The following is a 57,671-nucleotide window of genomic DNA, read 5'->3' on the forward strand; positions in this document are numbered from 1 at the left end:
ATGCACCCCGAGGAGCCGCCGGTCCCCGAGGGTCCCGGCGGCTTCGCGGTGCAGCTGGAGGACTTCGCGGGGCCCTTCGAGGTGCTGCTCTCCCTGATCGCCAAGCACGAGCTGGACATCACCCGGATCGCGCTGGCCACCGTCACGGACGAGTTCCTCCAGTACGTGCGCGCCCTGCACGAGATCGGCTCGACCCGCGCCCTCGACGAGGCCAGCGAGTTCCTCGTGGTCGCCGCGACGCTCCTGGACCTCAAGGCCGCCCGGCTGCTGCCGCGCGGGGAGGTCGAGGACGAGGAGGACGTGGCCCTGCTGGAGGCACGGGACCTGCTCTTCGCCCGGCTGCTGCAGTACAAGGCGTTCAAGGAGGTGGCCGTGCTGCTCGACGAGCGGATGCGGGCCGAGTCCACCCGCCTGCCCCGGTCGGTGCCGCTGGACCCGGACGTGGCGGCCGTGCTGCCCGAGCTCGACTGGCGGACCACGCCGGAGCAGTTCGCCGCGATCGCCCGCTCCGTCTTCGTGCCCCGCCCCGGGGCGCCCGCGGAGGTCGGGGTGGACCACCTGCACGGGGCCGCCGTGACGGTCCGGGACGAGGCGGAGATCCTCGCCGGGCTGCTCGAGGACGGAGCCCCGCGCTCCTTCCGGGTGCTCGTCGCGGACGCCGGGTCCACCCTCGCGGTGGTCGTGCGGTTCCTGGCGCTGCTCGAGATGTACCGGGACGCGGTGCTCGAGCTCGCCCAGGAGCAGCCGCTGGGGGAGCTGACGGTCCGCTGGACCGGGGCGGGCACCGGGTGGACCGCCGACCGGCTGTCCGAGGACGCCGCGGGCCCGGCGGCCGTCGTCGCGGCCCCGGACGGGGTCCCGGCCGCCTCGGGGGCCCCGGCGTGAGCCCCGCGGCCGAGGGCGGGCCGGACCTCGAGGCGCTGCCCGGCGGCGTGCGGGCCGCCGTCGAAGCGATCCTGATGGTGGCCGACGAGCCCGTCAGCGAGTACGAGATCGCCGCCGCCCTCGTGGTCCCGGTCGCCTCCGTGCAGCGGGTCCTCGACCGGCTCCGCGCGGAGTACGACGGCGTCGCCGCCGATCCGGGGTATGATGGGACGTTGGCGCCGCGCGGGTTCGAGCTGCGCAGCACCGGTGCCGGCTGGCGGATCCACTCGCGCAGCGAGTTCGCCCCCGTCGTCTCCGCGTTCGTCGCGGAGGGACAGACCGCCCGGTTGTCGCAGGCGGCCCTGGAGACCCTGGCCGTCGTGGCCTACCGCCAGCCCGTGAGCCGGGGACGCATCTCCGCGATCCGCGGGGTCAACGTCGACGGCGTCGTCCGCACGCTCGTGCAGCGAGGCCTGATCCGCGAGCTCGAGCGGGACGGCGAGTCCGGCGCCGTGCTCTACGGCACCACCACGTTCTTCCTGGAGAAGATGGGCATCGGCTCGCTCGACGAGCTCCCCGACATCGCCCCTCATCTGCCGGGCATCGACCAGATCGACCACTACGAGGACTGAGACACCACCATGGCCACTTCACGTTCATCATCCGGCCGCCCCGGGCCCGGCGGCCGTCGCGCCCCCGGCTCCCAGGGCGGCCAGAAGCCCCGCACCGGCCAGGGCGGCACGTCGTTCCAGGGCGGGAAGGGCGCTCCTGGCCGCGGCCCCGCCAAGGGTGGCGCAGCCAAGAGTGGCGCAGCCAAGGGGGGCGCCGGCAAGGGTGGCGCAGCCAGGGGCGGGTCCTCGACGGGCACCGGTCAGGACCGCGGGCCCCGCCCGTTCGCGTCCTCCGAGAAGAGCTCCCGGCGGATGCCCGCCACCCCGTACCGCCCGCCGCACCGGAAGCGCCGCCCCAAGAACCCGCCCGTGGACCGGCTCGACCAGCACGACCCGGACGGGGTGCGCCTGCAGAAGCTCATGGCCCAGGCCGGCGTGGCCTCGCGGCGCGTGTGCGAGGAGATGATCGAGGCTGGCCGCGTGCAGGTCAACGGGGAGACCATCACCGAGCTCGGCATCCGCGTGGACCCGGACACCGTCGAGATCCACGTCGACGGCGTCCGCGTGCAGCTCGACGAGAACCTCGTCTACTACGCCTTCAACAAGCCCGAGGGGGTGCTCTCCACCATGGAGGACCCCGAGGGCCGGCCGTGCGTGGCCGACTACCTGAACCAGCAGAAGAACGAGCGCGTCTTCCACGTGGGCCGCCTCGACGTCGAGACCGAGGGCCTCCTGCTGCTGACCAACGACGGCGAGCTGACCAACCGGCTCACCCACCCCTCCTACGAGGTCCCCAAGACCTACCTCGTGCAGGTCCGCGGGCCCATGGAGAAGGGCGTCGGCGCGGCCATGAAGGCCGGCATCGAGCTCGAGGACGGCATCGCCTCCGTCGACTCCTTCCGGCTCGTGGACTCCACCCCCGGCCACCTGCTCGTCGAGGTCGTCCTGCACTCCGGGCGCAACCGCATCGTGCGCCGGCTCTTCGACGCCGTGGGCCACCCCGTCGAGAAGCTCGTGCGCACCGAGGTCGGCCCCATCCGGATCGGGGACCAGCGCCAGGGCACCATCCGCCGCCTGTCGAAGACCGAGGTCGGGCACCTCCTCGCCTCGGTGGGCATGTAGGGAGCGCCCGTGACGCAGACCCCCACCGCACCGCCGACCCCCGCGGCGACCGCCGGGCCCGTGCTCGTGGTCGGCGCCGGCCTGCTCGGCGCCAGCATCGGCCTGGGCCTGCGCCACCTCGGCGTGGACGTCTGGCTGCAGGACTCCTCGCCCACCGCCGAGGCCGTGGCCCAGGACATCGGCGCCGGACGCTCCTGCCGTGCGGCGGGGCAGGACCGGGTGCCGGAGCCGGCCCTCGTCGTCGTCGCCACCCCGCCCGACGTCACCGCCGAGACCGTGGTCGAGGCGCTGGGACGCCACCCGGAGGCGGTCGTCCTCGACATCGCCTCCGTGAAGGAGTCCGTGCTGGAGGACGTGCGCGCCCGGGGCGGGGACCTCACCCGCTACGTGGGCACCCACCCCATGGCCGGGCGGGAGAAGTCCGGCCCCGTGGCCGCCCGCGGCGAGCTGTTCACGTCCATGCCCTGGGTCGTGTGCGACTCCGGCCGCTCCGCGCCCGCGGCGCTCGCCGCGGCGAAGAACCTGGCCGTGGACCTCGGGGCGACGGTCACGTTCATGGACGCCCGCGAGCACGACGCGACCGTGGCGCTGATCTCCCACCTGCCGCAGGTGATGTCCTCCCTGCTGGCCTCCCGGCTGCAGGACACCCCGCTGCACCACCTGTCCCTCGCGGGTCAGGGGCTGCGGGACACCACCCGCATCGCCGCCTCCGACCCGGGCCTGTGGGTGCAGATCCTCTCCGCGAACGCCGCTCCCGTGGTGGCGTCCCTGCACGGGGTGCGCGAGGACCTCGACCGGCTCATCGCCACGCTCGAGGCCCCGCGCGCCCCGGGCGCCCGGCTGGACATCGCCCAGCTGATGTCGGAGGGCAACGCCGGCCGGGCCCGGATCCCGGGCAAGCACGGCGGCGCGCCCCGCGCGTTCGCGACCCTCACCGTGCTCGTCGGGGACGTCCCCGGGCAGATCGCCCGGCTGCTCACCGAGATCGGGGAGATCGGCGTCAACCTCGAGGACCTGCGCCTCGAGCACTCCCCGGGCCAGCCCGTGGGCCTCGTGGAGGTCTCCGTGCTGCCCAACCGCCGCAAGGAACTCGTCGAGGCGCTCCAGGAGCGCGGATGGAAGGTCGTGCAGTGAACACCGGAACGAACACCGCCCGCAGCGCAGCACCCGGCACCGGGACGCCGGCCGCCGCCGGCCGGCAGCTGGTCGTCGCCATCGACGGGCCCTCCGGCTCCGGCAAGTCCAGCGTGTCCAAGGAGGTCGCCCGCCGCTTCGGCCTCGCCTACCTGGACACGGGCGCGATGTACCGCGCGCTGACGTGGTGGTGCCTCGACCGCGGGGTGGACCTCTACGACGGCGGCGCCGTGGTCGAGGCCGCCCGCTCCTTCCCGCTCGCCCAGGGCACCGACCCCGACCGGGAGCTGGTGTTCGTGGGCGGGACCGACGTGGGCGTCGAGATCCGCGGCGCCCGGGTGACCGAGGCGGTCAGCGCCGTGGCCACCAACCAGGCCGCGCGGGCGGTGCTGGTGGCCCGCCAGCAGGAGCTCATCGCGGACAGCGGCCGGCGGATCGTGGCCGAGGGCCGGGACACCACCACCGTGGTGGCCCCCGACGCCGACGCCCGGATCCTGCTCACCGCCGACGAACGGGCCCGGATGGCCCGGCGCGGCCTGCAGAACGGCGGCGTCGAGGACGCCGAGCAGCTGCGGGCCCGGGTCGTGGGCCGGGACGCCAAGGACGCGACGGTCGTGAACTTCACCGAGGCCGCCGACGGCGTCGTGACGATCGACTCCTCCGAGCTCACCGTGGAGCAGACCGTCCAGGCCGTCATCGACGTGGTCGTCCGCGCCGCGGGCCGCTCCGCCTGAACCGATCCGCCCCGCACCCCCCGACATTTTTCCGCACCCCGACCGGCCGCACCCGGCCCAGCGAAGGACAGCCATGACCGGCAACCCCGAGAACTCCGCGCACGACACCGCCCACGACCCCTACGAGGCCGAGATCCTCGGCGGCACCACGGACGACGTCGCCCAGCGGCTCGCGGCCATCGACGACGACGAGGCCGAGCAGCGCGCGCAGGCGCTGCGGGCCGGGCTCGAGGACTACGAGCTCGACGAGGAGGACGCCGCGCTGCTCGCCGAGTGGGCGGAGGACGGGGACCAGGCCCCCGTGCGCCGGCCCGCCCCGGTGCTCGCCATCGTGGGCCGCCCCAACGTCGGCAAGTCGACCCTCGTCAACCGCATCCTCGGCCGGCGCGAGGCCGTCGTGGAGGACACCCCGGGCGTGACCCGGGACCGCGTCTCCTACCGGGCCACCTGGAACGGGCGCAACTTCACCCTCGTGGACACCGGCGGGTGGGAGTACGACGCCAAGGGCATCAACGCCCGCGTCGCCGAGCAGGCCGAGATGGCCGTGGAGTTCGCCGACGCCGTGCTGCTCGTGCTCGACGCCACCGTGGGCGTCACCGCCGCGGACGAGGCCATCGTGAAGATGCTGCGCAAGGTCCGGAAGCCGGTGATCCTGGTCGCCAACAAGGTGGACTCCCCGCAGCTCGAGGTCGAGGCCACCTATCTGTGGTCCCTCGGCATGGGGGAGCCGCACCCGGTGTCCGCCCTGCACGGGCGCGGCGCCGCCGACGTCCTCGACGCGGTCACGGACCTGCTGCCGGAGTTCTCCGCCGTGGCCGAGACCGAGCTGACCGGCGGGCCCCGCCGCGTGGCGCTCATCGGGCGCCCGAACGTGGGCAAGTCCTCGCTGCTCAACAAGCTGGCCGGCTCCGAGCGCGTCGTCGTGGACCCCCTGGCCGGGACCACCCGCGACCCCGTGGACGAGCTCATCGAGCTGGGCGGCAAGCCCTGGCGCTTCATCGACACCGCGGGCATCCGCCGCCGCGTGCACATGGCCCAGGGCGCGGACTTCTACGCGTCCCTGCGCACCCAGGCCGCCCTCGAGCGCGCCGAGGTGGCCGTGGTGCTGCTGGCCGCGGACGAGGTGCTCTCCGAGCAGGACGTCCGCATCCTGCAGCTGGCCGTGGACTCCGGGCGCGCCCTCGTGCTCGCCTTCAACAAGTGGGACCTCATGGACGAGGACCGCCGCTACTACCTGGAGCGGGAGATCGACCGCGACCTCGCGCACGTGGCCTGGGCGCCGCGGGTGAACGTCTCGGCGAAGACCGGCTGGCACAAGGACCGGCTGGTCCCCGCCCTGGAGACCGCCCTGGCCTCGTGGGACACCCGCGTCCCCACCGGGCGGCTCAACGCGTTCCTCGGCGAGATCGTGGCCGCCCACCCGCACCCCGTGCGCGGCGGCAAGCAGCCGCGCATCCTCTTCGGCACCCAGGCCTCCTCCCGGCCGCCGCGCTTCGTGCTGTTCACCACCGGTTTCCTCGACCCCGGGTACCGGCGGTTCATCACCCGCCGCCTCCGCGAGACCTTCGGTTTCGAGGGCACCCCCATCGAGGTGTCCATGCGCGTGCGGGAGAAGCGGAACCGGAAGCGCTGAGGCGCCCGCCGAGATGAATTCCGCCGGAGCTTGCTGTAATGTGATGCGAGTGCTCGGGGCGGGAACGTACTGAGCACTTCGGGCTGTGGCGCAGCTTGGTAGCGCACTTGACTGGGGGTCAAGGGGTCGCAGGTTCAAATCCTGTCAGCCCGACGATGTGATGTCTCAGGACATCGGCAAGGCCCGAACCCACGGATGTGGGTTCGGGCCTTTTGTCATGCCTGGGGCTGGTAGTCGCGGGTGGGGTCGATGGTGAGTTCGCGCAGTAGCTCGCCGGTGGTGGCGTTGACCACACGTACCTGAAGGGCCTGGATGAGCAGAATGACGTGGGTTCCGGCGTGTGTTCGGCCGATGCCGATGTGGCGCAGGGCTCCGGCCACGCGCAGGGTGACGGTGCCGCTGCTGCCCACCCGGTCGTGGCGGACACGGTCGTGGGTGTCGGGATCGCGGCTGGGCCCGGGCAGGGCTTTGGGCATCGCGTGGTAGAGCGTGGCCGGGGTCGCCCGGTGGGGCAGGGAGCGGTGCGGCCGGTGCTGGTTGTACTCGGTGCGGAACCGGTTCAGGAGGCCCTGCAAGTCGAGCAGGGTCTCGGGCTGGTCGGGTTGGCCGCGCAGCCAGTTCTTGAGGGTCTGTTGGAAGCGTTCGACCTTCCCGCAGGTGGTGGGATGGCCGGGTCGGGAGTTTTTCTGCTCCACATGCCAGTCGCGCAGCTGCTGCTCGAAGCCGTTGCGCCCGCCCCGGCGGCCGAGGCCTGCGTGGCGGACGGTGTAGACCATGCCGTTGTCGGTCAGGGTCGAGGCGGGGATGCCGTAGCGGCTGGTGGTGGCGCGGAAGGTGGTGACCACGATCGGGGTGGTGATCGCCCGGTGAGCGGAAAGGTGCAGGGCGTAGCGGGTGCAGTCGTCGAGCCAGGTGATGATCTCCACCTCCTGGCCGCCGGCCAGCCGGTAGTGGGTGAAGTCCGACTGCCAGGTCTCGTTGGGCATCGCGGCCTGGAAGCGGTGCAGCGAGGTCTTGGGTCGCTTCTTCGGTTCCGGGGTGATCAGCCCGGTCCGGGTGAGATAGCGGCTGATCGTGGCGCGGGAGACCTGGTGGCCGTGGTGGTGGTGCAGGTGCCAGGCAATGGTGTCCGGGCCGGCGTCGTGGCCGGCGGCGGCCAGTCGGGTGCGCAGTTCGACGATGAGCTCCACCACGGCGGGGTCCACGGCATTGGGGTGAGTGTGCGGTCTTCGCGAGCGAGGCTGGAACGCGTCGGTGCCCTCGGCGCGGTAGCGGGCCATGAGGCGGCTGACCCAGGCCTCGGACAGACCGTAGCGGCGGGCGGCCTCGGCCTGGGAGAGGCCTTCGGTGGTGATGGCGGTGATGACCAGTTCTGCTCTCGACACGGGTAAGCATCCACCCCGGATGCACCCTGCCGCGGATGTGCGACCTCATGTTGCCGATGTCCCGAGAGATGCCTTGCCTATGTCCTGAACCAGCACACTGTCAGCCCGACGATTCGAGGCCGGTGGACCGCGGGAACGCGGACCACCGGCCTTCTCTCGTTCCCGGGGACGGCGCCTCCGGCACCCGTGCTGCCTACCGGCGGGCCCGGGAGGCCGACTCCCGCAGCCGGTCCAGGTCGAGGTCCGGCCGGCCGCCGGCGCTGCCGACCACCTCGGCCGCCGCCGCCGCGGCCCACCAGGCGGCGGACTCGGGGCTCTCCCCGCGCAGCAGCGCGACGGTGAGCGCGGCCACGAACGAGTCGCCCGCCCCGGTGGGGTCCACGGGATCCTCGCCCAGGTGGGGCAGGAGCACGTGCCCGCCCGGCCAGGCGACCACGTCGCCCTCGCCGGTGGCCAGGGCGACGACGCGCGGGCCCTCCGCGGGCAGCGACTCCGCGGCCCGCACCGTCCCCGGCACGTCCTGCGGCGCCCAGCCCACCAGTGCCTCCGTCTCGGCGGTGTCCGCGCGCACCACGTCCGCGGTGCCCAGCACCCGCCGGCGCACCGCCCCGTCCGCCGGGGCGCCGTCGGCCACCACGATCGCGCCCCCCGCCGCGGCCGCCTCGAGGGCCTCCGTCACGGCCGCCCCCGGCTGCTGCAGCTGCACCAGCACGGCGTCCGCCGAGCGCAGCAGGTCCCGGCTCGCGCGCACGTCCCCGGCGTCCAGCAGCATCCCGGCGTCCACGTCCTCCAGCAGGCGGCGGACCCCGCGCGGCCCCACGAGGTCGACGAGCAGCGCGGTCGGGGCGCCGGCGCGGCGCACCACGGCGCCGACGTCGATCCCGTCGGCCGCGGCCTGGGCGAGCACCTCCGTGCCGGCGGAGTCGGTGCCCACGACCCCCACCAGGGCGACCTCGGCGCCGAGCTGGCGGCACGCCACGGCCTGGTTCGCGCCCTTGCCGCCGAGCAGCTCCTGCCGCTCGAGCACGTCGGCGGAACCGCCCTCCGCCGGCAGCTCCGCCACGGTCAGCACGAGATCCCGTCCCACCTGTCCGACCACCACGACACCGGACATCCGGCACTCCTTCCTCCGAGCGGCTCCGCTCGCGAGCCTAGAGCACTCCGGCCGCGGAGCCGACGGCGGTCGGGCGGTGCGGGGCGACCCGGCAGCGGGGGCGGAGCCCCGCCGCCGACCGCGGCGCATACACTGCACGGGACGTCGAGTGCTCCGGTCCCCGGGGCCGACCGCGAAGGAGCGCCGGAGTTGAACGACCTGCACACCCTGCCCAAGGCGGAGCTGCACCTGCACATCGAGGGCACCCTCGAGCCCGAGCTCGCGTTCGCGCTCGCCGCCAAGAACGGGGTGGAGATGCCCTACGGCTCCGTCGAGGAGCTGCGGCGGCAGTACGACTTCGAGGACCTGTCCTCGTTCCTCGCGCTCTACTACGCCACGATGGCGGTGCTGCGCGACGCCTCCGACTTCGAGGCGCTGACCCGGGCCTACCTCGAGCGCGCGGCGGCGCAGGGCCTGCGGCACGTCGACGTCTTCTTCGACCCGCAGGCGCACACCGCCCGGGGCGTGCCGCTCGGGACGGTGGTCGACGGCATCCGCGCCGCCCTCGACGCCGCCCGGGCCGAGCACGGCCTGACCAGCACGCTGCTGCTGTGCTTCCTGCGGGACCGGCCCGCCGCGGAGGCCGTCGAGCTCTTCGACTCCCTCGGGGACCAGCTGCCGCGCATCGACGGGATCGGCCTCGACTCGGCCGAGGTCGGCCATCCCCCGGCGCTCTTCGAGGAGGTCTACGCGCGGGCGCGGGCGGCCGGACTGCACGTCGTCGCCCACGCGGGGGAGGAGGCGGGTCCCGAGTACGTCCGGGAGGCCCTCGACGTGCTGCGCGTGGAGCGGGTGGACCACGGCATCCAGTGCCTGAGCGACCCGGAGCTCGTGGACCGCCTCGTCGCGGAGCGGGTCCCGCTCACCGTGTGCCCGCTGTCCAACGTGCGGCTGCGCGTGGTCGACACGCTCGCCGACCACCCGGTCCTGGACATGCTCGAGCGCGGGCTGCTGGTCACGGTCAACTCCGACGACCCGGCCTACTTCGGCGGCTACGTGGGAGACGTCTTCCAGGACCTGCGCGACGCGCTGGGACTGACCGACGAGCAGGCCGTCGCACTGGCCCGCAACTCGGTGGACGCGTCCTTCGCGGGGACGGAGCGCAAGTGGGCGATCCACGCCGAGATCACCGCGTGGGAGGGCCGCTGAGCGGCCGACACCCGCGAGGTCCCGCGCCCTCGGGCCACGGGGACGTCTGTGCCATAATCGAGCCGACCGCACCCGCCGGACCAGGAGCCACCCCATGAGCAACATCCCCGCCGACCTGTCCTACACGGCCGAGCACGAGTGGATCGCGGGCCCCGACGCCGACGGCGCGGTGCGCATCGGGATCACCGACCACGCGCAGGGCGAGCTGGGCGACGTCGTGTTCGTCCAGCTGCCCGAGGTGGGGGAGAGCGTCGAGGCGGGCGCCGCCGTGGGCGAGATCGAGTCCACCAAGTCCGTGAGCGACATCTTCGCCCCCGTCTCCGGCGAGGTCACCGCGGTCAACGAGGCGCTCGAGGCCGAGCCCGGGACCGTGAACTCCGCCCCCTACGCGGAGGGCTGGCTGTTCGCGGTCCGCCCCTCCGGCGAGGACTACCGCTCCGGGCTGCTCGACGCCGAGGGGTACGCCGCCCAGCTCGACTGACCCGCGCAGGACCCGACCACGCGCGAGCCGGGACGTGTCCCGGCCGCCCCTCCGTGTCTCCACCACCCGGTACACTGACAAGCAACCGGGTGGCTCCGGCCGGTCGCCCGGGGACCGCCGGGACAGGAGGTCGCGGGGCAGGGGTCCCACAGGACCCGTCCACCAACACGTCACCAGTCGAGGGAAGAGATGTCCAGAACCCAGAACGGCTCGAACGCACCCCAGGGGGAGCCGGAGACCACGTCGATCCAGATCGTGGCCGAGGTCCTCTCGCACGCGGCTTCGCACAAGCTCTCCCCCGAGGAGAGCTCGGCGGTCTCCGCGCTCCCGCCGCGCAGCGCCCTGCTCGTGGCCCACGACAGCGGCGGCTCCGGGTCACGCTTCCTGCTGGACCGGGACGAGGTCCCCGCTGGCCGCCACCCGTCCTCCGAGATCTTCCTGGACGACGTCACCGTCTCGCGCCGGCACGCGCGGTTCGTCCGGCGCGGCGACTCCTTCGAGATCATCGACTCCGGATCCCTGAACGGCACCTACGTCAACGGCGACCGCGTGGACAGCGCGCAGCTGGACAACGGCGACGAGGTCCAGATCGGGAAGTTCCGGTTCACGTTCTACCGTTCGCTGCGCTCGCAGTCGGACCAGTAGAAGGGAGCCATGACCGACCCCGCGGAGACCGATCCCCACCGGGACGACGTCCAGCACGAGGCCCGGGTGGGCATCAGCGCCGTGCTCAAGGAGCTCGGCGAGGACCACCCCGGCATCACCGCCTCGAAGCTGCGCTTCCTGGAGGACAAGGGCCTGGTCCACCCGGCGCGCACCGCGTCCGGCTACCGCAAGTTCTCGCGCGCGGACGTGGACCGGCTGCGCCGGATCCTGGAGCTCCAGCGCGACCGCTACCTCCCGCTGAAGGTGATCCGGGAGCGGCTGGACGCCGACGAGGACGCCCGCGCCGACGACGCCCGGCGCACCGCGGAGCCCGCCGATCCGGTCACCGCCCCCCTGCCGGTCGTCAGCGCGCCGCGCACCTACAACCTGCGGGAGCTCGCCGCCCGCACGGGCGCCGGCATCCCGCTCGTCCGGGAGCTCGTGAGCTACGGGCTGATCCGGGAGCAGAACGGGGCCTTCGACGACCACGCCCTCGCCATCACCCGGGCGGCCCTCGCGCTGACGGCCCACGGTCTGGAACCGCGCCACCTGCGCCCCTTCAAGGCCGCCGCGGACCGGGAACTGGGCCTCGTGGAGCGCGCCGTCGCGCCCCTCACCTCCCGCCGGGACGCCGCCTCGAGGGCACGCGCGGTCGAGCGCGCCCAGGAGATCTCGGGCCTGTGCCTCACCATCCACACCTCGCTCGTGCGCTCGGAGATCGCCGCGCTCCAGGAGCGCGCCGCGGTGGAGGGCTGACGTGGCCGTGCACCAGGTCCTGATGGAGATCGCGGGCGTCCGCATGGACGTGCCGTCGGCGCAGCCCGTCGTCGTCCTCCGCGAGGTCGAGGGCGGACGGCACCTGCCGATCTGGATCGGCACGAACGAGGCGACGTCCATCGTCTTCGCCGTGCAGGGGATCGAGCCGCCCCGGCCCCTGACGCACGACCTCGTGCTGTCGGTGGCCACCGCGTTCGGGCGCACGCTCACCCGGGTGCGGATCCACACGGTGGAGGAGGGGGTCTTCCACGCCGCGCTCGAGTTCTCGGACGGCACGGTCGTCGACTCCCGCGCCTCGGACGCGATCGCCCTGGCCGCCCGCACCGACTGCCCCATCCTGTGCACCGAGACCGTCCTCGACGAAGCCGGTCTCGTGATGAGCGGGGACGGGGAGCTGCGGGAGCCGTCCCCCCGCGCGGGGGAGGGAGAGCCGCAGCTGCCCCCGGAGACGCAGGTCGAGCAGTTCCGCGACTTCCTCGACAACGTCGACCCCGAGGACTTCTGAGCCGTCCCCGTCCGCCCGACACGGGGTCCGGGCCCCTGATGTCTTTGACCCCGTCCCCGGGGAGGTCTACCGTCATAAGGTGTACTCGAGGTGTTCCCGGGGGGATCCGGACGTCTCTGTGAGACCATCCACTCCCGGCGCCGCGAGCACCGGGTCCACGAGCGAGGAGGCGGCGTGAGCGAACGCGAGCAGCCCGGCGGCCCTCCGGCGCACGGCACCCAGGGCGTCCTCTTCGACGACTCCGTGATCCGGGACGAGTCCGTCGGCTACCGCGGCCCCACCGCCTGCAAGGCCGCGGGCATCACCTACCGGCAGCTCGACTACTGGGCGCGGACCGGTCTCGTGGAGCCCACCGTGCGCGGCGCCTCCGGGTCCGGCACGCAGCGGCTCTACAGCTTCCGCGACATCCTCGTCCTGAAGATCGTCAAGCGGCTCCTGGACACCGGCGTCTCCCTGCAGCAGATCCGCACCGCCGTGGGGGCGCTGCGCGCCCAGGGCGTGGAGGACCTGGCCCGGCTCACCATGATGAGCGACGGCGCCAGCGTCTACGCGTGCACGTCCCCCCACGAGGTCATCGACCTGGTGCAGGGCGGACAGGGCGTCTTCGGGATCGCCGTGGGCCGGGTGTGGCGCGAGGTCGAGGGGACCCTCGCGGCGCTCCCCGGGGAGCACACCGGAGCGGACCGCGCCCCCGCCCAGGAGCCGCTGCCCGGGGACGAGCTCTCCGAGCGCCGGGCCCGCCGGCAGAGCGCGGGCTGAGCCGGGCGGCTCAGGACGAGCCGTCGATCAGGCCCTGCAGGATCGCCGTGTACCGCCCGGAGATGTCCTGGGCCTCCGCTCCCGGCCAGCGGTGGATCGGCCAGGCCGCGCCCTGCGCCTGCTGCCAGACGGGCAGGTCCGGGATCACCGGGCTGACCAGCAGGGGGCCGAACAGCTCCTGCAGCTCGTCCAGGCGGTGCCGGTGCTCCACCGACGAGTGCTGGACCTTGTTGACCACCACCCCGGCAGCCGGCACGGCCCACGTGCGGCTCTGCTCGAACTGGGCGATCGCCGTCATCGTGCGCTTGGTGCCCGCCACCGAGAACAGCGAGGGCTCCGCCACCGAGAGCACCTTGTCGCTGGCGGCCCACGCCGTGCGGGTCAGCGCGCTCAGGGTGGGCGGGCAGTCGACCAGCACCAGGTCGTACCCCTGGGCGCCGGAGAGCGCGCGCTCCAGCCGGCCGAGGTCCTTCTCCCGGTACTCGGAGCGATCGAGGTGGGACGAGCGGGCCGAGCCCGGGGCGACGTCGAGGGCCCTGCTGTCCAGGCCGGCCCGCACCGCCCAGGCCGAGGCCACGACCACGCGCTCGAGCGCTCCCCGGCGCGGCCTGCGCAGCACCTCCCCGATGTCGTGACCGCGCTCCGGGTGCACGCCCAGCCCGGTCGTGGCGTCGGCGTGCGGGTCGAGGTCCACCACCAGCGTGGGCACTCCCGCCTGCAGGGCCGCCGAGGCGATCCCCAGGGTCACGGAGGACTTGCCGACACCGCCCTTGAGGCTGCTGACGCTGACGATCTGCACGGAGGGGACACCCTTCGCTCGCGGGGAAACGGGAGGAGCGGCTCCTCGGGTCCGGGATCGGGGGCCGCGGCGAGGAGACGGCTGCGCCCATCGTAGCCGGGCGGGCGCGCTCCGCCCCGCTCCGGCGCGGAGCCGCCCGCGGCCGCCCCGCCCCCGCGCCGCCGCCGTGTACGCTGACCACGACGTCGCTCTGTGACATCAGTCACAGTGTGCCCCGGGGTGGCGTGGTTCACTGGTCAGGACCGCCCGCGGACGGCCATGCTGACCGTGTGCGCGACGTTGTCCGACCTTCGACGAATCAGTGCCCGGGTGTCCGCCGAACGGCCCCGGGTGCGGAACGGGTGTTGATGTTCTCCAAGATCCTGGTGGCCAATCGCGGCGAGATCGCGATCCGTGCTTTCCGTGCCGCCTACGAGCTGGGCGCCAAGACGGTGGCGGTGTTCCCGTACGAGGACCGCAACTCGATCCACCGGCAGAAGGCCGACGAGGCGTACCGGATCGGGGAGGAGGGCCACCCCGTGCGGGCCTATCTCGACGTCGAGGAGATCGTCCGGGTGGCCAAGGAGTCCGGGGCGGACGCGATCTACCCCGGCTACGGGTTCCTCTCGGAGAACCCGGACCTGGCCCGTGCCGCCGCGCGCGAGGGCATCACCTTCGTCGGCCCGCGGGCCGAGATCCTGGAGCTGGCCGGCAACAAGGTCGCGGCGCTGAAGGCGGCGAAGCGGGCGGGGATCCCGACCCTGGCCTCCACGGAGCCCTCGGCGGACCCCGAGGAGCTGCTGGCGCAGGCGGAGGGCATCGGGTTCCCCATCTTCGTGAAGGCCGTGGCCGGTGGCGGGGGCCGCGGCATGCGCCGGGTGGAGACCCCCGAGGCGCTGCCCGAGGCGCTGGCCGCCGCGATGCGCGAGGCCGACACCGCCTTCGGCGACCCCACCGTGTTCCTGGAGCAGGCCGTGCTCCGGCCCCGCCACATCGAGGTGCAGATCCTCGCCGACAACGAGGGCGGGATGGTGCACCTGTTCGAGCGCGACTGCTCCCTGCAGCGCCGGCACCAGAAGGTCGTGGAGATCGCCCCGGCGCCGAACCTCGACGAGGGGATCCGCCAGGCCCTGCACCGGGACGCGGTGAAGTTCGCGAAGGAGCTCGGCTACGTCAACGCCGGCACCGTGGAGTTCCTGGTGGACACGGCCGGGGAGCGGGCGGGTCAGCACGTGTTCATCGAGATGAACCCGCGCATCCAGGTGGAGCACACGGTGACCGAGGAGATCACCGACGTCGACCTCGTCCAGTCGCAGCTGCGCATCGCCTCCGGGGAGACCCTGGCGGACCTGGGCATCGCCCAGGACGAGCTGGCCGTGCGCGGGGCCGCTCTGCAGTGCCGGATCACCACCGAGGACCCGGCCAACGGGTTCCGCCCCGACGTCGGGAAGATCTCCGCCTACCGCTCCGCCGGCGGCGCGGGGGTGCGCCTGGACGGCGGCACGGTCTACGCCGGGGCGGAGATCTCCCCGCACTTCGACTCGATGCTGGTGAAGCTCACCTGCCGGGGCCGGGACTACGCCACCGCCGTGCACCGGTCCCAGCGTGCCCTGGCCGAGTTCCGGATCCGCGGGGTGTCCACCAACATCCAGTTCCTGCAGGCCGTGCTGGCCGACCCGGAGTTCCTCGCCGGCAACGTGGCCACCGACTTCATCGAGCGCCGCCCCGAGCTGCTCGAGGCCCGCACCTCCGGGGACCGGGCCACCAAGGCGCTGACCTGGCTGGCCGAGGTCACGGTGAACCAGCCCAACGGGGAGCGGGTGGAGGGCATCGACCCGCGCACCAAGCTGCCCCGCTACCCGGGCGACAAGCAGGACGAGCCGTTCCGCTCGCCCTTCGACGGACCCTCCGAGCACACCCCGCCGCCGGGGTGGCGGCAGCGGCTCGTCGAGCTCGGCCCCGAGGGGTTCGCCCGGGCCCTGCGGGAGCAGCAGGCGGTGGCGGTGACCTCGACGACGTTCCGGGACGCCCACCAGTCGCTGCTGGCCACCCGGGTGCGCACCCGGGACCTGCTGGCCGCGGCCCCGGCCTACGCCCACACGCTGCCGCAGCTGCTGTCCGTGGAGGCCTGGGGCGGGGCGACCTACGACGTCGCGCTGCGCTTCCTCGGCGAGGACCCGTGGGAGCGGCTGCGGTTGCTGCGGGAGGCGATGCCGAACATCCCGATCCAGATGCTGCTGCGCGGGCGCAACACCGTGGGCTACACCCCGTACCCGACCGAGGTGACGGACGCGTTCGTGGCCGAGGCCGCGGCCACCGGGGTGGACATCTTCCGGATCTTCGACGCCCTCAACGACGTGGAGCAGATGGCCCCGGCCATCGAGGCCGTGCGCAGGACGGGCACTGCGGTCGCCGAGGTCGCCCTGTGCTACACCGGGGACCTGCTGGACCCGGCCGAGGACCTCTACACCCTGGACTACTACCTGGAGCTCGCCCAGCAGTGCGTCGACGCCGGGGCCCACGTGCTGGCGATCAAGGACATGGCCGGGCTCCTGCGCCCCGCGGCGGCGGCGAAGCTGGTGACCGCCCTGCGGGAGCGCTTCGACCTGCCCGTGCACCTGCACACCCACGACACCGCCGGCGGGCAGCTCGCCACGCTGATGGCCGCGATCGACGCGGGCGTGGACGCGGTGGACGTGGCCGAGGCCTCGATGGCCGGCACGACCTCCCAGGTGCCCGCCTCGGCGCTGATCGCCGCCCTGGCCCACACGGACCGGGACACCGGCATCCCCCTGGAGGCCGCGACCGCCCTGGAGCCCTACTGGGAGGTCATCCGCCGGATGTACGCCCCGTTCGAGTCCGGGCTCACCGCCCCGACCGGGCGCGTGTACCGGCACGAGATCCCCGGCGGGCAGCTGTCGAATCTGCGCCAGCAGGCCATCGCGCTGGGACTGGGGGAGCGGTTCGAGGCGATCGAGGACATGTACACCGCCGCCAACGCCATGCTCGGCAGACTGGTCAAGGTCACTCCCTCGTCCAAGGTCGTGGGCGACCTCGCCCTGCAGCTGGTGGGCATGGGCGTGGACCCGGCCGAGTTCGAGGCGAACCCGCAGAAGTTCGACATCCCCGACTCGGTGATCAGCTTCCTCGCCGGGGAGCTCGGCACGCCTCCCGGCGGGTGGCCCGAACCGTTCCGCTCCAAGGCCCTGGAGGGCCGCAACGTGCGTGTCGGGATCACGGAGCTGGCCCCGGAGGACTCCCAGGCCCTGGCCGGGGACTCGGCCACCCGCCGTGCCACGCTGAACCGGCTGCTGTTCGCCGGCCCGACGCGGGACTACGAGGCCAGCCGGGCGAAGTACGGCGAGCTGGCGCTGCTGCACACCCGGGACTTCCTCTACGGGCTGACCTCCGACCGGGAGCACGTGATCTCCCTGGGCAAGGGGGTGCGGCTGCTGGTGACCCTGCAGGCCATCTCGGAGCCGGACGACAAGGGCATGCGCACCGTGATGCTCACCCTCAACGGCCAGCCCCGGATGATCGAGGTCCGCGACACCTCGATCACCTCCTCGGTGCCCGAGACCGAGAAGGCCGACCCCACGGACCGCGGCCACGTGGCCGCCCCGTTCGCCGGGGCGGTGACCGTGACGGTGGCCGAGGGCGACACCGTGGAGGCGGGCGGCCAGGTGGCCACCATCGAGGCCATGAAGATGGAGGCCTCCATCACCGCCCCCACGGGCGGCACGGTCGCCCGGGTGGCCCTCAAGGGCGTCACCCAGGTCTCCGGCGGCGACCTCCTGCTGGCGCTCGACACCGCCGGCTGACCCGGCACGCCCGCGCCGGCACCGCGGCCCCCGGGGGCCGCGGTGCCGGCGGGGGCCGCCCGGCGGGCGCGCATAGGATGGGTCGCATGCGGAAATTCGACCTCATCATCATCGGCTCCGGCTCGGGCAACTCGATCCTCACCGAGGACTACGAGGGCCTGGACGTCGCCATCATCGACGGCGGGACCTTCGGTGGCACCTGCCTCAACGTCGGCTGCATCCCGACGAAGATGTACGCGTATCCGGCGAGCGTGGCCCGCCGCGCCCAGGAGGCGGACCGGCTCGGCCTCCACGTCTCGGTGGAGGACGTGCGCTGGCGGGAGATGCGGGACCGGATCTTCGGGCGGATCGACGCGATCTCGCACGGCGGGCTCGAGTACCGCCGGACGCTGCCGCACGTGACGGTCTACGAGGAGCACGTGCGCTTCACCGCCCCGCGGACCCTGCGCACCGCCTCGGGGGAGGACCTCACGGCCGACCAGATCGTGGTGGCCTCCGGCTCGCGCCCGGTGCGGCCGGAGATCCCCGGGATCGACCTGCCCCAGGTGCACACCTCGGACACGGTGATGCGCATCGAGGAGATGCCCCGCCGCGTGGTGGTGGTCGGCGGCGGCTACATCGGCGCCGAGTTCGCCCACGTCTTCTCCAGCCTCGGCGCGCGGGTCACCCAGGTCAACCGCTCGCACCGGATCCTGCGCTACCACGACCCGGAGATCGCCGAGCGGTTCGCCCGCGAGGCCTCCCGGCAGTGGAAGCTGGAGACGGGCTGGTCGCTGAGCGAGGTCGAGGAGTGGGACGGCGACGAGTGCGCCGTGATGGTCACCTTCCGCGACCCGCAGGACCCGGAGCTCGTCATGCGCCTGCCCGCGGACGTGGTGCTGGTGGCCACGGGCCGGCAGCCGAACACCGACGTGCTCGACGCCCGGGCGGGCGGGCTGGACGTGCGGCCGGACGGGCTGCTGGCCGTCGACGAGCACCAGCGCGCCCTCTCCGGGGGCCGCCCCGTCGAGGGCGTGTGGGCGCTGGGCGACATCAGCTCGCCCTACCAGCTCAAGCACGTGGCCAACGCCGAGGCCCGCACGGTGCAGCACAACCTCCTGCACCCCGGCGACCTCCGGGCCACCGACCACCGGTTCGTGCCCTCCGCCGTGTTCACCAGCCCGCAGATCGCCTCCGTCGGCATGACGCAGCAGGAGGCCGAGCAGTGGGCGGTCGAGCAGGGCAGCGAGATCACCGTCAAGGTGCAGGACTACGGGGCCACGGCCTACGGGTGGGCCATGGAGGATCGCACGGGGCTGTGCAAGCTGATCGCGGAGAAGGGCACCGGTCGCCTCCTGGGCGCGCACCTGATCGGGGAGGAGGCCTCCCTGCTCATCCAGCCGCTGGTGCAGGCCATGTCCTTCGGCCTCGACGCGCACACGATGGCGCGCGGCCAGTACTGGATCCACCCCGCCCTGAGCGAGGTCGTCGAGAACGCCCTGCTGGGCCTCGACGTTCCCGAGCACTCACCGCTGTCCCCGGGGGCCCTCGTCGGCGGCCGGTGATCCCACCGGCCGCCGGCCGGCCCGGGGTCAGCCGCGGCCCGGCAGGTGCGCGTGGGAGAGCTTCTCCTTGATCCGCTCCGCCGGGGTGGCGGGGGCCGCGGCCGGTTCGGGGGCGGGGCGCGAGTAGATCTCCTCGATCCGGTCCGCGAAGTCCTGGGCGATCCTGGCCCGCTTGATCTTCATGGATGGGGTCAGGTGCCCGGAGGCCTCCGTCCAGTCGACGTCGAGGATCTCGAAGGCCCGGATGCTCTCCGCGCGGGAGACCGCCTGGTTCGCCCGGGTGACGATGTCCTGGACGTGCTCGACGACCTTCGGGTGGCGGGCGGCCTCCGCCACCGGCATCGCGGGGTCCAGGCCCATCAGCTCTAGGCGGGCGGGGAGCACGTCCTGGTCGAGGGTCACGAGGGCGGCCACGAACGGCCGGTCGTCCCCGACCACCATGACCTGGGAGACCAGGGCCGAGGCGCGGATGGGGTCCTCCAGCACGTTGGGGACCACGTTCTTGCCACCGGCGGTGACGATGATCTCCTTCTTCCGGCCGGTGAGGGTGAGGGCGCCGTCCTCGTCGAGCGAGCCGAGGTCGCCGGTGCGGAACCACCCCTCCTCGAAGGCCTCGGCGGTGAGGTCCTCCCGCCCGTGGTAGCCGCGCATGACGTGGGTGCCCCGGACCAGGACCTCCCCGTCCTCGCCGATCCGCACCTCGTTGCCCGGCAGCGGCAGGCCCACGGTGCCGATCTTGCCGATCTCCGGGGTGTTGACGGCGATCGGGGCCGTGGTCTCCGTGAGCCCGTAGCCCTCCACGACGTACACGCCGATCCCGTTGAAGAAGTGGCCCAGCCGGGTGCCGAGGGCGGCGCCGCCCGAGACGGCGTGCGTGACCTCCCCGCCCATCGCGTCCCGCAGCTTCGAGTACACGAGCCGGTCGTAGAGGGCGTGGCGCGCGCGCAGCAGCGGCGGGACCCGCCCGTCCTGACCGGCCTTCGAGTACGCGACGGCCGTGGTCACCGCGCGCTCGAAGATCAGGGACTTCGCCCCGCCGGCCTTCTCGGCCTTGAGGCGGGCGCTCTGGTAGATCTTCTCGAACACGCGCGGGACGGCCAGGATGAACGTGGGCCGGAAGGCCCCGAGGTCCGCCATCAGGTTCTTCACGTCCGGGGTGTGGGCCAGGACGGTCCCGGAGTAGAGGGCGATCACCTCCACGAAGCGGGCGAAGACGTGGGCCAGCGGCAGGAACAGGAGCGTCCGGGCGCCCGGGTGGATGATGTCCTCGACGACCAGGGTCGTGTTCTCGCACAGCCGCACGAAGTTCCCGTGCGTCAGCTCGCACCCCTTGGGCGGTCCGGTGGTCCCCGAGGTGTAGATGATCGTGGCGACGTCCTCGAGCCCGCGCGACGTGCGGCGGGCCTCGAGCTCCTCGTCCGGCACGTCCGCGCCGGCGCGCGCGAGCTCGTCGAGGCCCGTGCCGGTGCCGTCCAGGCGCCAGACGTTCTCCGCGGCGCGGAACGGCGTCTCCCGCGAGGCGGCGAGCACGGAGTCCTCGAGGGCCTGCGTCTCGACGAACACGGCCTTGGCGTCGGAGTCGCCCATGATCCAGGCGATCTGCTGCGCCGAGGACGAGTCGTAGACGGGGACGGGCACGGCGCCGGCGTACCAGATCGCGAGGTCTGCGAGGGTCCACTCGTAGCGCGTCCGGCTGAGGATGCCCACCCGGTCCCCGGGCTCGATCCCCGCGGCCACGAGACCCTTGGCCACACCCTGCACGGCGGCGAGGAACTCCCGGGCGCGCACCTCGCGGGCGGCCCCCTCCGGCCCCAGGACGGTGTACAGGTGCGGATCCTCGTCCTGGCCCGCCTGCATGAGCAGGAAGTCGGTGATGCGGCTGTGGGCCGGTGGGTCCACGAGGGCGTCGGTCGCGACGTGGCGCATGGGGTTCTCCTCGGATCGGGGTCGGTGGGCCGTCCGCTCCAGTCTAGTGAATTGGCTCACGCAAACCCCGTCAGACGCGGGCGCCGTCGTCCAGCTCGTCGCGGTCGTCGGGCAGGGACCGCAGCAGGTGGCCGATGGCCCCGACCACGGCGACCAGGCCGCCCACGATGGCCCACCACGGCAGGGAGCCGGGCAGGAGGGAGAGCACCACCAGCAGCACGGGCACCCCGACCAGCACGGTCCAGGACAGCAGTGCCCCGCCGCTGAGTCCCTGCGTGACCGGCCCGGGGTCGGGGGAGTAGGGCGCGTCGTCGTCCCCCGCGTCCTCCGGCTCCCCGGCGCCCTCTGCCCCGGCAGCCTCTGCTCCGGCGTCCTCGGGGGACCAGTCCCGGGGCCCGGCGAGGTGCCGGTCCCCGGCCCGGCGCACGTCCTCGAGGTCCGACACGATCCGGCTCCACTCGTCCTCGGGGCCGTGCCCGGCGCCGCCCGGCGTCCCCGGGCCCGCACTCATCGCCGGTCCCCCCGGGAGGCGGGGCGCAACGGTCTCGCGGTGACCGGGCTGCGGCCCGCCAGCAGGTCCTCCAGGAAGCGCACGGACCGCGCCGCGACCACGTCCGCCTCCCGGTCCAGGGTGGCCACGTGGAAGCTCTCCGCCAGCCGCACCAGCTCCACGTCCCCGCCGGCCCGGCGCAGCACCTGCAGGTGCGAGGCGTCCGACACCACGTGGTCGTGCTGCGAGCGCAGCACCAGGACCGGGGCGGTGACCGCGGGCAGCATCCTCCGGGTCCGGGTCATGAACCGGCCCAGCTCGGCGACGCCCGCCACGGGCGTGCGCGGGTAGGCGTGCTCGGTGACGCCCGGGAGGCTGATGTCGTCCCCCACGCCCGGCACGGACGGCACCGCGCGGTGCAGGGCCGGGGCGAGCCGGGCCGTGCGGCTGACGAGGGACAGCGCCGGGTTCAGGGCCACGACCCCGTCGACGGGCAGGGTCGCGGCGAGGTGCAGGGCGAGCGCCCCGCCCATGGACAGCCCGCACACCACCACCACGTCGTGCCGGGCCCGCAGCCGCTGCACGTGCTCGGCCGCGTGGTCGCGCCACTGCTCCCAGCGGACGCCGGCGAGGTCCTCCCAGCGGGTGCCGTGGCCGGGCAGCACGGGCCCGACGACGTCGGCGCCCGCCGCGTGCAGCGCCCGGCCCCAGGGGCGGACGCTGAACGGGACGCCGGTGAAGCCGTGCAGCACGAGCGCGCCCGCGGGCCCGTCGGCCGGATGGTGGAAGGGCGCGCCGGGATCGTCCGCGGCGGCGGGCCCGACGGTCGCGGAGGGGGCGGGCAGGTGCTGGTCCTCGACGGGTGGCGTCATGCGTCCATGATGTCAGGGCGGGCGCCGTCGGCGGGCGGACCGGCGCGGGTGCCCGTGCGGACGTGAGAGAATACCGGAGGCCGGACCCGGTCCGAGCGGCACGGACCCTCGCGACATCCCGATCAGCACGAAGGAGTCCCCTCCCACATGGTCTACATGTTTCTGAAGCGCTACGTCGTCGGCCCCCTGATCAACGTCGCCTTCCGTCCCGAGGTGCGCGGCCTGGAGCACGTGCCCGAGGAGGGCCCGGCCATCCTCGCGAGCAACCACCTCTCCGTCTCCGACTCGGTGTTCATGCCCGTGGCCGTGCCCCGGCAGGTGTACTTCCTGGCGAAGTCCGACTACTTCAACAGCCCCGGCGTCAAGGGCAGGGTGATGGCCGCGTTCTTCCGCGCCATCAACCAGATCCCCATGGACCGCTCCGGGGGCCGGGCCAGCGCGAAGTCCCTGAGCAACGGCGGCCGCAAGCTGCTGGAGGGCGAGCTGCTCGGGATCTATCCGGAGGGCACCCGCTCCCCGGACGGCCGCATGTACAAGGGCAAGATCGGGGTGGCCCGGCTCGCGCTCGAGACGGGGGCCCCGGTCGTCCCGATCGCCATGGTCGGCACCGACAAGGTCCAGCCGATCGGGACCAGGCTCCCGCTGCCCCGCCGCAGCGCCCGGGTCACCACGATCTTCGGCGAGCCCCTCGACTTCTCCCGCTACCGGGGCCGGCAGGGTGAGCACGCCCTGCTCCGCGAGGTCACCGACGAGATCATGCACGCGATCCAGGCCCTCTCCGGCCAGGTCTACGTGGACGTCTACGCCTCGGAGCACAAGAAGCGGCTCGCCGAGCAGAAGCGCCAGGAGACCAAGCAGGCCGCGGCGGAGCTCGTGGGCAACGCCAAGGACAAGGCGCGCAGCGCCGCCCACACCGCCCGCCGGACCGCGGACTCCATCGCCCACCGCGACCGTCCCGGCGCCGCTGACGACGACACCCCGCGGCCCACCGCACCCTGATCCCGCGCCCGGCCCCGCCCCGGACGAGACATAGGAAGACATGATGCTCGACTTCACCGTTCCCGACAGCCTCCGCAACCTCGCCTCCCCGGTGCCCTCTGCGGCCGACTACCCGGGGCTGGACGACTGGCGCGAGCTGGCCGCCGACCAGCAGCCGACCTGGCGCGACCACCCCGACTTCGCCGCCTCGATCGCCGAGCTCAACGCGGTCCCGCCCCTCGTCTTCGCGGGGGAGGTGGACAAGCTGCGCGACCGTCTGGCCGAGGTCGCCAACGGCCGGGCGTTCTTCCTGCAGGGCGGGGACTGCGCCGAGACCTTCGAGGGCGCCACCGCCGACCGGATCAGCGCCCGGGTCAAGACGCTGCTGCAGATGGCCGTGGTGCTCACCTACGGCGCGTCCATGCCCGTGGTGAAGATGGGCCGGATGGCCGGGCAGTTCTCGAAGCCCCGCTCGTCCAACGACGAGACCCGCGACGGCACGACGCTGCCGACGTTCCGCGGCGAGATGGTCAACGGCTTCGACTTCACCGAGGAGTCCCGGGTCCACGACCCGCGGCGGATGGTGCGCGGCTACCACACCTCGGCCTCGACCCTGAACCTCATCCGGGCCTTCACCACGGGCGGGTTCGCGGACCTGCGCCTCGTGCACGCCTGGAACATGGGTTTCACCACGAACCCGGCCCACGCCCGGTACGAGTCGCTCGCCCGCGAGATCGACCGGGCCGTGAAGTTCATGGACGCGTGCGGCGCGGACTTCGACGCCCTGCGCACCACGGAGTTCTACGCCGGCCACGAGGCCCTGCTGCTGGACTACGAGCGCGCGCTGAGCCGCATCGACTCCCGCACCCACCTCCCGTACGGCACGTCCGGGCACTTCCTGTGGATCGGCGAGCGCACCCGGGAGCTCGACGGCGCCCACGTGGACCTGCTCTCCCGGCTGCGCAACCCGATCGGCGTGAAGCTCGGCCCCAAGACCACCGGGGACGACGCGCTGGCGCTCATCGACAAGCTCGACCCGGAGCGCGAGCCCGGACGGCTCACCTTCATCACCCGCATGGGCGCGAAGAACATCCGGGAGAAGCTGCCCCCGCTCGTCGAGGCCGTGGAGCGCTCCGGCGCCAAGGTCGTGTGGGTCACCGACCCCATGCACGGCAACACCGTGTCCCTGCCGTCCGGGTACAAGACCCGAAACTTCGACGACGTCGTGGACGAGGTCCGCGGCTTCTTCGAGGTGCACGAGGCGATCGGCTCCTTCCCCGGCGGCATCCACGTGGAGATGACGGGCGACGACGTCGCGGAGTGCCTCGGCGGCGCCGACCCCGTCGACGAGTCCTCCTTCCAGGACCGCTACGAGTCGCTGTGCGACCCGCGCCTGAACCACATGCAGTCCCTGGAGATCGCGTTCCTCGTGGCGGGCTACCTCTCCCGCCGCTGAGCGCGGGACCGGCCGACGGGGCCGGGGCCGTTCCTGCCGTCCGCTCAGACGACGGTGAGGACGACCTCGGCCCCGTCCGTCGTCTGGGCCACCACGTAGCCGAAGGGGGCGCCGAGGCTCTCCTCGACCCGCGCCGCGAACCCCGCCTCCGCGAGGAGCCGGACCGCCTCGTCCACGGGCCTGCCCAGCACCCCGGGCGCGGAGTCGGCGCGGGCCCCGAGGGAGACGGCGAGGTCCACGGCCGACCCCTCGGCCACCGCCTCGCCCGCCTCCGGGTGCTGGCCCACGACCGTCCCGGCGGCGGCGTCGTCGGCGACCGGGCTCCGGGTGCCGGCCGCCAGCCCGGCGTCCTCGAGGCGCGCCCGGGCGTCCTCCTCCGACATCCCGGTGACGTCGGGCGCGGTGGTCCGCACGGGACCGGTCGAGACCAGCAGGACGACCTGCTCCGCGGAGCGCACCGTGGCCCCGGCCTCCGGGTCGGTGCCGAGCACGGTGCCGGCGGGGGCCACCGGGTCCGCGGTCTCGTGCACGGCGACGTTGCCCAGACCGGCCCCGGCCAGGTACTGCTCGGCGAGCTCCGGACCCGCTCCCCGCACGTCCGGCACGCTCACGGTCCCGCCCGGACCGGAGCCCAGGAGCCAGCCCAGGAATGCCGCCCCGGCCACCGCGAGCGCGACCAGGGCCAGCGTCCCCGCCGCGTGCAGGGGCCGGGTGGGCCGCAGCTCGACCTCGGGCCGCCAGGGGTCGGAGGAGCCGCTCGAGGTCCGCGCCGGCAGCGGCCGGCCGGAGACCGCCGGGGCCCCGGCCCCAGCCGCTCCCAGGGTCGCGGCGTGCGGACCCGGCACCCCGGTCCGGCCGGCCGCCGGGCCGAACGCCTCCGTGGGAGCGTCCCGGCCGAGGGTCTCGGTGGGGGCGTCCCGGCCGATGGTCTCCGTGGTGCCGCTCGAACCGAGGGCCTCCGTGGGAGCGGTTCGGCCGAGGGCTTCCGTGGGAGCGGTTCGGCCGAGGGCTTCCGTGGGGGCGCCCGCCCCGAGGGCCGCGGTGGGTCCGACCGCGGGGTCCAGGGCCGCCGTGGCCGCGGCGTCCGGAGCCGGCACGGCCGGGGTGCCGCGGGCGGCGCCGGGTCCCGGGGGGCGGTCGAGCTCCGCGGGCCGCAGACCCGCCCGGACCGACCGGAGCTCGTCGAGGAAGCTGCCGGCGTCGGGCGGACGCCGCTCCGGCTCCCGTGCCGTGGCCCGGGCGACCAGCCGCGCCACACCGGCCGGGAGACCGGGATCGAGGGTGCGCAGGTCCGGGACGGCGCCGTCCGCGTGGGCGCGGGCCACGGCCAGCGGACCGCCCTCGAAGGGACGGCGGCCGGCCAGGAGCTCGAAGAGCAGGATCCCGGCCGAGTACACGTCCGCGCGGGTGTCGACCCGCTGCCCCGTGACGAGCTCCGGCGAGGCGTAGCCGACCGTGCCCAGCACCGTTCCGGTCGCCGTGTGCTGGTCGACGGCGCGGGTGAGACCGAAGTCCGCGACGGTCACCCGGCCGGCGGCGGAGATCAGCACGTTCTCCGGCTTCACGTCGCGGTGCACCAGGCCCTCGCGGTGGGCCGCCGCCAGCCCGTCGAGGACCGGTTCCAGCAGCCCGAGGGCCTCGCCCGGGGGCAGGGCGCCGCGCCGGCGCAGGAGGTCCCGCAGCGTCGAGCCCGACACGTGCTCCATGACCAGGTACGGCACCCCGTCCGGGGCGTGGCCCTGGTCGAGCACGGAGACCACGTGGGGATGGGACAGCCGCGCCGCCGACCGGGCCTCCCGCACGAACCGGTCCGCCGCGGCCGGGTCCTCGGCCAGGTGGGCGTGCATGAGCTTGACCGCCACGACGCGCTCCAGGCGGGTGTCCACCGCCCGGTACACGGTGGCGGTGCCACCGCGGGCGATCCGCGGACCCAGCTCGTAGCGGCCCTCGAGGACGGTCCCGGTCAGGTGGTCGGGGAGCGCGTGCTGCACGGGATCAGACTAGGGCGGGGCGCTGTGCGCAGGCTGGGTCGCAGGTCACGGTCCGAACCGCTTGCGGTGGGTCTTGACGCTCTTGACGTACTGCTTGGTGTCGTCGTACATCCCGTACTTCTTCACCCCGTGCAGGCCCTGGTAGTACGCGGCGATGGCCACGTCGGTGCTGGGCGCGGCGCGGCCCAGCTGCCGGATGATGGCCACGCCGGCAGTGACGTTGTCCTGCGGGTCGAGCAGGTCGAGCTCCCGGCCCACGAGTCCCGAGGCCCAGTCCCCGGCGTCCGGGATGACCTGCATGGTGCCCACGGCGTCCGCGGGGGACACGGCCCGGTGGTCGAAGCCCGACTCCTGGTGGGCGTGCGCCAGGGCGAGCGCCGGGTCCACGCCCATCCGCACGGCGGTGTCGTGGACGAGCCGGCGCATCTCCTCGCGCGAGGGCGCGGGGCGGGCGGCGAGCTGCTCGTGGTGGCGGTTGGCGGAGTCCACCACCCCGTCCTCGTACGTGCGGCCCAGGAAGGTGTCGCCGATGGCGCGCTCGGGCGCCGGCCGGGGCTGCTCGGCCCGCTCGGGGGCGGGGGCCTGGGCGGTCCGCACGGTGTCGGGGGCCGGCTCCGTGACCGACAGCCGCTGGCCCGGGCGCAGCAGCGAGTTCACCGTGAGGTCGTTGCCGTCGAGGAGCGACTGGACCGACACCCCGCGCGCCTGCGAGATGCTCCACAGCGAGTCGCCCGAGCGCACCACGTGCTCCGTCCGGGGCGGCTCCGCCGCGGGCGGGGCCGGCTTCTTCGAAGGCTCGGCCGCCGGGGCCGCGCCGCCGGAGAGGCGCAGCTCCTGCCCGGGCAGCAGCAGCGCCGCGCCGGAGAGGTCGTTCCACCGCATGAGCTCGTCCACGGCCACGCCGTGGCGCTGGGCGACCGCCCACAGGGAGTCCCCGGGGGACACGGTGTGCACGGGGGTCTTCGTCGTCTTCTGGGCGGCGAGCAGGGGCGCCGAGGCCACCTGGGCCGTCTGGGCGGGGGCGGCGTGGGCCACGGTGCCCCCGCCCAGGGCGGCGAGGGCGGCGACGGCGGTGACCGCCGACCCCGTCCGGGCGCGGCGCGCCCAGCCGGGGGAGCGGTCGTCCTGCTGCCCGGAGGCCTCGGCAGTGGTCTCGGCAGTGGTCTCGGCGGTGGTGGAGCGCGGTGCGTCGTTCGGGTCGGTCGTGTCGCTGTCGGGGGGATACGGCATGAAGTAACTCTCTGACGCTGATCGGGGAAGGTGCGGAGGTCTCAGCCGGCTCCGCGGGTCGAGCATACCGTGGCGGGCCCGCGTGGCACGGGCACCGGCGGACGTGGCACTCTGGGGGCGTGAAGAACACATCCGGAATCAGCACCGAGGAGTTCGACCGCCTGGACGGTCTCGTCCAGGAGTGGTTGCCCCTGCCCGACGTCGCCGAGCAGCTCGGCCTCGTGGTCACCCGCGTCCACGGCCTCGTCGACGACGGGACGCTCCTCGCCGTCCGCAACCCGCACGACAGCATCCGCCGGGTGCCGGCCGCCTTCCTGCTGGACGGCGCCGTGGTCGACTCGCTGAAGGGCACGGTGGCGGTCCTGCGGGACTCCGGCTTCACCGACGTCGAGGCGATCACGTGGCTGTTCACCGAGGACGAGTCCCTGCCGGGCCGTCCCGTCGACGCGCTGCGGGACGGGCGCAAGACGGAGATCCGCCGCCGGGCGCAGGCCCTGGCCTGGTGACCCGCTCCTGACCGGCGCGCCGGACTCAGGACGAGCGGCGGACCGCAGCCGTCGCGAGGCCGCGCAGCGCGGCCATCGGCACGGCGTCGGCCCCGAGCCGGTCCAGCGCGGTGAACGCCTCCCCGCTGAGCCGTTCGATGAGCTCCTCCGTGGAGCCCAGGGCGCCGCACGCCGTGATGAGCGAGCGGAGCTCCTCGACGTCCTCCTCCGTCAGCTCCGGCCGGCCCAGGGCGTCCTCGAGCCGCGCGATCTGCGCCTCGCTGCCGAGCGTGCGGACGTAGCCGACGAGCACCGTCCGCTTGCCCTCGCGCAGGTCGTCGCCGGCGGGCTTGCCCGTGGCCGCGGGATCGCCGAACACGCCCAGGACGTCGTCGCGCAGCTGGAACGCCTCGCCCAGGGGCAGCGCGAACGCGGAGCAGCGCTCCAGGACCGGCTCCGGCGCCCCGGCCAGGGCGGCGCCGAGCACCACGGGGTGCTCCACCGAGTACTTCGCCGACTTGTACCGGATGACGTCCAGGGCCCGCTGCACCGCGCCGTCGCGGTCCTGGCCCCCGCCGGCGACCTCGCCCTGCACGTCGAGGTACTGCCCGGCCATCACCTCGGAGCGCATGAGGTCGAAGACCGCCCGTGCGCGGTGGCCGCCGGGCGCCGTGGTGGTGGCCGCGGCGAACGACTGCTCGCTCCAGGACAGGCACAGGTCGCCCGAGAGGATCGCGGCGGCCACGCCGAAGGCCGGACCGTCCAGGGCCCAGCCCCGGTCCGCGTGCACGGACTCGAAGCGGCGGTGCACGCTGGGGGCGCCGCGGCGGGTGTCGGAGCGGTCGATGACGTCGTCGTGGATGAGCGCGGCGGACTGGAAGAGCTCGAGCGCCGCCCCGGCCCGGACCACGGCCGGGTCCTCCGGGTCGCCGCCCGCCGCCCGCCAGCCCCAGTAGCACAGCCGCGCCCGCAGCCGCTTGCCGCCGGCGGAGAGCGCGACGACGGCGTCCAGCAGCGGGAGGGCGTCCGCCGAGATGCCGCCCAGGACCGCTCGCTGCCGGCCGAAGAACTCCTCCAGCTCCGCGTGCAGCCGCGCCACGAACCGCTCGTCCTCGGCGCGGAAGGCGTCCTCGGGCCGGGCCTGCGGCGCGGTGCCGGCGGGGGCGTCGGGGTGGTGCGGGAGGGGCGGGCACGTCATGGGCGGATCGACCTCGGACTCGGGGCGGCGGCGGACGCCCTCTGCCGGTCGTCCGCGATGTCCGCCCCAGCCTATCGAAGGCCCGGTGAGCGGACCGGGGCGCTCCGCCCGGGCCGGGGCCCGCACCGCGGCCGGGATGTCCGCGCCGAGGGCTAAGCTGTGCCGGACCCGGGAGGAGGACGCGGTGACCGAGACGCCGAGGGACCGGCTGGAGCGCTGGCGGCAGTGCGCCGTGCTGCACGTCGACATGGACATGTTCTACGTCGGCGTGGAGCTGCTCGCGGCCCCTGGGCTGCGCGGCAGGCCCGTCATCGTGGCCGGGTCGGGCGGACGCTCCGTCGTCCTCTCCGCGTCCTACGAGGCCCGGGCGTTCGGCGTCCGCTCCGGCATGCCCCTGGCAAGGGCCCGGGCGATGTGCCCCCGGGCCGTCCTGCTCGAGCCCCACCGGGACGCCTACGACGCCTACTCCCGCCGGGTCATGGCCATGTTCTGGGACATCACCGACCGTGTCGAGCAGATCAGCGTGGACGAGGCCTTCCTCGACGTCGCCGGAGCGGTCCGGCGGCTCGGCCCGCCCGTGGGCATCGCCCGCGGCCTGCGGGCCCGTGTGCGGGACGAGCTGGGACTGACCGCCTCCGTGGGGATCGGCGCCAACAAGACCGTCGCGAAGATCGCCTCCACCCGCTCCAAGCCGGACGGCCTGCTGCTCGTCCAGCCCGAGGACACCGTCGCGTTCCTGGCGGAGCTGCCGGTCTCGGCGCTGTGGGGCGTCGGCGGGCGCACGGCCGAGACGCTCACCGGCGCGGGGCTCAGGAGCGTGGGGGACCTCGCGGCCGCCCCCGTGCCGATGCTGACCCGCCTGGTCGGACGGGCGGCCGGCCACCACTTGCACGAGCTCGCCAACGGACGGGACCCCCGCCCCGTCGAACCGGTCCGCGAGGAGAAGAGCGTGGGCGCGGAGGAGACCTTCCCCCGGGACGTCGCGGACGACCGCGTGCTGCACGAGACCCTCCTGCGGCTCAGCCACCGGACCGCCTCGCGGCTGCGCCGGCAGGGTCTGCGCGCCCGCCGGGTGGGGCTCAAGGTGCGCTGGGCGGACTTCACGACCATCACCCGGTCGCGGACCCTGCAGCATCCCTTCACGTCCGCCCACGACCTCCTCGAGCACGGCGTGGGCCTGCTCGAGGAGCTCGGGGACCGGCCCCAGCCGGTCCGGCTCATCGGCATCCGCGCCGAGCGGCTGGAGCCCGCCACGGACGCCCTGCAGCTGAGCCTGGACGGCCGCGAGGAGGAGTGGGGGGCCGCCGAGCAGGCCATGGACCGGGTGCACGCCCGCTTCGGCGCCGAGCGCCTCGGCCCCGCCCGTCTCCTGCCTCCCGCACCCCGGAGTCCGGAGGGCAACTCGGAGGCTGTTGACAGCCGTGTGCGCGGTGCCAAATCAGCACCCGACGGTCTATCCTGGTAGCAGGCGGCGCCGGAACAGCCGGGGAATCCGCACCCGAAGGATGAGGAGGCATACCGTGCCACTGTCCGAGCACGAGCAACAGCTCCTGGCGCAGCTCGAGAAGCAGCTCCACGCGGACGACCCGAGGTTCGTGACGAACATGGGGTCCCGCGCCGTCAGGGGTGCTTCCACCCGCAACATCGTCCTCGGGATCGTGATCGCCGTCGTCGGCCTGCTCGTCCTCCTGGGCGGGGTCGTCATCGACTCCATCCTGGTCGGGGTCCTGGGCTTCGTCGTGATGGGCGCGGGTGTCTACGTCGCCACGCTGCGCTCCGGCAAGCCGCGCCCCGGCGGGGAGCCCGGCAAGGGCGGCCCGCCCCGCCGCTCGTCGCCCTTCCTGCAGAACCTCGAGGAGCGCTGGGACCAGCGCAACTCCGGGGGCCCGTCCACCTGACCGGCCCCGCCCGGACCCGGAGCCGACCGCAGGGCGCCGCCCGCTCGAACCGACCCGCCCGGCCCCTCCACCTCCCCCCACCCTGCTGCCGCACGGCGGTCTGCAGGGTCCGATCAGCTCCCCGGTGCACCGCCGGGGAGCTTTTTCATGCCCTGGAGGTGCCGCGGCCGCACCCCGGCCGCACCCCGGGAGCGTCCGGGGAGCGTTCCTCCACCGTCCTCCCCGCGGCCCGCACCGCGGCGTCCTCCACTCTCCTCCCCGCACCCCTCCGCCGGCGCCCGGTGCCGCGGGCCGCGGCGTCCTCCACCGCGCTCCCCGACGCCCGGTGCCGGCGCCCCGCACCGCGGGCCCGGGGTGTCCTCCACGCTCCTCCCCGCCGCCCTCCGCCGCGGCGCCGCCGTGCCCACCTGGGGCGACGCCCGTCGCGGCGCCCGGGCGCCGCGCCACGCCGCGGCGCCCGGCCCCTGCGTTCGTTGACCGGGGAGTGAAGTGGAGTAAAGTGGGGCGAAGAGATGGATCTGGGAGAACTCTCGGGCTGGAGAGGCGGTGAGCATGTTTCTCGGAACGTACTCACCCCGTCTCGACGAGAAGGGCCGCCTGATCCTGCCGGCGAAGTACCGGGAGGAACTGGCGGAGGGACTCGTGCTGACCCGCGGTCAGGAACGGTGCCTCTACGTGTTCAGCGTCCGCGAGTTCGAGCGGGTCCACGAGCAGCTGAGGGCGGCACCGCTGTCCTCGAAGCAGGCCAGGGACTACATCCGGGTCTTTCTCTCGGGCGCCTCGGACGAGGTCCCGGACAAGCAGGGCCGAGTCACCATACCGCCGCCGTTGCGGGACTACGCCGGGCTGGGCCGGGAGCTCGCCGTCATCGGCGCGGGCACCCGGGCGGAGATCTGGGACGCCCAGGCGTGGAACGACTACCTGAACGAGAAGGAGGCCGTCTTCTCCGAGACCGAGGAGGAAGTGGTGCCCGGGCTCTTCTGAGCGCAGGGCCGCCGAGACCACCTCGGAGCACGCGGAGCCGCTTCCCGGATGAGATCTCCAGCCGCACAGCCGTCACCGTCCTGACTCACCTTCCCCTGAGCCAGGCCGGATTCGAGGGACGGCCAGCGGATGGGGTTCTGATCCTGGAAGGCCCGCCGCCGCACCACGGCGTCGACCCGGCGCCGGCCACCGAAGACCGATCCACCGTCGACCGCCGAAGAGAGGGCCCATGGCGCAACGCCCAGCCGAGCAGCTCCACGTTCCCGTGCTGCTCGAACGGTGCCTGGACCTGATGGCTCCCGCGCTCGGCGAGGACGGCGCCGTGGCGGTGGACGCGACGATGGGCATGGGCGGTCACTCCGAGGCGCTGCTGCGGCGCTTCCCCGGCCTGCAGCTGGTGGCGATCGACCGGGACCCGCAGGCCCACGCACTGGCCGGCGCGCGGCTCGCCCCGTTCGGGGACCGGTTCCACCCCGTGCACACGACCTACGACCGGATCCCGGAGGCCCTCGGCCGGCACGGGTTCGACCACGCGGATGCGGTGCTCTTCGACCTCGGGGTCTCCTCGCTGCAGCTCGACGAGCGCGAGCGCGGCTTCGCCTACTCCTACGACGCGCCCCTGGACATGCGCATGGACTCCACCGCGCCCGTCACCGCCCAGGACGTGGTCAACGACTACAGCGAGGAGGACCTGCGCCGGATCCTGCGGGACTGGGGCGAGGAGCGCTTCGCCGGTCGGATCGCCCGCGCGATCGTGGCGCAGCGGGACAGGACCCCGCTGCGGACCACGGGCGAGCTCGTCGAGGTCGTCCGCGGGGCCGTGCCGCAGGGCGCCCAGCACCGCAAGGGGCACCCCGCGAAGCAGACCTTCCAGGCGCTGCGGATCGAGGTCAACGAGGAGCTCGACGTGCTGCGCCGGGCGATCCCCGCCGCACTGGACGCAGTGCCCGTGGGCGGGCGCGTGGTGGCCATGAGCTACCACTCCCTCGAGGACCGGATCGTCAAGCAGGCCTTCGCCCGCGGAGCCGCCTCGACGGCGCCGAAGGGCTTCCCCGTGGAGCTCGACCAGCACAAGCCCACCCTGCGGGTCCTGACCCGCGGGACGGAGACCCCCACCCCCCGGGAGATCGACGAGAACCCCCGTGCCGCCTCCGCGCGCCTGCGCGCGGTGGAGCGCATCCGAGAGCACGTCCCCCCCACAGCACAGAACGCGCAGAGGTACACGGCATGAGCGGAACCGGACTCCAGCGACGCCCCGTCCGCCCGACCTCCCAGCGCACGGGCATCGGCGCCTGGGCCGGGCGGCGCGGGCAGCGTCCGCCGGTGGAGGGCACCTCCGCCCGCCAGCTGAGCGACCCGGCGCCGCCCGCCGAGGAGCGGGCCGGGTCGACCCGGGCCCCGCTGTCCGTGGTCCCGGGCCGGGCACGCCGGCAGCGGTTCTCCACCGTGGTGCTCAGCCTGGTGGCGCTCGTGGTGGCGCTGGCCTCGATCCTGGTGCTGAACATCCAGATCTCCGAGGGCCAGTACCGGCTCGTGGAGCTGCGCGCCCAGGAGCAGGCCCTCAGCCAGCAGAACGAGGCGCTCACCCAGGACCTCGAGTTCTACAACGCCCCGCAGAACCTTGCGGTGATGGCGACGGACCTCGGCATGGTCCCCGCGCAGGACTCGGGCACGGTCGACGTCACGAACGGGACCGTCGAGGGCGACCCCATGCCCGCGCAGCCCCAGGAGAACCACGAGATCCTGGTCGACCACGCCCACCAGACCGGCTCCGAGGCCGCGGACCGTGCCGCCCAGCGCGCCGAGGACCGCGAGCGGGAGAAGGCGGCGCAGGAGCGGGAGGACGCCGAGCGCAGCGCCCGCGAGGACGCCGCGCCGGCCGGCGCCGCGGACGCGGAGGGCGGCTCCCTCGCGGCCCCGCCGCAGCGCACGCCCGGGGAGTGACCGGGCCACCGGCCCCCGCCCCCGCCGGCAGCAGCCCCCCGGACATCTCCCAGTCGCAACCAGGAACGAGGCAGACACGTGGCACGCGCACGCTCGACGTCCGACGCCCCCCGCGCCCGCGGCATCGGACGCAGCCACATCGGAGTGGTCCTCGTGCTCGGCCTGCTCGTGGTCCTCGGGATCCGGCTCGTGTGGGTGCAGGGCTTCGACGTCGCCGGCCGGGCCGAGGCCGCCGCCGGCGAGCGGTCCCGAACGGAGGTGGTGCCCGCGCTGCGCGGTGAGATCCGCGACACCCACGGCAACGTCCTGGCCCGCACGCTCCAGCGCTACGACGTCACGGTCGACCAGTCCCTGGTGCGCGAGTTCGAGCGTCCCCTGGCCGACGGCACCACCGAGACCGTGACCCCCACGCAGGCGGTGTACCAGCTCGCCGACGCCCTCGAGCTCGAGGACACCGAGGTCAAGGACGCCCTCGACGGCGACAAGCAGTTCGAGTACGTGGCCCGCGGGGTCACGCCCGAGCAGTGGAACACCGTGCGCGAGCTCGGCCTGCCCTACGTGTACGGGCAGCCGTCCTCCGACCGCATCTACCCCAACGGCCCGGTGGGCGGCAGCGTGGTCGGCTTCATGGGCGGGGACGACGAGGCGCTCGGCGGGATCGAGCAGACCCAGGACGAGCTGCTGCGCGGCACCGACGGGAGCCGGACCTTCGAGATCAGCGCCGACGGCGTGCGGATCCCGGTGGCGCCCCAGGAGGAGAGCCCGGTGGAGGACGGCTCCTCGGTGCAGCTGTCGATCGACAGCGACGTCCAGTTCTTCGCCCAGCAGGCCGTCACCGAGCGCGCCGAGGAGCTGGACGCCGAGTGGGGCACGGCCGTGGTCATGCGGATCGAGGACGGTGCGGTGCTCGCGCTGGCCGACTCCTCGACCGTGGACCCCAACGACATCGGCTCCGCCGAGGCGGAGGACCTGGGGGCGCGGGCCGTCACCCAGGCCGTGGAACCCGGCTCCACCCAGAAGATCCTCACCGCGGCGGCCGCCGTGGAGGAGGGCGTGGCCACGCCCCGCACGGAGATCACTGTGCCCCCGTTCCTGGAGATCGACGGGCAGAAGATCACCGACGCCTTCGACCACGGCGAGCAGCGGCGCACGTTCACCGGGATCATCGCCGACTCGATGAACACCGGCACCGTCCTGGTCGGCGGCAAGCTCGCCCCGGAGCAGCGCCACGAGTGGATGCAGCGCTTCGGCGTCGGCGAGACCACGGGCATCGAGCTGCCCGGTGAGTCGCCCGGCATCCTCACGAGCGCGGACCAGTGGGACGTGCGCCAGCAGTACACCGTGCTCTTCGGCCAGGGCGTCGCCCAGACCCCGCTGCGCACGGCGACGATCTTCCAGGCCATCGGCAACGGCGGGGTCCAGGTGGAGCCCCGGGTCGTCGAGTCCGTCGTCGCCCCCGACGGCACCAGCACCCCGGTCGAGCGGCCCGAGGGCGAGCGGGTCGTCTCCGAGGAGACGGCCGAGCAGGTGCTCGACATGATGGAGGTCACCGTCACCCAGGGCGGCGCCAAGGAGGCCGCCGTGGAGGGCTACCGGGTGGGCGGCAAGACCGGCACCGCCGAGGCCCCCAGCCCGGAGGGCGGCTACGACGGGTACACCACCTCCTTCGTGGGCGTCGCCCCCGTCGAGGACCCCCAGTACCTCGTGGCGGTCACGCTCCAGCGCCCCCAGGGTGACGTCCGCGCGATCGGCACCACCCCCACCTTCAGCAAGATCATGGGCCAGGTGCTGCGCCACTACGACGTCCCGCCCTCCACCACCGAGCCCGTGCGGATCCCGCTGCGCACGGACGATCCGGAGGAGGACGAGAGCGAGCAGACGGCGCCGGTGGACACCCCGCCGGGCGTCGAGGCACCCGAGGACGGCAGCACCGGGGCGGACGCCCCGGCCGACGCCGAGGAGGGGCCCGCCGCCGGCACCGAGGCCGGTTCAGGGGCCGACGCCGCGGCCGGGACCGGGGCCGCCGGGACCGGCGGGACCGCCCCGGAGGCGTCCCGGCGGGCCGACGAGGGCGACTAGACTTCCATATCGCCGTGCCCGGCCACCCCCCGGGCCCGCCCCCCGCTCCCGGCGGACCACCCACCCGCCGCCCAGACCACGAAGGACGTTGATGGACGCGACAGCCCAGCAGGGACACGACGCGCAGACGATGCGCCCCGCCCGCCCCCGGCCGCTGAGCCTCGCGGAGACCGCCCGGCTCGCGGGCGGGACGGCGCCGTCCCGCGCGGTGGAGGTCACCGGCATCGCCCTGGACTCCCGGGAGCTGCGCCCCGGGGACCTCTATGCGGCGCTGCCCGGCGCCCGCACCCACGGCGCCCGCTTCGGCGCGGCCGCCCAGCGCTCCGGCGCCGCCGCGGTGCTCACCGACGCCGAGGGCGCCGCGATCCTCCGGGACGCCGGCATCGGGCTGCCCGTGGTCGAGGCCCCGGACCCCCGCCGGTCCGTGGGGGCGATCGCCGCACGCGTCTACGGCTCCCGGCCGGAGGACGGGACCGCCCCGGCCCTGTTCGCGGTGACCGGCACGAACGGCAAGACGACCACGACCTACTTCACCAACTCGGTGCTCCGCGCCCTGGGCCGGCGCACGGGCCTGATCGGGACCATCGAGATCCTCGCCGGCGACGAGTCGATCCCCTCCCGGCTCACCACCCCGGAGGCCCCGCACGTGCACGCGCTGCTGGCGCTCATGCGCGAGCGCGGCATCACGGCGGCGTCCATGGAGGTCTCCTCCCACGCCCTGCAGTTCCACCGGGTGGACGGCGTCCGCTTCGACGTCGCCGGGTTCACCAACCTGACCCAGGACCACCTCGACCTGCACGGGTCGATGGACGAGTACTTCGCGGTCAAGGCCCAGCTGCTCACCCCGGAGCGGACCCGCCGGGCCGTCGTCGTGGTCCAGGACGAGGACGACGTCTGGGGCCTGAAGATGGCCGAGCACGCGCGGGAGCGGCTCGGCCCGGACCTCGTCGACACGATCGCCCTGCGCGGCGGCGTGCCGGGGGACCGGGACGCCGGACCGGGCCGGCACGGCGCGGACTGGACGCTGACCAGCCTGACCCGCCGCGGGATCGGGCACTCCTTCGCGCTGCGGCACCGGGACGGCCGCACGCTGCGCGTGTCCACGGGCCTGCCGGGCGACTTCAACGTGGCCAACGCCGCGCTCGCCGTGGTCATGGTCGTGGCCTCCGGGGTCGACGTCGCCGACGTGCAGCGCGTCCTCGACGAGGCGGACCCCCTCACCACGGATGTGCCCGGGCGGATGCAGCTCATCGGCACGCAGCCCACCGCCGTCGTCGATTTCGCGCACAACCCGGACGCCCTGCGCCGCGCGCTCGCCGCCGTCGAACCGCCGGACGAGGAGGGCCGCGTGATCGTGGTCTTCGGCGCCACGGGGGAGCGGGACCGCTCCAAGCGCCCGGTCATGGGGGAGATCGCCGCCCGCCACGCGGACGTGGTGATCATCACGGACGACGACCCGCACGACGAGGACGCCGGCGCGATCCGCGCCGAGGTCGCGGCCGGGGCGTTCGCGGCCCGCGACGCCGGCGCCCGGGCCCAGGAGGTGCTCGTGCTCGAGCCCCGCACCGTGGCCATCCGCGCCGCGGTGGCCATGGCGGGGCGCACCGACTCCGTGCTCGTGGCCGGCCGCGGGCACGAGACGGTCCAGGAGATCCGGGGCGTGGACCACCCGCTGGACGACAGGGAAGAGCTGCGGGCCGCGCTGGCCGACGGGCAGCAGGACCGTTGGGAGAACCGATGATCGACCTCACCGCCGCACAGCTCGCGCAGATCACCGGCGGGCGCGCCGTCGGCGCCGCCGCCGCGGCGCCCGTCGTCCGCCACGTCGCGACCGACTCCCGCGAGGCGCGTCCCGGCACGCTGTTCGTCGCCAAACCGGGGGAGGTCACCGACGGCCACGAGTACGTGGGCGCGGCCTTCGCCGCCGGCGCCGTCCTCGCCCTCGTCGAGCACGAGGTCTCCGACGCCGCGGGGGTCACCTACCCGGGCGTGCTGGTCCCCGACGTGGTGGAGGCGATGGGCCGGCTGGCCGCCTGGGTCGTGGCCCAGCTGCGCGCCGACCACGAGGTGAAGGTCATCGCCGTCACCGGATCCGTCGGCAAGACGACCACCAAGGACCTCCTGCGGGGCATCTTCGCCGCGGAGGGTCCCACGGTCGCGCCCCGCGGTTCGTACAACGGGGAGGTCGGCGTGCCGCTGACCGTCTTCGAGGCCGAGCCGGACACCCGGTTCCTCATCATCGAGATGGGCGCCACCCGGATCGGCAACATCGACTACCTGTGCCGGATGGTCCGCCCCGACATCGGGGTGGTGCTGTGCGTGGGCTCCGCCCACGCCGGCGAGTTCGGCGGGGTCGCCAACATCGCCCGCGCCAAGGGCGAGCTCGTCGAGTCCCTGCGGGCCGACGGCGTGGCGGTCCTCAACGACGACGACCCCCTGGTCCGCCAGATGCACCGTCGCACCGCCGCGCCCGTGCTGTTCTTCGGGGAGTCCCCGGCGAACGCGCTGCCCGACGTCCCGGCCGCCCGGGTGCACGCCTCCGAGATCCGCCTCGGGCCCGGCGGCAGCCCGGAGTTCCTCCTGCACCTCCCGGACGGCTCCGCGCACCGGATCGTCTCCCGGCTCATCGGGGAGCACCACGTCTCCAACCTGCTCGCGGCCGCCTCCGCGGCCTTCGTGGCCGGGGTCGCCCCGGAGCGGATCGCGGCCTCGCTCAACGCCCAGGGCGCCGCGAGCCGGTGGCGGATGGAGCGCACCGAGCGGGCCGACGGCGTCACGGTGGTCAACGACGCCTACAACGCCAACCCGCAGTCGATGCGCGCCGCGCTGCAGACCCTGGCCCAGCTGGGCCGCGGCTCCGCCGGGTCCGCGCCCCGCCGCACCTGGGCGGTGCTCGGGGGCATGCTCGAGCTCGGCGACAGCACGATCGAGGAGCACGACGCCCTGGGCCGCATGGTGGTCCGGCTCAACATCTCCAAGCTGATCGCCGTGGGCGACCTCGCCCGCCCGGTCTACGACGCCGCCCAGCTCGAGGGCTCGTGGGGCAACGAGGCCACCTGGGCGGCGACCGCGGAGGACGCCGAGGAGATCCTGCGCCAGGAGCTCGCTCCCGGTGACATCGTGCTCTTCAAGTCCTCCAACGCCGCCGGTCTCCGGGTGCTGGGGGACCGGGTCGCGGCCGACGCCGGGGACGGCGCCGGCGGGCCCGCCCCGGGCAACGACGCCCCGGCGCGCGGCGACCACTGGCGCTCGGCCGGTCCCTTCGTCAACGCCTCCCTCGACCCGAGCGGGAGGCCCACCACCCCGGGCCCCTCCGCGGACGGGAACGAGCCGGCATGATCCAGATCCTCATGGCGGCCTGCTTCGCCCTGGTCCTGTCCCTCTTCGGCACCCCGGCCTTCATCAAGTTCCTCGCCCGGCGCGGCTACGGCCAGTTCATCCGGGACGACGGGCCCACCAGCCACCACACGAAGCGCGGGACGCCCACCATGGGCGGCGTGGCGATCCTCGGCTCCGTGGTGGTCGCCTACGCGCTCACGCACCTGATCTCCGGGGTGCTGTGGCCCTCCTACGGGGGCGTCACCCTCTCCGGGCTCTCCGCGCTGCTGCTGATGCTCGGCATGGGCTTCGTCGGGTTCATCGACGACTACAAGAAGATCGCCAAGAAGCAGAACCTCGGGCTCAGCCCCGTGGGCAAGATCGTCCTGCAGGGCCTCATCGGCACCGCCTTCGCCCTGCTCGTGCTGCTCGTGCCCGGTCCGCAGGGCACGACCCCCGCGTCCTCGGCGATCTCCATCACCCGGGACACCGCTCTCGACCTCGCCTTCGCCGGCACCGCGGTCGGGGCCGTCCTCTTCGTGATCTGGGTGAACCTGATCGCCACCGCCACGACCAACGCCGTGAACCTCACCGACGGCCTCGACGGCCTCGCCACCGGGGCGTCCATCCTCGTGTTCAGCGGCTACCTGCTGATCGCCATGTGGCAGAACACCCACCTGTGCGGAGCCGTGGCCGAGGGGGTCTGCTACGAGGTCCGCGACGCCGCCGACCTCGCCCTCACCGCCGCCGCGCTGGTCGGGGCCCTGGTGGGCTTCCTGTGGTGGAACACCTCCCCGGCGAAGATCTTCATGGGCGACACGGGATCGCTGGGCCTCGGCGGCGCGCTCGCCGCGTTCGCGGTGCTCACCCGCACCGAGCTGCTGCTGGTGCTCATCGCCGGGCTGTTCGTGATCATCACGGTCTCCGTCATCCTGCAGGTCGGCTACTTCAAGCTCTCCGGCGGCAAGCGCATCTTCAAGATGGCGCCGCTGCAGCACCACTTCGAGCTCAAGGGCTGGAACGAGGTGACCATCGTGGTCCGCTTCTGGATCATCGCCGGGCTGTTCGTCGCGGCCGCGCTCGGCGTCTTCTACGGCGACTGGCTGCTCTCCCACGGAGGAATGATCCAATGATCCACGCGAGCAACGACAACCCCGTCCTGGACCGGCCGCGCCTGGCCGGGCTCACCACGTGGGACGCCGACTGGGCCGGGCTGCGCGTGGTCGTCGCCGGCATCGGCCTGTCGGGTTTCGCCGCCGCGGACACCCTGATCGAGCTCGGCGCCCGCGTCGTCGTCGTCGACGGGGCGGACACCCCGGAGAACCGGGCGAAGGCCGACACCCTGCGGATCGTGGGCGCCGTCGACGTCCTGCTGGGGGAGGCCGCCCAGGGGGCCGTGCCCGACGTCGAGGGCGAGCGCCCCGACCTGGTCGTCACGTCCCCGGGGCTGCGGCCCGACCACCCCCTGCTCGCCGCCGCGGCCGCCGAGGGCGTCCAGATCTGGGGCGACGTGGAGCTCGCCTGGCGGGTGCGCGAGCGCGCCGGGCGCAGGACCGCCGAGTGGGTGTGCATCACCGGGACCAACGGCAAGACCACCACGGTCGGGATGACCGCGTCGATGCTGCAGGCCGCCGGGCTCACCGCGGCCGCCGTCGGCAACGTGGGCACCCCCATCCTGGACGCGCTGCGCGAGCCGGTCGAGCACGACGTCCTCGCCGTGGAGCTCTCCAGCTTCCAGCTGCACTGGACGTCCTCGATGTCGCCGCTGGCGTCCGTGGTGCTCAACGTGGCCGAGGACCACGTGGACTGGCACGGCGGCTACGAGAACTACGTGGCGGACAAGTCCCGCATCTACGAGCACACCCGGGTGGCGTGCGTCTACAACGCCCAGCAGGCCGAGACCGTGCGCATGGTCGAGGAGGCCGACGTCGAGGAGGGCTGCCGCGCCGTGGGCTTCACCCTCGAGACCCCGGACGTCAGCATGCTCGGCGTCGTGGAGGACCTGCTCGTGGACCGCGCCTTCCTCGACGACCGCCGGGGCTCCGCCCTCGAGCTCGCCTCCATCACCGACACCGGCCCCCTCCCCACGCCCCACGGCGTGGCCAACGCGCTGGCCGCCGCGGCGCTGGCCCGGGCGGCCGGCGCCCCGCCGGAGGCCGTGCGGGAGGGGCTGCGCGCCTGGGAGCCCGGCGACCACCGCATCCAGGCCGTCGCCACGACCCACGGCGTGCTGTGGATCAACGACTCCAAGGCCACCAACCCGCACGCGGCCGACGCCGCCCTGGCCGCGTTCGACTCCGTGGTGTGGATCGCCGGCGGCCTGTCCAAGGGCGTCTCCTACGATCGGCTCGTCGCCCGGCACGCCGGCCGGCTGCGCACCGTGGTGCTCATCGGCACGGACAACGACTCGCTGCTGGCCGCGCTCGCCGCGCACGCCCCCGAGGTCCCCGTCCTGCGGACCGCCGAACGTCCCGGCCCCGCGGCGGGCGACGCCGTGATGGGCGAGGCGGTGCGGCTCGCCCACGAGGTCGCCCGGAAGGGCGACACGGTGCTGATGGCCCCGGCGTCCGCCTCGATGGACCAGTTCAGCTCCTACGCCCACCGCGGTGACGCGTTCGTCCGGGAGGTCGCGGACCTCGTGGGACGGCTCTCGTGACGCAGCTGCAGGACCGGGCGGGGCTCGCGGAGACGGCCCGCGGCTCCCTGGGCGGGGCGCGCCGCTTCTGGCGTGCCCTCGTGGACGGCCCCCTCATCCACTCCTACTACGCGCTGGCCGGCTCCGTGCTGCTGCTCACGGCCATCGGCATCATGATGGTCCTCTCCGCCTCGGCGGTCGAGTCGATCTCGGCGCAGGAGTCCGCGTACTCGTACTTCGTCAAGCAGGCCACCTTCGGGGGGATCGGCGTGGTCCTGATGTTCGCGCTGTCCTTCGTGCCCACCGCCTGGTACCGCCGGGGCGCCACCGGACTGCTGGTCCTCGCCGTGCTGCTGCTCATGCTCGTCTTCACCCCGCTCGGACAGGAGATCAACGGCAACCGGAACTGGATCGTGGTGGGCGGGCAGACCTTCCAGCCCTCCGAGGCCGCCAAGCTCGCCGTGGCGATCTGGCTGGCCATGGTCCTGGCCCGGCAGGGCGACGCCGTGCGCGACTGGCGCCAGGCCCTGTGGCCGTCCGGGCTGGGCATCGGGATCCCCGCCGCGATGATCGTGCTGGGCGACGACGTCGGCACGGCCCTCGTCTTCGTGCTGATCTACGGGGCCGCCCTGTTCTTCGCCGGGGCGCCGCTGCGGCTGTTCGCGATCGCGGCCGCCGGGGCCGCGCTGGTCGGCACGCTGGCCGTGGTCACCGCGCCCCACCGCGTGGACCGGATCACCGGCTGGTTGTTCGGCGAGTGCGGCGCCACCGACGCCTGCTACCAGTCCCAGCAGGGGCTCAACGCCCTCGCCTCGGGCGGCTGGTGGGGCGTGGGGCTGGGCCAGTCCCGGCTCAAGTACAACTACGTCCCCGAGGCGCACAACGACTACATCTTCTCGATCATCGGCGAGGAGCTGGGCCTGCTGGGCACGGTGCTGATCCTCGCCCTCTTCGCGGTCATGGCCCTGGCGATGGCCCGGGTCATCCTGCGCGCCCGCAGCGGCTTCGTCCGGATCGCCACCGCCTGCATCGTGACCTGGCTGGTCGGCCAGGCGTTCATCAACATCGGCATGGTCACGGGGGTGCTGCCCGTGATCGGCGTCCCCCTCCCGTTCATCAGCTACGGTGGGTCGTCGCTGCTGATGAGCCTCGCGGCCGTCGGCGTCGTGATGTCCTTCACCCGGCTGCCGCGCCGGATCCAGGTCCCCACCCGCACCCCCCGCCCCCGCACCCCGAACGAGGATCGCGCATGACACCGTCCGAACCCACCACCGGAGGCGCCGCGCCGTCGGTCCTGCTGGCCGGCGGGGGCACCGCCGGGCACGTCAGCCCCCTCCTGGCCGTGGCGGCCGCGCTGCGGGAGCAGGCCCCGGCGGCCCGCCTCACGGCGGTGGGCACCGCGTCCGGGATGGAGACCCGGCTCGTCCCGCAGGCCGGGCTCGAGCTCGAGCTCGTCGACCGGGTCCCGCTGCCCCGCCGGCCCTCCGTGGACCTCGTCCGGCTGCCCGGACGGCTCCTCGGCGCCGTGCGGCAGGCCGGGGAGATCCTCGACCGCGTCCGGCCGGACGTGGTGCTGGGCGTCGGGGGCTACGTCTGCACCCCCGTCTACCTCGCCGCCGCCCGGCGCGGGCTGCCCATCGTGGTGCACGAGGCCAACGCCCGCCCCGGTCTGGCCAACCGGGTCGGCGCGCGCTGGGCCAGGACCGTGGCCGCCGCGTTCCCCGGCACCCCGCTGCGCGGAGCCGTCACCGTCGGCATGCCCATGCGCCGGGAGATCTCCCACCTGGACCGGGAGGCGCTGCGCGCCGAGGCCCGCCGGTCCTTCGGGCTCGACCCCGACCTGCCCACCGTCGTGGTCACCGGCGGCTCCTCGGGCGCCCTCGCCATGAACCGCACCGTGGCCGGCGTCGTCGAGGAGGTCGCCGCGCGCGGCTACCAGCTCCTCCACGTCACCGGCCGGGGCAAGCAGCTCACCCGGGACGACGGCGCGCCGCTGAGCGCCCCCGGCTACGTGCAGGTCGAGTACGTGGACGGCATGGAGCGCGTCTACGCCGCCGCGGACCTGCTCGTGGCCCGCGCCGGCGCCGCGACCGTCTCGGAGGTCGCCGCCGTCGGCCTGCCCGCCGTGTTCGTCCCGCTGCCCGTCGGCAACGGCGAACAGGCGCTCAACGCCGCCTCCCTGGTGGCGGCCGGCGCGGCGCAGCTCGTCGCCGACGACGCGTTCACCCCCGACTGGTACCGCCGGAACGTGCACCCCCTGCTGGCCGACCCCGGCCGCCTCGCCGCGATGGCCGCCGCGAGCCGCGCCCACGGCGTGCGCGACGCCGACACCGTGCTGGCACGGATGATCCTCGAGGAGGTCCCCGTTGAGCGCTGAGCACGAGACCGACCCCGCGCTGCTGGGCCGGGTCCACTTCATCGGGATGGGCGGCGCGGGGATGTCCGCCGTCGCCAAGCTGATGCTCGCCCGCGGGGTCCCGGTCAGCGGCTCCGACCGCCAGGACTCCCCGGCGCTGCGCCAGCTCCAGGACCTGGGCGCCACCGTGCACGTGGGCCAGCGCGCCGAGCACGTGGACGGGGCGCAGACCGTGGTCGTGTCCACCGCGATCCCGCCCGAGGACCCCGAGTACTCCGCCGCCCGGGCCGCGGGGCTGCGCGTGCTGCACCGCTCCGAGGCCCTCGCGGCCGCGATGCACGGCCGCGCGGTCGTGGCGGTGGCCGGCACGCACGGCAAGACGACCACGAGCGCCATGGCCGCGCTCGCGCTGCACACTGCCGGGCTGGAGCCCTCCTGGGCCATCGGCGCGCACGTGGCCGACCTCGGCTCCAACGCGGCCCTCGGCACGGGTCCGTGGTTCGTGGCCGAGGCCGACGAGTCGGACGGCTCCTTCCTCGCGTACGGTCCGCGGATCGCCGTGGTCACGAACATCGAGCCCGACCACCTCGACTACTACGCCTCCCGCGAGGCCTTCTACCGGGCCTTCGACGAGTTCGCCGCGACCCTGCCCGCGGACGGGCTGCTCGTGGCCTGCCAGGACGACCCCGGCTCCCGGGCGCTCGCGGAGCGCCACCGGTCCGCCGGCGGACGGGTGGTCAGCTACGGCACGGACCCGGGCTCCGACGTCCGGGTGCTCCCCGGGGAGGCCGACGGGCTGCGCACCACCAGCACCCTGCTCCTGGGCGAGGGCGCCGACCGCCGGGAGGAGCGGCTCGAGCTCGTGGTGCCGGGCCGGCACAACGTCCTCAACGCGACCGCCGCCTTCTGCGTGGCCGTCGAGGCCGGCGTCCCGCCCGCGGATGCGGTGCGCGGGCTGGCCGGCTTCCACGGCTCCGCCCGGCGCTTCGACCTGCGGGGCGAGGTGGACGGGGTCCGGGTCTTCGACGACTACGCCCACCACCCGACCGAGGTGGTCGCGGCGCTCACGGCCGCGCGGGAGGTCGCGTCCGGGCACCGGGTGATCGCGATCTTCCAGCCGCACCTGTTCTCCCGCACGCGCGAGTTCGCGGCCGAGTTCGCCGACGCCCTGGCGCTGGCCGACGAGGCCCTCGTCATCGACATCTTCGCCGCGCGGGAGCAGCCCGTCGACGGCCTCACGAGCCGGATCGTCACCGACCGCGCCCCCGCCCACGTCCGCTACGTGCCGGACGGCGCCGACGCGGTCGCAGAGGCCGCGGCGGCCGCACGCCCCGGGGACCTGGTGCTCACGGTGGGCGCCGGGGACGTCACCGCCCTCGGGCCCCGGCTCGTGGACCGCCTCGGGGCCCGCTGATGAGCCGGCACGGCCGCCCGCACCAGCCCCGCTTCGGGGACCCGGCCGGGGACTCCGCCGGGGACTCCGGCGTTCCCGGGCCCGCCGGCGGGCCCGTGCCGGAGACCACCGCGGGCCCCGCGCCCGAGCGGGGCGCCGCCCCCGAGCGCGACCCCGGATCGCCGGCCGGCCCCGGGGGCCCGCCGCGGTCCGGGAGCACCGCCTCCGGCGCGGCCGCGCCGGAGGGCGGGCGCGTGCGCGTGCGCGTGAACGACGGGACCAAGGTCACGCCCCTGGCCGACGAGGACGACCTCGAGGAGGTCCCGGCCGCCGGCGGGCGCTTCAGCGCCTGGCGGCGGCACCGGCAGGAGCGCGCCGCCACCCGCACGCTCACCGCCTCCCGGCTCCCCCCGGTGGAGGAGCCCCCGCGGGCCGGTTCCACGGCCGTGGGGGCCACAGCCGTGGGAGCCACGGTGGTGGCCTTTCCCGCCTCACCGGGGGCGCGGCGCCGGCGCCGGCGGATCGGCGCGGTCCTCGGCGTGCTCGCCGCCCTCGCCGTGCTCGCCGGCGTCCTGTTCCTCTCCCCGGCGCTGGCCGTGCGGGACATCACGGTGCGCGGCGCGGAGCTGACGGACCCGGCCCGCGTCGAGTCCGCGCTCGACGCCTACCGGGGCGTCCCACTGACGCGGATCTCCAAGGACGAGGTGCGGGAGCGGGTGGGGCGGATCCCGCAGGTCCGCTCCATCGAGGTCCTGCTCGAGCCCCCGCACCACCTCGTGGTCGCGCTGCGCGAGCGCGTGCCCGTGGCCGCGATCGAGGACGACGGAAAGTTCGTGGTCGTCGACTCGGAGGGGGTGGAGCTGATGACCGCCGGCTCCGCGGAGGAGGCGGGCGTCCCCGTCGTCACGGGCGGGCGCGACGTGCTCGAGGGCGAACGGTTCGAGGCCATCGCGGACGTGCTGGCCGCCCTCCCGGAGTCCGTCCTCGCCCAGCTGCGCACCGCCTCGGCCGAGTCGCTGTCCTCGGTGGAGCTGGCCTTCACCGACGGCCGCACGGTCGTCTGGGGCACCGCCGAGGACAGCGAGCTCAAGTCGCAGGTCCTCCGGGAGCTCGTCGAGGCGCGCGGCGCCGGCAGCGGCGTCGAGACCTACGACGTGTCGAGCCCGACGCGCCCCGTGGTGCGCTGAGGGACGACATCGGACCTCACGTTCCACCAGAGGTCGAGAGTGCGGCCGAAACGCAGCACGACCTGCGGTTTTGGCGAAAAGTGTCGAAAGCGGTATGGCTTGTCGTGCAGGTGGTCCCCGTCGTTGTTAGGCTTGACCCCGACATCGAACCCGCCGGGGGAGCAGCTGACGGCATGAGATTCGACCTTCGATAGAAGGTTGAGAAACGGCTCGCCATCCCCGACCCGAACCATCTCCAGTTAGGTACCCATGGACTCCTCCACCCCCCAGAACTACTTGGCCGTCATCAAGGTCGTCGGAATCGGCGGCGGCGGCGTCAACGCCGTCAACCGGATGATCGAGGAGGGGCTGCGCGGTGTCGAGTTCATCGCGATCAACACGGACGCGCAGGCCCTGCTGATGAGCGACGCCGACGTCAAGCTCGACGTCGGGCGCGAGCTCACGCGCGGCCTGGGCGCCGGCGCCAACCCCGATGTCGGCCGCCAGGCGGCGGAGGACCACCACGAGGAGATCGAGGAGGTCCTCAAGGGGGCCGACATGGTCTTCGTGACCGCCGGCGAGGGCGGCGGCACCGGCACCGGCGGCGCCCCCGTGGTCGCCCGCATCGCCCGTTCCCTGGGCGCCCTGACCATCGGTGTCGTCACCCGCCCGTTCACCTTCGAGGGCCGCCGCCGGTCCAACCAGGCGGAGAACGGGATCGAGACGCTGCGCGACGAGGTCGACACCCTCATCGTGATCCCCAACGACCGGCTGCTGTCCATCTCCGACCGCAACGTGTCCATGCTGGACGCCTTCAAGTCCGCGGACCAGGTGCTGCTCTCCGGCGTGCAGGGCATCACGGACCTGATCACCACCCCGGGCCTGATCAACCTCGACTTCGCCGACGTGAAGTCCGTGATGCAGGGCGCCGGCTCGGCGCTCATGGGCATCGGCGCCGCGCAGGGCGAGGACCGTGCCGTGAAGGCGGCCGAGCTCGCGATCGCGTCGCCGCTGCTCGAGGCCTCGATCGACGGCGCCCACGGCGTGCTCCTGTCCATCCAGGGCGGCTCCGACCTCGGGCTGTTCGAGATCAACGAGGCCGCCCGCCTGGTCCAGGAGGTCGCCCACCCCGAGGCGAACATCATCTTCGGCGCGGTCATCGACGACGCCCTGGGCGACCAGGCCCGCGTCACGGTCATCGCCGCGGGCTTCGACTCGGTGAGCCCGGAGACCAACGCGAACAACACCAACGCGGCCGCCCAGCAGGCGGCGACCACGCGCGCGGCCTTCGGGTCCGGCGCCGGTCAGCCCGCCGGCGTGGGCCGTGCCCCGCAGCGCGGCGGGACCCCGTCCTTCGCCCAGCCCTCCACCTCGCAGCGGTGGGCGCAGCCGGTGCAGAACGACGACGTGCCCGACGACGCCGGCTTCGACGTCGACCTGCCCGCCGAGGCGGAGGCCGGCGCCGGGGCGGGCTCCGGGCGCAAGGACTCCCTGGACTTCCCTGACTTCCTGAAGTGAGTCCGGCCTCCTGGGGGCGGACGCGGTGGACCCGCGTCCGCCCCCAGGGCGCGTCAAGCCCCGCCGCCGGTTCCTCCGGCGGCGCGACGAGACACGACGAGCAACGACAGGAGGACCCGGTGCTCTGGTGGCAGGACGACGTCGGGCAGGGCGTCCGGGTGGCGTTCACGGACCGCGGCGCGGGCAACCTCGCCCTGCACACGGGTGACGACCCGGACGCGGTGCGGGCCCGCCGGGCCGCGCTCGAGCGGTCGATCGGCGTGCCCGGGGGCTCCCTGGTGTTCCTCGACCAGGTGCACGGCACCGACGTGGCCGACGCGGACCGGCACGACCGGCCGGCCGTGCCGACCGCGGACGCCGCGGTCACGGCGACGGGCGTGCCGCTGGCCGTGATGGTCGCCGACTGCGTGCCCGTCGTGCTGGTCGGGGAGGGGCCCCGCGGCCCGCTCACGGGCGTGGCGCACGCCGGGCGCCGCGGCCTGCTCGAGGGCGTGCTCGAGCGCGCCGTCGAGCAGCTGCGGGCCCGGGGCGCGAGCGGGCTGTCGGCCTGGCTCGGCCCCTCGATCTGCGGCAGCTGCTACGAAGTGCCGGCCGCCATGCGCGAGGAGTCCGCGGAGCGGATCCCCGCGGTGGCCGCCACGACGTCCTGGGGCACCCCTGCCCTCGACCTGCGCGCCGGGGCCCGGGAGCGGCTGACCGCCCTCGGGGTCGGCGTCGTCGAGCCGTCGGGGGCCGGCCCCTCCTGCACCCTCGAGAACGAGCGGCTGTCCTCGCACCGCAGGAACCCCGGCTCCGGCCGCATCGTCGGCCTCGTCTGGCGCTCGGGTCCCCGCGGGGAGGACGCCGCGTGAGCGCCGACCCGGCCGCCGCCCCCGGCGGCGACGATCCGCGGACCCTGGAGCTCGCCCGGTCCCTCGACCGGGTGCGTGCCCGGATCGCGGCCGCGGCGCGGGGGAGCGGGGCGGCCGAGGAGCCCGTGCTGGTCGCCGTGACGAAGTTCTTCCCGGCCGCGGACGTGGCCCGGCTGCACCGGCTCGGCGTCCGGGACGTGGGGGAGAACCGGGACCAGGAGGCCGCCGCCAAGGCGCGGGAGGTGGCCGGGCTCGTGGACGGACCCCTCACCTGGCACTTCGTGGGCCAGCTCCAGTCCAACAAGGCGAAGTCGGTGGTGCGCTACGCGGGGTGGGTGCACTCCGTGGACCGGGCCTCCCTGGTCACGGCCCTCGGCAAGGCGGTGCAGCGGCACCGGGAGGCCGTGGCGGCCGGGGACGCGGCCCCCGGGCCGTGCGCCGAGCAGGACCTGACGTGCCTCGTCCAGGTGTCCCTGGACGCGGAGGAGCGCCGCGGCGGCGCCCGCCCCGAGGACGTCGTCGGGCTCGCCGAGCAGATCGCCGGCACCGAGGGGCTGCGGGCCGGGGGCCTCATGGCCGTCGCCCCGCTGGGGGCACCCCCGGGGCCCGCCTTCGACCGCCTCCTGGAGCTCTCGCAGCGGCTGCGGCGGTCCCTCCCGGAGGCCACGGCCGTGTCCGCGGGGATGAGCCAGGACCTCGAGGAGGCGGTCGCCCGGGGAGCCACGCACGTGCGCGTCGGCTCCGATATCCTCGGGCCCCGGGCGCCCGTAGGATAGCTTGGAGGACGGCCCCGCGGGGCCAGGGCCGTACCGCGTTCCGGGCAGCACCACGGGCGCAGGGCGGTCCGAGGATCCCGGAACCCCCCCACCGCCGATATCCGCACAGACAGTCAAGGAGAGCACCATGGCCGGAGCGTTGCGCCGCACCATGATCTATCTCGGCCTCGCCGAGACGGACGAGGACTACGACGAGCCGACGCCGTCCCGCCAGGAGCACCAGCCCACCGCCGCGGTCCGCGAGGAGCCGCGCGAGGCCCGCGCCCACGAGTCCACCGCAGTGGCCGTGCCGCGCCGGTCGGCCGAGTACCGGGCGCCGGTCACCCCCATCAAACGCGCCCCCTCCAGCTCTCGAGAGGACAGCTCGACCTTGCGCACGATCACCACGGTCCACCCCCGCTCCTACAACGACGCGAAGTCCATCGGCGAGGCCTTCCGCGAGGGCACGCCCGTCATCATGAACGTCAGCGACATGGGCGACGCCGAGGCCAAGCGCCTGGTGGACTTCTCCGCCGGCCTGGTCTTCGCCCTGCACGGCTCCATCGAACGGGTGACCGGCAAGGTCTTCCTGCTCACCCCGTCCTACGTGGAGGTCGTCGGGCACCCCGCCGGCGGCGAGGACGAGACCGACGACCACCAGGAGGACTGAGGCGGACCGATGGACCTGTTGCTCTCCGTGCTGTACCTGGCACTGCACCTCGTGTACGTCGCGCTGCTCGCGCGCCTCGTGCTCGACTGGGTGCAGATGTTCGCCCGCAACTGGCGGCCCCGGGGAGCCGCCCTCGTCGGGGCCTCCGCCGTGTACACCGTCACCGACCCGCCGATGCGGTGGCTCCGGCGGATCGTGCCGCCCCTGCGCTTCGGCGGGGTGTCGCTGGACCTCGGGTTCCTCATCCTCATCTTCGCCGTCAGCATCGTCCAGGGCATCATCGGCTCGATGCTGGTCTGACGCAGTGCTGGTCTGATCCCGTGCCGGTCCGACCCGGCCCGCCGGGGACCGGCCTGTACGCTGTAACCGCACGACCACCGGGCGCCGGCCACCGCGCCGCCCCGGCCCCGGTCGGACGGATCCCCCGCCGCGGGCCGTGCCCGCGCTCCGCCCACGAAGGAATGCACCCATGGCTCTGACGCCCGAAGACGTCATCAACAAGCGGTTCCAGCCCACCAAGTTCCGGGAGGGCTACGACCAGGACGAGGTCGACGACTTCCTCGACGAGATCGTCGTGGAGCTGCGCCGCCTGAACCAGGAGAACACCGACCTCAAGCAGCAGCTCGAGGCCGCCGGGCAGCCCGTCGCTCCCAAGGACTCCGCGCCGTCGCCCGTCTCCGAGCCCGGCCTCCCGGTCGCCGAGGACACCGCCGGAGAGACCGCTGGGGAGACCGTCGAGGCCCCCGCCCCGGTCGCCGGCGGTGCGCCGCAGGAGGCGGTGGAGCGGACCTCTCCCGCCGCGGCCGGCACCGGAGCCGCCGAGACCGTCCCCGCGGAGACCGCGCCCACCTCCGGCGCGGCGCAGTCCGCGGCCGGCGTCCTGGCGATGGCCCAGAAGCTGCACGACGAGTACGTCGCCGAGGGCACCGCCGAGCGGGACCGGATCGTCGGCGAGGCCCGCGAGCGGGCCGAGGAGCTCGTCACGGACGCCCAGCGCACGCGCGAGGAGACCCTCACGGCCCTCCAGGAGGAGCAGGCGGAGCTGCAGGCCCGCGTTTCGGGGCTGCGCGCCTTCGAGCAGGATTACCGCACCAACCTCAAGGCGTACATCCAGGACCAGCTGCAGGACCTGGACACCACCCCGTCCCTCGAGCCCGCACCGGCCGCCGACGGCGCCGCCGGCCCGGTCCGGTCCGAGCAGGCCTAGCCGCCGCACCGCGACGCGCACCCCGCGGAGGGACCGGCCACGTGCCGGTCCCTCCGTCGTCGTCCGCCCCGGGCCGCCCCTGGAGGGGCGCCCCCGGGGCGGATGGCTCCCCGGCGGACGTGGCACCATGGAACGGGGCCGACGTCCCCGCCGCCCCGCCCCCGGGGCGGGCCCGATCCCCGCCCCGCCACCCGAGGAGAGCATGAGCGAGTCCCCCGAAGTCCCCGCCGGAGCACCCGACCGCCGGACCCCGCGGGGCGTCCTCCTCCTCGCCGCGGCCGCCGCGCTGCTGGTGTACGCCGCGGACCAGCTCACCAAGTGGTGGGTCGTCGCGACCATGGAGCTCGGCCAGCGGACGCCGGTGGTCGAGGGACTGCTGTGGTGGCAGTTCATCCGCAACCCCGGCGCCGCGTTCTCCCTGGGGGAGAACATCACCTGGGTCTTCACCCTGGTCATGGTGGTCGTCTCCGTCCTCATCGTGCTCACCCTCCGCCGCGTCCGCTCGGCCGCGTGGGCCCTGGCCCTGGGGCTCGTCCTCGGCGGCGCCCTCGGCAACCTGACCGACCGGCTCCTGCGGGAGCCCGGCTCGGGGATGGGCCACGTGGTGGACTTCATCGCCGTGCCGCGCTTCGCGATCTTCAACATCGCCGACTGCGGGGTGGTCGTGGGGGTCTGTCTCGTGGTGCTCCTGACGCTGCTCGGCCGGGAGCTCGACGGCACCCGCACGGGCGCGGGCGCCCCGGACGCGGAGCGGGTCGAGGCCTCGCCGGAGGAGGAGGGCACCCGTGGCTGAGCCCGAGGAGCACGTGCAGGAGCGCTTCACCGTGCCGCCCGAGCTCGAGGGCCAGCGCGCGGACGCCGCCGTGGCCGCCCTCACCGGGCTCTCCCGCTCCGCGGCCGCCGTGCTCTGCGCCGAGGGCCGCGTGCTGCACCGCGACCGGCCCGTCGCCAAGTCCTTCCGGGTCGAGGCCTCGCAGACCCTCACCGTGCACGTGCCCGTCCCCGAGGACCCGGCCCGGATCGTGCCCCAGCTGGTCGAGGACTTCCGCGTGGTGCACCTGGACGACGACATCGTGGTGATCGACAAGCCGCCCGGCGTCGCCGCGCACCCCTCGCCGGGCTGGAAGGGACCGACCGTGGTCGGGGCCCTGGCGGGCGCGGGCGTCACCGTGAGCACCTCCGGCGCCCCCGAACGGGCCGGTGTGGTGCACCGGCTCGACGTCGGCACGTCCGGGCTGATGGTCGTGGCCCGCACCGAGCGCGCGTACACCGCGCTCAAGCGCGCCTTCAAGGACCGGACGGTCACGAAGGTCTACCACACGGTGGTGCAGGGCCTCCCGGACCCGCTGCGCGGGACGATCGACGCGCCGATCGGGCGCCACCCCGGCTACGACTGGCGCTTCGCCGTGGTCGACGGCGGCCGCGCGTCGATCACCCACTACGAGGTCCTGGAGGCCTTCGGCCGGGCGGCGCTCGTGGAGGTGCACCTGGAGACCGGCCGCACCCACCAGATCCGCGTGCACTTCTCCGCGCTGCGCCACCCGTGCTGCGGGGACCTCACCTACGGCGCGGACCCCGCGCTGTCGGCCGGCCTCGGGCTCACCCGGCAGTGGCTGCACGCCAAGCGCCTGGGCTTCGAGCACCCCGGTACGGGGGAGCCCGTCGAGTACGAGAGCCCGTACCCGCCGGACCTCTCCTTCGCCCTCGAGACGCTGCGCGACGGCGGTCCCGCCTGACCCGGCGGAGCGGCCCCGGCCGGGGGAGCCGGCCGCCGCGGGACGGCCCCGGCGGGGCGGAGCGGTCGGTGCGGACCACTACACTGGTCGGGTGACGACGGCGACCGGCAAGAACAGCTTCACCCACCTCCACGTGCACACCGAGTACTCGATGCTCGACGGTGCGGCACGCCTCGACGACCTCTTCGAGGCCTGCCACGAACTGGGGATGTCCTCCCTGGCGACGACCGACCACGGCTTCGTCTTCGGGGCCTTCGACTTCTGGAACAAGGCCCGCAACGCGGGGATCAAGCCCATCATCGGCGTGGAGGCCTACCTGACGCCGGGCACCGCCCGCTCCGACCGCACCCGCGTGAAGTTCGCCGACGGCGGCCGGGACGACGTCTCGGGCGGCGGCGCCTACACGCACATGACGCTGCTCGCGGAGACCACCCAGGGCATGCAGAACCTGTTCCGCGCCTCGTCCCTGGCGTCCCTGGAGGGCCAGCTGTACAAGCCGCGCATGGACCGCGAGCTGCTGAACACCTACGGCAAGGGCCTCATCGCCACCACCGGCTGCCCCTCCGGCGAGGTGCAGACCCGCCTGCGCCTGGGCCAGTACCAGGAGGCGCGGCAGGCCGCGGCGGAGTTCCGCGACATCTTCGGCGCCGAGAACTACTACTGCGAGCTCATGGACCACGGCCTGGGGATCGAGAAGCGGGTCACCGGCGACCTGCTCAAGCTCGCCAAGGACCTGCAGCTGCCGCTCGTGGCCACCAACGACCTGCACTACACCCACGCCGAGGACGCGAAGTCCCACGCCGCCCTGCTGTGCGTGCAGTCCGGCTCGACGCTGGCGGACCCGAAGCGGTTCAAGTTCGACGCCGACGAGTTCTACCTGAAGTCCCCGGCGGAGATGCGGGAGCTGTTCCGGGACTTCCCCGAGGCGTGCGACAACACCCTGGAGATCGCGGAGCGGTGCAACGTCGAGTTCGACACCTCCGCGAACTACATGCCCCGCTTCCCGACCCCCGAGGGCCACGACGAGGAGTCCTGGTTCGTCGAGGAGGTGCAGCGGGGCCTGCACCACCGCTTCCCCGGCGGGATCCCCGAGGACGTGCAGCGGCAGGCGGACTACGAGAAGGGCATCATCCTGCAGATGGGCTTCCCCGGGTACTTCCTGGTGGTGGCCGACTTCATCAACTGGGCCAAGAACAACGGGATCCGGGTGGGCCCGGGCCGCGGCTCCGGGGCCGGCTCGATGGTCGCGTACGCCATGCGCATCACCGAGCTGAACCCGCTGGAGCACGGCCTGATCTTCGAGCGCTTCCTCAACCCGGACCGCGTCTCCATGCCCGACTTCGACGTCGACTTCGACGACCGCCGCCGCTCCGAGGTGATCCACTACGTCACCGAGAAGTACGGCGACGAGCGCGTGGCCATGATCGTCACCTACGGCACCATCAAGGCCAAGCAGGCGCTCAAGGACTCCTCGCGCGTGCTCGGCTACCCCTTCTCGATGGGGGAGAAGCTCACCAAGGCCATGCCGCCGGACGTCATGGGCAAGGGCATCTCCCTCAAGGACGTCTACGACGAGAGCGCCAAGCGCTACGGGGAGGCCGACGAGCTGCGCGAGATCCTCGCCCAGGACCCGGAGGCGAAGAAGATCTTCGACACCGCCGAGGGCCTCGAGGGGCTCAAGCGGCAGTGGGGGGTGCACGCGGCGGGCGTCATCATGTCCTCGGACCCGCTGATCGACATCATCCCGATCATGCGCCGCGAGCAGGACGGGCAGGTCATCACCCAGTTCGACTACCCCACCTCCGAGGGGCTCGGGCTGATCAAGATGGACTTCCTGGGGCTGCGCAACCTCACGATCATCTCCGACGCGATCGAGAACATCACGCTGAACCAGGACGGGTTCGTCCTCGACCTGGAGAACCTCCTGCTCGACGACGCCGAGTCCTACGAGCTGCTGGCCCGCGGCGACACCCTCGGGGTGTTCCAGCTCGACGGCGGGCCCATGCGCCAGCTGCTCAAGCTCATGCGCCCCGACAACTTCGAGGACATCTCCGCGGTCATCGCCCTGTACCGCCCGGGTCCCATGGGCGCGAACTCGCACACGAACTACGCGCTGCGCAAGACCGGCCAGCAGGAGATCACCCCGATCCACCCCGAGCTCGAGGAGCCGCTCGCGGAGATCCTCAACACGACCTACGGCCTGATCGTCTACCAGGAGCAGGTCATGGCGATCGCCCAGAAGGTCGCGGGGTTCACGCTCGGCCAGGCGGACATCCTCCGCCGCGCCATGGGCAAGAAGAAGAAGTCGGAGCTGGACAAGCAGTACGAGGGCTTCCACGGCGGCATGGTGGAGCGCGGCTACTCCGAGGCCGCGATCAAGGCCCTGTGGGACATCCTCCTGCCCTTCTCGGACTACGCGTTCAACAAGGCCCACTCCGCCGCCTACGGCCTCGTCTCCTACTGGACGGCCTATCTCAAGGCGCACTACCCGGCCGAGTACATGGCCGCGCTGCTCACCTCGGTGGGCGACGACAAGGACAAGCTCGCCCTGTACCTCACCGAGTGCCGCCGGATGGGCATCACCGTGCTGCCCCCGGACGTCAACGAGTCCGCGCTGAACTTCACCCCGGTGGGCACCGACATCCGCTTCGGGATGGGCGCGGTGCGCAACGTGGGCGCCAACGTGGTCAGCGCGATGGTCGAGGCCCGGGAGGAGCACGGCGCCTTCACCTCCTTCAACGACTTCCTCGCGAAGGTCCCCGCCGTGGTGTGCAACAAGCGCACTATCGAGTCCCTGGTCAAGGCGGGCGCCTTCGACCGGCTGGGCCACACCCGGCGCGGACTCGTGCTCTGCCACGAGGAGGCCGTGGACGCCACGGTCGCCGTCAAGCGCCAGGAGGCGGCCGGGCAGTTCGACCTCTTCGGGGGCATGGGGCTGGACGACGAGGACCCCTCGACGTCGCTGACCGTCGCGGTGCCGGACGTGCCCGAGTGGGAGCGCAAGGACCTGCTGGCCTTCGAGCGCGAGATGCTCGGCCTGTACGTCTCCGACCACCCGCTGCGCGGCCTCGACGAGGCGCTCGGGCAGTACGCCGACACCTCGATCCAGCCGCTGCTCGGCGAGGACGGCCGGCCCGACGGCGCCGTGGTGACCGTGGCGGGCATGATCACCTCCCTGTCCCGGCGGATCGCCAAGACCTCGGGCAACGCCTACGCGCGGGTGGAGCTGGAGGACCGGACGGGTTCGATCGAGATCATGTTCTTCGGCAAGGCCTACGCCCCTATCGCGGGCGTGCTCGCGGAGGACCTCATCTGCGTGATCAAGGGCCGGCTGCAGCGCCGGGACGACGGGTCGGTGACGATCTCCGCGCAGGAGCTCACCGTGCCGGAGCTCTCGGCGGACGGGCACAGCGGCCCCGTGCTGATCGCCCTGCCCGAGT

Annotated in this window: 50 protein-coding genes and 1 tRNA gene (2 of these 51 cut by a window edge); 42 read left to right on the forward strand and 9 right to left on the reverse strand. The window is 74.0% G+C overall.

The genetic code is table 11. The features are described from left to right. Window position 1, forward strand: a 1-nt sliver of a protein-coding gene (locus ACZ2G1_RS00990) for a ParA family protein (protein WP_017833723.1). The gene continues 893 nt to the left of window position 1, outside the view; only 1 of the gene's 894 nt is visible here; its start codon lies beyond the left edge, outside the window; its stop codon straddles the left edge of the window (only 1 of its three bases is visible, at window position 1). Continuing rightward, window positions 1–885: a segregation and condensation protein A gene (locus ACZ2G1_RS00995; RefSeq protein WP_017833722.1), complete on the forward strand. Its 885-nt coding sequence runs from the start codon at window positions 1–3 to the stop codon at window positions 883–885. Before ACZ2G1_RS00990 ends, ACZ2G1_RS00995 begins: the two co-directional genes overlap by 1 nt. Beyond that, the gene (gene scpB, locus ACZ2G1_RS01000) at window positions 882–1,496 is read left to right on the forward strand and encodes an SMC-Scp complex subunit ScpB (RefSeq protein WP_035924068.1); all 615 of its coding nucleotides are present in this window, start codon (window positions 882–884) and stop codon (window positions 1,494–1,496) included. The genes ACZ2G1_RS00995 and scpB overlap by 4 nt, the downstream gene beginning before the upstream one ends. Before the next feature lie 9 nt (window positions 1,497–1,505). Beyond that, window positions 1,506–2,597 carry a pseudouridine synthase gene (locus ACZ2G1_RS01005; RefSeq protein WP_470377341.1) on the forward strand — a complete coding sequence of 364 codons (1,092 nt, stop codon included), beginning with the start codon at window positions 1,506–1,508 and terminating at the stop codon, window positions 2,595–2,597. 9 nt (window positions 2,598–2,606) lie between these two features. Next, window positions 2,607–3,731, forward strand: coding sequence for a prephenate dehydrogenase (locus ACZ2G1_RS01010; RefSeq protein WP_017833719.1), 1,125 nt, complete (start codon window positions 2,607–2,609; stop codon window positions 3,729–3,731). Next, window positions 3,728–4,465: a (d)CMP kinase gene (gene cmk, locus ACZ2G1_RS01015; protein ID WP_017833718.1), complete on the forward strand. Its 738-nt coding sequence runs from the start codon at window positions 3,728–3,730 to the stop codon at window positions 4,463–4,465. Before ACZ2G1_RS01010 ends, cmk begins: the two co-directional genes overlap by 4 nt. Before the next feature lie 73 nt (window positions 4,466–4,538). Further along, on the forward strand, window positions 4,539–6,098 hold the full coding sequence (gene der / locus ACZ2G1_RS01020) for a ribosome biogenesis GTPase Der (protein WP_017833717.1): 1,560 nt from the start codon (window positions 4,539–4,541) through the stop codon (window positions 6,096–6,098). Between the two features lie 79 nt (window positions 6,099–6,177). Beyond that, window positions 6,178–6,251: transfer RNA gene (locus tag ACZ2G1_RS01025), tRNA-Pro, on the forward strand. 62 nt (window positions 6,252–6,313) lie between these two features. Here ACZ2G1_RS01025 and ACZ2G1_RS01030 read toward each other — a convergent pair. Continuing rightward, the gene (locus ACZ2G1_RS01030) at window positions 6,314–7,483 is read right to left on the reverse strand and encodes an IS481 family transposase (protein ID WP_470377342.1); all 1,170 of its coding nucleotides are present in this window, start codon (window positions 7,481–7,483) and stop codon (window positions 6,314–6,316) included. A gap of 193 nt (window positions 7,484–7,676) precedes the next feature. After that, window positions 7,677–8,597 carry a PfkB family carbohydrate kinase gene (locus tag ACZ2G1_RS01035; protein WP_470377343.1) on the reverse strand — a complete coding sequence of 307 codons (921 nt, stop codon included), beginning with the start codon at window positions 8,595–8,597 and terminating at the stop codon, window positions 7,677–7,679. 189 nt (window positions 8,598–8,786) lie between these two features. Between ACZ2G1_RS01035 and ACZ2G1_RS01040 the strand changes: the two genes are divergently transcribed. The 6 genes from ACZ2G1_RS01040 (at window position 8,787) to ACZ2G1_RS01065 (ending at window position 12,952) form a co-directional block, all read left to right on the forward strand. Then, window positions 8,787–9,785 carry an adenosine deaminase gene (locus ACZ2G1_RS01040; RefSeq protein WP_336650681.1) on the forward strand — a complete coding sequence of 333 codons (999 nt, stop codon included), beginning with the start codon at window positions 8,787–8,789 and terminating at the stop codon, window positions 9,783–9,785. A 94-nt stretch (window positions 9,786–9,879) separates the two neighbouring features. After that, window positions 9,880–10,266, forward strand: a complete 387-nt coding sequence (gene gcvH, locus ACZ2G1_RS01045) for a glycine cleavage system protein GcvH (RefSeq protein ID WP_017833714.1) — start codon at window positions 9,880–9,882, stop codon at window positions 10,264–10,266. Between the two features lie 189 nt (window positions 10,267–10,455). Next, complete coding sequence (locus ACZ2G1_RS01050; RefSeq protein WP_017833713.1) at window positions 10,456–10,911, forward strand: FHA domain-containing protein; 456 nt, start codon at window positions 10,456–10,458, stop codon at window positions 10,909–10,911. A gap of 9 nt (window positions 10,912–10,920) precedes the next feature. Next, entirely contained in the window at window positions 10,921–11,667 is a 747-nt protein-coding gene (gene ftsR, locus ACZ2G1_RS01055; RefSeq protein WP_017833712.1) for a transcriptional regulator FtsR, read from the forward strand. A 1-nt stretch (window position 11,668) separates the two neighbouring features. Beyond that, a complete protein-coding gene (locus ACZ2G1_RS01060; RefSeq protein WP_017833711.1) occupies window positions 11,669–12,193 on the forward strand; it encodes a bifunctional nuclease family protein in 525 nt (174 codons plus the stop codon). 174 nt (window positions 12,194–12,367) lie between these two features. Then, the gene (locus tag ACZ2G1_RS01065) at window positions 12,368–12,952 is read left to right on the forward strand and encodes a MerR family transcriptional regulator (RefSeq protein ID WP_017833710.1); all 585 of its coding nucleotides are present in this window, start codon (window positions 12,368–12,370) and stop codon (window positions 12,950–12,952) included. 10 nt (window positions 12,953–12,962) lie between these two features. Here ACZ2G1_RS01065 and ACZ2G1_RS01070 read toward each other — a convergent pair whose 3' ends face one another. After that, complete coding sequence (locus ACZ2G1_RS01070) at window positions 12,963–13,751, reverse strand: ParA family protein (RefSeq protein WP_109223022.1); 789 nt, start codon at window positions 13,749–13,751, stop codon at window positions 12,963–12,965. A gap of 347 nt (window positions 13,752–14,098) precedes the next feature. Here ACZ2G1_RS01070 and ACZ2G1_RS01075 point away from each other — a divergent pair, with 347 nt between their 5' ends. Then, window positions 14,099–17,551, forward strand: coding sequence for a pyruvate carboxylase (locus ACZ2G1_RS01075; RefSeq protein WP_470377344.1), 3,453 nt, complete (start codon window positions 14,099–14,101; stop codon window positions 17,549–17,551). 86 nt (window positions 17,552–17,637) lie between these two features. Continuing rightward, window positions 17,638–19,095, forward strand: a complete 1,458-nt coding sequence (locus ACZ2G1_RS01080) for a mycothione reductase (protein ID WP_017833707.1) — start codon at window positions 17,638–17,640, stop codon at window positions 19,093–19,095. Window positions 19,096–19,122: 27 nt separating this feature from the next. Here the strand turns inward: ACZ2G1_RS01080 and ACZ2G1_RS01085 are convergent, their stop codons facing one another. From ACZ2G1_RS01085 to ACZ2G1_RS01095, 3 genes are all read right to left on the reverse strand, one after another. Continuing rightward, complete coding sequence (locus ACZ2G1_RS01085; protein ID WP_470377345.1) at window positions 19,123–21,021, reverse strand: AMP-dependent synthetase/ligase; 1,899 nt, start codon at window positions 21,019–21,021, stop codon at window positions 19,123–19,125. A gap of 70 nt (window positions 21,022–21,091) precedes the next feature. Next, window positions 21,092–21,532: a hypothetical protein gene (locus ACZ2G1_RS01090; protein WP_109243784.1), complete on the reverse strand. Its 441-nt coding sequence runs from the start codon at window positions 21,530–21,532 to the stop codon at window positions 21,092–21,094. Further along, window positions 21,529–22,383, reverse strand: coding sequence for an alpha/beta hydrolase (locus ACZ2G1_RS01095; protein WP_470377346.1), 855 nt, complete (start codon window positions 22,381–22,383; stop codon window positions 21,529–21,531). Before ACZ2G1_RS01095 ends, ACZ2G1_RS01090 begins: the two co-directional genes overlap by 4 nt. Window positions 22,384–22,530: 147 nt before the next feature. Between ACZ2G1_RS01095 and ACZ2G1_RS01100 the strand changes: the two genes are divergently transcribed. Then, a complete protein-coding gene (locus ACZ2G1_RS01100) occupies window positions 22,531–23,382 on the forward strand; it encodes a lysophospholipid acyltransferase family protein (protein ID WP_017833703.1) in 852 nt (283 codons plus the stop codon). A 40-nt stretch (window positions 23,383–23,422) separates the two neighbouring features. Beyond that, a complete protein-coding gene (locus tag ACZ2G1_RS01105) occupies window positions 23,423–24,817 on the forward strand; it encodes a class II 3-deoxy-7-phosphoheptulonate synthase (protein ID WP_017833702.1) in 1,395 nt (464 codons plus the stop codon). Between the two features lie 44 nt (window positions 24,818–24,861). On the opposite strand, the gene ACZ2G1_RS01110 is transcribed toward ACZ2G1_RS01105, so the two are convergent. Next, on the reverse strand, window positions 24,862–26,808 hold the full coding sequence (locus tag ACZ2G1_RS01110; RefSeq protein ID WP_470377347.1) for a protein kinase domain-containing protein: 1,947 nt from the start codon (window positions 26,806–26,808) through the stop codon (window positions 24,862–24,864). A 45-nt stretch (window positions 26,809–26,853) separates the two neighbouring features. Then, window positions 26,854–28,038 (reverse strand): lytic transglycosylase domain-containing protein, encoded by a 1,185-nt coding sequence (locus ACZ2G1_RS01115; RefSeq protein WP_470377348.1) that lies wholly within the window; start codon window positions 28,036–28,038, stop codon window positions 26,854–26,856. Window positions 28,039–28,157: 119 nt separating this feature from the next. Between ACZ2G1_RS01115 and ACZ2G1_RS01120 the strand changes: the two genes are divergently transcribed. Then, a complete protein-coding gene (locus ACZ2G1_RS01120; RefSeq protein ID WP_017833699.1) occupies window positions 28,158–28,544 on the forward strand; it encodes an Rv2175c family DNA-binding protein in 387 nt (128 codons plus the stop codon). A gap of 25 nt (window positions 28,545–28,569) precedes the next feature. Here ACZ2G1_RS01120 and ACZ2G1_RS01125 read toward each other — a convergent pair whose 3' ends face one another. Next, on the reverse strand, window positions 28,570–29,721 hold the full coding sequence (locus ACZ2G1_RS01125) for a polyprenyl synthetase family protein (RefSeq protein ID WP_109243788.1): 1,152 nt from the start codon (window positions 29,719–29,721) through the stop codon (window positions 28,570–28,572). A 184-nt stretch (window positions 29,722–29,905) separates the two neighbouring features. Here ACZ2G1_RS01125 and dinB point away from each other — a divergent pair, with 184 nt between their 5' ends. The 23 genes from dinB to dnaE form a co-directional block, all read left to right on the forward strand. Beyond that, entirely contained in the window at window positions 29,906–31,186 is a 1,281-nt protein-coding gene (gene dinB / locus ACZ2G1_RS01130) for a DNA polymerase IV (protein ID WP_017833697.1), read from the forward strand. A 55-nt stretch (window positions 31,187–31,241) separates the two neighbouring features. Continuing rightward, entirely contained in the window at window positions 31,242–31,619 is a 378-nt protein-coding gene (locus ACZ2G1_RS01135) for a DUF3040 domain-containing protein (protein WP_017833696.1), read from the forward strand. Window positions 31,620–32,171: 552 nt separating this feature from the next. Beyond that, a complete protein-coding gene (gene mraZ / locus ACZ2G1_RS01140; RefSeq protein WP_031283112.1) occupies window positions 32,172–32,603 on the forward strand; it encodes a division/cell wall cluster transcriptional repressor MraZ in 432 nt (143 codons plus the stop codon). 229 nt (window positions 32,604–32,832) lie between these two features. Next, a complete protein-coding gene (gene rsmH / locus ACZ2G1_RS01145) occupies window positions 32,833–33,834 on the forward strand; it encodes a 16S rRNA (cytosine(1402)-N(4))-methyltransferase RsmH (protein ID WP_470377349.1) in 1,002 nt (333 codons plus the stop codon). After that, entirely contained in the window at window positions 33,831–34,547 is a 717-nt protein-coding gene (gene ftsL, locus ACZ2G1_RS01150) for a cell division protein FtsL (protein WP_470377350.1), read from the forward strand. The genes rsmH and ftsL overlap by 4 nt, the downstream gene beginning before the upstream one ends. A gap of 78 nt (window positions 34,548–34,625) precedes the next feature. After that, a complete protein-coding gene (locus ACZ2G1_RS01155; protein WP_109243789.1) occupies window positions 34,626–36,626 on the forward strand; it encodes a peptidoglycan D,D-transpeptidase FtsI family protein in 2,001 nt (666 codons plus the stop codon). A gap of 91 nt (window positions 36,627–36,717) precedes the next feature. Further along, entirely contained in the window at window positions 36,718–38,367 is a 1,650-nt protein-coding gene (locus tag ACZ2G1_RS01160; RefSeq protein ID WP_426119067.1) for a UDP-N-acetylmuramoyl-L-alanyl-D-glutamate--2,6-diaminopimelate ligase, read from the forward strand. Continuing rightward, entirely contained in the window at window positions 38,364–39,965 is a 1,602-nt protein-coding gene (locus tag ACZ2G1_RS01165; RefSeq protein WP_035924055.1) for a UDP-N-acetylmuramoyl-tripeptide--D-alanyl-D-alanine ligase, read from the forward strand. The genes ACZ2G1_RS01160 and ACZ2G1_RS01165 overlap by 4 nt, the downstream gene beginning before the upstream one ends. Then, window positions 39,962–41,077 (forward strand): phospho-N-acetylmuramoyl-pentapeptide-transferase, encoded by a 1,116-nt coding sequence (mraY, locus tag ACZ2G1_RS01170; protein WP_017833689.1) that lies wholly within the window; start codon window positions 39,962–39,964, stop codon window positions 41,075–41,077. The genes ACZ2G1_RS01165 and mraY overlap by 4 nt, the downstream gene beginning before the upstream one ends. Then, complete coding sequence (gene murD, locus ACZ2G1_RS01175; protein ID WP_095651548.1) at window positions 41,074–42,600, forward strand: UDP-N-acetylmuramoyl-L-alanine--D-glutamate ligase; 1,527 nt, start codon at window positions 41,074–41,076, stop codon at window positions 42,598–42,600. The genes mraY and murD overlap by 4 nt, the downstream gene beginning before the upstream one ends. Then, window positions 42,597–43,832: a putative lipid II flippase FtsW gene (ftsW, locus tag ACZ2G1_RS01180; RefSeq protein ID WP_017833687.1), complete on the forward strand. Its 1,236-nt coding sequence runs from the start codon at window positions 42,597–42,599 to the stop codon at window positions 43,830–43,832. Before murD ends, ftsW begins: the two co-directional genes overlap by 4 nt. After that, the gene (gene murG / locus ACZ2G1_RS01185) at window positions 43,829–44,956 is read left to right on the forward strand and encodes an undecaprenyldiphospho-muramoylpentapeptide beta-N-acetylglucosaminyltransferase (protein ID WP_470377351.1); all 1,128 of its coding nucleotides are present in this window, start codon (window positions 43,829–43,831) and stop codon (window positions 44,954–44,956) included. Before ftsW ends, murG begins: the two co-directional genes overlap by 4 nt. Next, a complete protein-coding gene (gene murC / locus ACZ2G1_RS01190) occupies window positions 44,946–46,349 on the forward strand; it encodes a UDP-N-acetylmuramate--L-alanine ligase (protein ID WP_017833685.1) in 1,404 nt (467 codons plus the stop codon). Before murG ends, murC begins: the two co-directional genes overlap by 11 nt. Then, complete coding sequence (locus ACZ2G1_RS01195; protein WP_470377352.1) at window positions 46,349–47,515, forward strand: cell division protein FtsQ/DivIB; 1,167 nt, start codon at window positions 46,349–46,351, stop codon at window positions 47,513–47,515. Before murC ends, ACZ2G1_RS01195 begins: the two co-directional genes overlap by 1 nt. Window positions 47,516–47,764: 249 nt before the next feature. After that, entirely contained in the window at window positions 47,765–49,012 is a 1,248-nt protein-coding gene (gene ftsZ / locus ACZ2G1_RS01200) for a cell division protein FtsZ (RefSeq protein ID WP_035924051.1), read from the forward strand. Window positions 49,013–49,131: 119 nt separating this feature from the next. Then, on the forward strand, window positions 49,132–49,863 hold the full coding sequence (locus ACZ2G1_RS01205; protein ID WP_035924050.1) for a purine nucleoside phosphorylase YfiH/LACC1 family protein: 732 nt from the start codon (window positions 49,132–49,134) through the stop codon (window positions 49,861–49,863). After that, complete coding sequence (locus ACZ2G1_RS01210; RefSeq protein ID WP_035924049.1) at window positions 49,860–50,639, forward strand: YggS family pyridoxal phosphate-dependent enzyme; 780 nt, start codon at window positions 49,860–49,862, stop codon at window positions 50,637–50,639. The genes ACZ2G1_RS01205 and ACZ2G1_RS01210 overlap by 4 nt, the downstream gene beginning before the upstream one ends. 127 nt (window positions 50,640–50,766) lie before the next feature. Next, complete coding sequence (locus ACZ2G1_RS01215) at window positions 50,767–51,288, forward strand: cell division protein SepF (RefSeq protein WP_017833680.1); 522 nt, start codon at window positions 50,767–50,769, stop codon at window positions 51,286–51,288. 9 nt (window positions 51,289–51,297) lie between these two features. Next, window positions 51,298–51,588: a YggT family protein gene (locus ACZ2G1_RS01220; protein WP_017833679.1), complete on the forward strand. Its 291-nt coding sequence runs from the start codon at window positions 51,298–51,300 to the stop codon at window positions 51,586–51,588. 169 nt (window positions 51,589–51,757) lie between these two features. Continuing rightward, the gene (locus tag ACZ2G1_RS01225; protein ID WP_470377353.1) at window positions 51,758–52,495 is read left to right on the forward strand and encodes a DivIVA domain-containing protein; all 738 of its coding nucleotides are present in this window, start codon (window positions 51,758–51,760) and stop codon (window positions 52,493–52,495) included. 202 nt (window positions 52,496–52,697) lie between these two features. Beyond that, window positions 52,698–53,288, forward strand: coding sequence for a signal peptidase II (gene lspA / locus ACZ2G1_RS01230; protein ID WP_470377354.1), 591 nt, complete (start codon window positions 52,698–52,700; stop codon window positions 53,286–53,288). Beyond that, entirely contained in the window at window positions 53,281–54,231 is a 951-nt protein-coding gene (locus ACZ2G1_RS01235; protein ID WP_017833676.1) for an RluA family pseudouridine synthase, read from the forward strand. Before lspA ends, ACZ2G1_RS01235 begins: the two co-directional genes overlap by 8 nt. A gap of 91 nt (window positions 54,232–54,322) precedes the next feature. Beyond that, window positions 54,323–57,671: the 5' portion of a DNA polymerase III subunit alpha gene (dnaE, locus tag ACZ2G1_RS01240; protein ID WP_017833675.1), read on the forward strand. Its footprint extends 200 nt past the window's final position; 3,349 of the gene's 3,549 nt are visible here — the first part of the coding sequence; its start codon is at window positions 54,323–54,325; its stop codon lies beyond the right edge, outside the window.

It is taken from the genome of Kocuria sp. KKT182, assembly GCF_055635395.1.

What these genes read in the sequence shown, in the direction of transcription:
- ACZ2G1_RS01050 (WP_017833713.1), top strand. Translation starts at nt 10,456, where the DNA reads ATGTCCAGAACCCAGAACGGCTCGAACGCACCCCAGGGGGAGCCGGAG.
- gcvH (WP_017833714.1), top strand. Translation starts at nt 9,880, where the DNA reads ATGAGCAACATCCCCGCCGACCTGTCCTACACGGCCGAGCACGAGTGG.
- ftsR (WP_017833712.1), top strand. Translation starts at nt 10,921, where the DNA reads ATGACCGACCCCGCGGAGACCGATCCCCACCGGGACGACGTCCAGCAC.
- ACZ2G1_RS01215 (WP_017833680.1), top strand. Translation starts at nt 50,767, where the DNA reads ATGGCCGGAGCGTTGCGCCGCACCATGATCTATCTCGGCCTCGCCGAG.
- ACZ2G1_RS01080 (WP_017833707.1), top strand. Translation starts at nt 17,638, where the DNA reads ATGCGGAAATTCGACCTCATCATCATCGGCTCCGGCTCGGGCAACTCG.
- ACZ2G1_RS01105 (WP_017833702.1), top strand. Translation starts at nt 23,423, where the DNA reads ATGATGCTCGACTTCACCGTTCCCGACAGCCTCCGCAACCTCGCCTCC.
- ACZ2G1_RS01160 (WP_426119067.1), top strand. Translation starts at nt 36,718, where the DNA reads ATGGACGCGACAGCCCAGCAGGGACACGACGCGCAGACGATGCGCCCC.
- murD (WP_095651548.1), top strand. Translation starts at nt 41,074, where the DNA reads ATGATCCACGCGAGCAACGACAACCCCGTCCTGGACCGGCCGCGCCTG.
- ACZ2G1_RS01100 (WP_017833703.1), top strand. Translation starts at nt 22,531, where the DNA reads ATGGTCTACATGTTTCTGAAGCGCTACGTCGTCGGCCCCCTGATCAAC.
- mraY (WP_017833689.1), top strand. Translation starts at nt 39,962, where the DNA reads ATGATCCAGATCCTCATGGCGGCCTGCTTCGCCCTGGTCCTGTCCCTC.
- ACZ2G1_RS01220 (WP_017833679.1), top strand. Translation starts at nt 51,298, where the DNA reads ATGGACCTGTTGCTCTCCGTGCTGTACCTGGCACTGCACCTCGTGTAC.
- lspA (WP_470377354.1), top strand. Translation starts at nt 52,698, where the DNA reads ATGAGCGAGTCCCCCGAAGTCCCCGCCGGAGCACCCGACCGCCGGACC.
- ACZ2G1_RS01005 (WP_470377341.1), top strand. Translation starts at nt 1,506, where the DNA reads ATGGCCACTTCACGTTCATCATCCGGCCGCCCCGGGCCCGGCGGCCGT.
- ACZ2G1_RS01165 (WP_035924055.1), top strand. Translation starts at nt 38,364, where the DNA reads ATGATCGACCTCACCGCCGCACAGCTCGCGCAGATCACCGGCGGGCGC.
- ACZ2G1_RS01225 (WP_470377353.1), top strand. Translation starts at nt 51,758, where the DNA reads ATGGCTCTGACGCCCGAAGACGTCATCAACAAGCGGTTCCAGCCCACC.
- ACZ2G1_RS01125 (WP_109243788.1), bottom strand. Translation starts at nt 29,721, where the DNA reads ATGACGTGCCCGCCCCTCCCGCACCACCCCGACGCCCCCGCCGGCACC.
- der (WP_017833717.1), top strand. Translation starts at nt 4,539, where the DNA reads ATGACCGGCAACCCCGAGAACTCCGCGCACGACACCGCCCACGACCCC.
- ACZ2G1_RS01095 (WP_470377346.1), bottom strand. Translation starts at nt 22,383, where the DNA reads ATGACGCCACCCGTCGAGGACCAGCACCTGCCCGCCCCCTCCGCGACC.
- murG (WP_470377351.1), top strand. Translation starts at nt 43,829, where the DNA reads ATGACACCGTCCGAACCCACCACCGGAGGCGCCGCGCCGTCGGTCCTG.
- ACZ2G1_RS01085 (WP_470377345.1), bottom strand. Translation starts at nt 21,021, where the DNA reads ATGCGCCACGTCGCGACCGACGCCCTCGTGGACCCACCGGCCCACAGC.
- ACZ2G1_RS01115 (WP_470377348.1), bottom strand. Translation starts at nt 28,038, where the DNA reads ATGCCGTATCCCCCCGACAGCGACACGACCGACCCGAACGACGCACCG.
- ACZ2G1_RS00995 (WP_017833722.1), top strand. Translation starts at nt 1, where the DNA reads ATGCACCCCGAGGAGCCGCCGGTCCCCGAGGGTCCCGGCGGCTTCGCG.
- ACZ2G1_RS01075 (WP_470377344.1), top strand. Translation starts at nt 14,099, where the DNA reads ATGTTCTCCAAGATCCTGGTGGCCAATCGCGGCGAGATCGCGATCCGT.
- mraZ (WP_031283112.1), top strand. Translation starts at nt 32,172, where the DNA reads ATGTTTCTCGGAACGTACTCACCCCGTCTCGACGAGAAGGGCCGCCTG.
- ACZ2G1_RS01090 (WP_109243784.1), bottom strand. Translation starts at nt 21,532, where the DNA reads ATGAGTGCGGGCCCGGGGACGCCGGGCGGCGCCGGGCACGGCCCCGAG.
- ACZ2G1_RS01035 (WP_470377343.1), bottom strand. Translation starts at nt 8,597, where the DNA reads ATGTCCGGTGTCGTGGTGGTCGGACAGGTGGGACGGGATCTCGTGCTG.
- ftsL (WP_470377350.1), top strand. Translation starts at nt 33,831, where the DNA reads ATGAGCGGAACCGGACTCCAGCGACGCCCCGTCCGCCCGACCTCCCAG.
- rsmH (WP_470377349.1), top strand. Translation starts at nt 32,833, where the DNA reads ATGGCGCAACGCCCAGCCGAGCAGCTCCACGTTCCCGTGCTGCTCGAA.
- ACZ2G1_RS01195 (WP_470377352.1), top strand. Translation starts at nt 46,349, where the DNA reads ATGAGCCGGCACGGCCGCCCGCACCAGCCCCGCTTCGGGGACCCGGCC.
- ftsZ (WP_035924051.1), top strand. Translation starts at nt 47,765, where the DNA reads ATGGACTCCTCCACCCCCCAGAACTACTTGGCCGTCATCAAGGTCGTC.